General features: G+C 60.1%; 41 protein-coding genes (2 of these 41 running past the window's edge). 31 read left to right on the forward strand and 10 right to left on the reverse strand.

Annotated features, from left to right (window positions below; translation table 11 throughout):
• Positions 1-131, reverse strand: partial view of a transglutaminase domain-containing protein gene (locus J3U87_RS07010; RefSeq protein WP_237382321.1) — the beginning only. The gene continues 910 nt to the left of window position 1, outside the view; 131 of the gene's 1,041 nt are visible here — the first part of the coding sequence; the start codon lies at positions 129-131; its stop codon lies beyond the left edge, outside the window.
• A gap of 760 nt (positions 132-891) precedes the next feature.
• Here J3U87_RS07010 and rpsT point away from each other — a divergent pair.
• The 11 genes from rpsT to J3U87_RS07065 all read left to right on the forward strand — a co-directional run bounded on the left by rpsT (position 892) and on the right by J3U87_RS07065 (position 10,755).
• The gene (gene rpsT, locus J3U87_RS07015) at positions 892-1,152 is read left to right on the forward strand and encodes a 30S ribosomal protein S20 (protein ID WP_237382322.1); all 261 of its coding nucleotides are present in this window, start codon (positions 892-894) and stop codon (positions 1,150-1,152) included.
• Between the two features lie 68 nt (positions 1,153-1,220).
• Positions 1,221-1,970 (forward strand): PASTA domain-containing protein, encoded by a 750-nt coding sequence (locus J3U87_RS07020; RefSeq protein ID WP_237382323.1) that lies wholly within the window; start codon positions 1,221-1,223, stop codon positions 1,968-1,970.
• Between the two features lie 238 nt (positions 1,971-2,208).
• Positions 2,209-2,874, forward strand: coding sequence for a ribulose-phosphate 3-epimerase (gene rpe, locus J3U87_RS07025; RefSeq protein WP_237382324.1), 666 nt, complete (start codon positions 2,209-2,211; stop codon positions 2,872-2,874).
• Positions 2,867-3,772, forward strand: a complete 906-nt coding sequence (locus tag J3U87_RS07030) for an outer membrane protein assembly factor BamD (RefSeq protein ID WP_237382325.1) — start codon at positions 2,867-2,869, stop codon at positions 3,770-3,772. The genes rpe and J3U87_RS07030 overlap by 8 nt, the downstream gene beginning before the upstream one ends.
• Positions 3,773-3,835: 63 nt before the next feature.
• Positions 3,836-5,008, forward strand: a complete 1,173-nt coding sequence (locus J3U87_RS07035; RefSeq protein ID WP_237382326.1) for an acyl-CoA dehydrogenase family protein — start codon at positions 3,836-3,838, stop codon at positions 5,006-5,008.
• Positions 5,009-5,111: 103 nt separating this feature from the next.
• The gene (locus J3U87_RS07040) at positions 5,112-5,861 is read left to right on the forward strand and encodes a lipopolysaccharide kinase InaA family protein (RefSeq protein WP_237382327.1); all 750 of its coding nucleotides are present in this window, start codon (positions 5,112-5,114) and stop codon (positions 5,859-5,861) included.
• Between the two features lie 113 nt (positions 5,862-5,974).
• Positions 5,975-6,817, forward strand: coding sequence for a CheR family methyltransferase (locus tag J3U87_RS07045; RefSeq protein WP_237382328.1), 843 nt, complete (start codon positions 5,975-5,977; stop codon positions 6,815-6,817).
• Positions 6,818-6,827: 10 nt separating this feature from the next.
• Entirely contained in the window at positions 6,828-7,688 is an 861-nt protein-coding gene (locus tag J3U87_RS07050; RefSeq protein WP_237382329.1) for an HDOD domain-containing protein, read from the forward strand.
• A 205-nt stretch (positions 7,689-7,893) separates the two neighbouring features.
• Entirely contained in the window at positions 7,894-8,763 is an 870-nt protein-coding gene (locus J3U87_RS07055; RefSeq protein ID WP_237382330.1) for an HDOD domain-containing protein, read from the forward strand.
• 1 nt (position 8,764) lies between these two features.
• On the forward strand, positions 8,765-9,319 hold the full coding sequence (locus J3U87_RS07060) for a hypothetical protein (protein ID WP_237382331.1): 555 nt from the start codon (positions 8,765-8,767) through the stop codon (positions 9,317-9,319).
• Positions 9,316-10,755 (forward strand): tetratricopeptide repeat protein, encoded by a 1,440-nt coding sequence (locus J3U87_RS07065; RefSeq protein WP_237382332.1) that lies wholly within the window; start codon positions 9,316-9,318, stop codon positions 10,753-10,755. The genes J3U87_RS07060 and J3U87_RS07065 overlap by 4 nt, the downstream gene beginning before the upstream one ends.
• Before the next feature lie 28 nt (positions 10,756-10,783).
• Here J3U87_RS07065 and J3U87_RS07070 read toward each other — a convergent pair whose 3' ends face one another.
• Entirely contained in the window at positions 10,784-12,328 is a 1,545-nt protein-coding gene (locus J3U87_RS07070; RefSeq protein WP_237382333.1) for a sigma-54-dependent Fis family transcriptional regulator, read from the reverse strand.
• A gap of 425 nt (positions 12,329-12,753) precedes the next feature.
• Here J3U87_RS07070 and J3U87_RS07075 point away from each other — a divergent pair, with 425 nt between their 5' ends.
• Positions 12,754-13,515, forward strand: coding sequence for a transporter (locus J3U87_RS07075; RefSeq protein WP_237382334.1), 762 nt, complete (start codon positions 12,754-12,756; stop codon positions 13,513-13,515).
• 1,530 nt (positions 13,516-15,045) lie between these two features.
• Here J3U87_RS07075 and J3U87_RS07080 read toward each other — a convergent pair.
• Complete coding sequence (locus tag J3U87_RS07080) at positions 15,046-18,999, reverse strand: protein kinase domain-containing protein (RefSeq protein WP_237382335.1); 3,954 nt, start codon at positions 18,997-18,999, stop codon at positions 15,046-15,048.
• Positions 19,000-19,630: 631 nt separating this feature from the next.
• Entirely contained in the window at positions 19,631-20,641 is a 1,011-nt protein-coding gene (locus J3U87_RS07085; protein WP_237382336.1) for a hypothetical protein, read from the reverse strand.
• A 316-nt stretch (positions 20,642-20,957) separates the two neighbouring features.
• Here J3U87_RS07085 and J3U87_RS07090 point away from each other — a divergent pair, with 316 nt between their 5' ends.
• The 11 genes from J3U87_RS07090 (at position 20,958) to fmt (ending at position 30,875) form a co-directional block, all read left to right on the forward strand.
• A complete protein-coding gene (locus tag J3U87_RS07090; protein WP_237382337.1) occupies positions 20,958-21,503 on the forward strand; it encodes a cytochrome c maturation protein CcmE in 546 nt (181 codons plus the stop codon).
• Between the two features lie 259 nt (positions 21,504-21,762).
• Positions 21,763-23,787: a heme lyase CcmF/NrfE family subunit gene (locus J3U87_RS07095; RefSeq protein ID WP_237382338.1), complete on the forward strand. Its 2,025-nt coding sequence runs from the start codon at positions 21,763-21,765 to the stop codon at positions 23,785-23,787.
• Entirely contained in the window at positions 23,784-24,188 is a 405-nt protein-coding gene (locus tag J3U87_RS07100; RefSeq protein WP_237382339.1) for a hypothetical protein, read from the forward strand. Before J3U87_RS07095 ends, J3U87_RS07100 begins: the two co-directional genes overlap by 4 nt.
• Positions 24,189-24,300: 112 nt before the next feature.
• Entirely contained in the window at positions 24,301-25,014 is a 714-nt protein-coding gene (locus J3U87_RS07105) for an ATP-binding cassette domain-containing protein (RefSeq protein ID WP_237382340.1), read from the forward strand.
• Positions 25,011-25,682 carry a heme exporter protein CcmB gene (locus tag J3U87_RS07110; protein WP_237382341.1) on the forward strand — a complete coding sequence of 224 codons (672 nt, stop codon included), beginning with the start codon at positions 25,011-25,013 and terminating at the stop codon, positions 25,680-25,682. The genes J3U87_RS07105 and J3U87_RS07110 overlap by 4 nt, the downstream gene beginning before the upstream one ends.
• A gap of 10 nt (positions 25,683-25,692) precedes the next feature.
• Entirely contained in the window at positions 25,693-26,394 is a 702-nt protein-coding gene (gene ccsA, locus J3U87_RS07115) for a cytochrome c biogenesis protein CcsA (RefSeq protein WP_237382342.1), read from the forward strand.
• Positions 26,395-26,455: 61 nt separating this feature from the next.
• Positions 26,456-26,614 (forward strand): CcmD family protein, encoded by a 159-nt coding sequence (locus J3U87_RS07120; protein WP_237382343.1) that lies wholly within the window; start codon positions 26,456-26,458, stop codon positions 26,612-26,614.
• Between the two features lie 132 nt (positions 26,615-26,746).
• Complete coding sequence (locus J3U87_RS07125; RefSeq protein WP_237382344.1) at positions 26,747-27,529, forward strand: alpha/beta fold hydrolase; 783 nt, start codon at positions 26,747-26,749, stop codon at positions 27,527-27,529.
• Between the two features lie 153 nt (positions 27,530-27,682).
• Positions 27,683-29,407, forward strand: a complete 1,725-nt coding sequence (locus J3U87_RS07130) for a cyclic nucleotide-binding domain-containing protein (RefSeq protein ID WP_237382345.1) — start codon at positions 27,683-27,685, stop codon at positions 29,405-29,407.
• Between the two features lie 10 nt (positions 29,408-29,417).
• Positions 29,418-29,927 (forward strand): peptide deformylase, encoded by a 510-nt coding sequence (gene def, locus J3U87_RS07135; RefSeq protein WP_237382346.1) that lies wholly within the window; start codon positions 29,418-29,420, stop codon positions 29,925-29,927.
• Complete coding sequence (gene fmt / locus J3U87_RS07140) at positions 29,928-30,875, forward strand: methionyl-tRNA formyltransferase (protein ID WP_237382347.1); 948 nt, start codon at positions 29,928-29,930, stop codon at positions 30,873-30,875.
• A gap of 1,264 nt (positions 30,876-32,139) precedes the next feature.
• On the opposite strand, the gene J3U87_RS07145 is transcribed toward fmt, so the two are convergent.
• Both J3U87_RS07145 and J3U87_RS07150 read right to left on the reverse strand, forming a co-directional pair.
• Positions 32,140-34,230, reverse strand: a complete 2,091-nt coding sequence (locus tag J3U87_RS07145; protein WP_237382348.1) for a hypothetical protein — start codon at positions 34,228-34,230, stop codon at positions 32,140-32,142.
• 368 nt (positions 34,231-34,598) lie between these two features.
• On the reverse strand, positions 34,599-38,024 hold the full coding sequence (locus J3U87_RS07150; protein WP_237382349.1) for a ligand-binding sensor domain-containing protein: 3,426 nt from the start codon (positions 38,022-38,024) through the stop codon (positions 34,599-34,601).
• Positions 38,025-38,756: 732 nt separating this feature from the next.
• Between J3U87_RS07150 and selD the strand changes: the two genes are divergently transcribed.
• On the forward strand, positions 38,757-39,734 hold the full coding sequence (selD, locus tag J3U87_RS07155) for a selenide, water dikinase SelD (RefSeq protein ID WP_272932507.1): 978 nt from the start codon (positions 38,757-38,759) through the stop codon (positions 39,732-39,734).
• A gap of 39 nt (positions 39,735-39,773) precedes the next feature.
• Complete coding sequence (locus J3U87_RS07160) at positions 39,774-40,865, forward strand: DUF2891 domain-containing protein (protein WP_237382351.1); 1,092 nt, start codon at positions 39,774-39,776, stop codon at positions 40,863-40,865.
• Between the two features lie 75 nt (positions 40,866-40,940).
• On the opposite strand, the gene J3U87_RS07165 is transcribed toward J3U87_RS07160, so the two are convergent.
• Positions 40,941-41,537, reverse strand: coding sequence for an HNH endonuclease family protein (locus J3U87_RS07165; RefSeq protein ID WP_237382352.1), 597 nt, complete (start codon positions 41,535-41,537; stop codon positions 40,941-40,943).
• Complete coding sequence (locus tag J3U87_RS07170; RefSeq protein WP_237382353.1) at positions 41,534-42,814, reverse strand: AAA family ATPase; 1,281 nt, start codon at positions 42,812-42,814, stop codon at positions 41,534-41,536. The genes J3U87_RS07165 and J3U87_RS07170 overlap by 4 nt, the downstream gene beginning before the upstream one ends.
• A 535-nt stretch (positions 42,815-43,349) precedes the next feature.
• On the opposite strand from J3U87_RS07170, the gene J3U87_RS07175 reads away from it, so the two are divergent.
• From J3U87_RS07175 to J3U87_RS07190, 4 genes are read left to right on the forward strand one after another with little or no spacing between them, the layout of a single operon-like run.
• Positions 43,350-44,294: an ABC transporter ATP-binding protein gene (locus J3U87_RS07175; protein ID WP_237382354.1), complete on the forward strand. Its 945-nt coding sequence runs from the start codon at positions 43,350-43,352 to the stop codon at positions 44,292-44,294.
• Positions 44,284-45,201, forward strand: coding sequence for an ABC transporter permease (locus J3U87_RS07180; protein ID WP_237382355.1), 918 nt, complete (start codon positions 44,284-44,286; stop codon positions 45,199-45,201). The genes J3U87_RS07175 and J3U87_RS07180 overlap by 11 nt, the downstream gene beginning before the upstream one ends.
• The gene (locus J3U87_RS07185; protein WP_237382356.1) at positions 45,198-46,127 is read left to right on the forward strand and encodes an ABC transporter ATP-binding protein; all 930 of its coding nucleotides are present in this window, start codon (positions 45,198-45,200) and stop codon (positions 46,125-46,127) included. The genes J3U87_RS07180 and J3U87_RS07185 overlap by 4 nt, the downstream gene beginning before the upstream one ends.
• Positions 46,128-46,142: 15 nt before the next feature.
• Positions 46,143-47,054: an ABC transporter permease subunit gene (locus J3U87_RS07190; RefSeq protein ID WP_237382357.1), complete on the forward strand. Its 912-nt coding sequence runs from the start codon at positions 46,143-46,145 to the stop codon at positions 47,052-47,054.
• A 256-nt stretch (positions 47,055-47,310) separates the two neighbouring features.
• Here the strand turns inward: J3U87_RS07190 and J3U87_RS07195 are convergent, their stop codons facing one another.
• Complete coding sequence (locus tag J3U87_RS07195; protein WP_237382358.1) at positions 47,311-47,799, reverse strand: YcjF family protein; 489 nt, start codon at positions 47,797-47,799, stop codon at positions 47,311-47,313.
• A gap of 620 nt (positions 47,800-48,419) precedes the next feature.
• Here J3U87_RS07195 and J3U87_RS07200 point away from each other — a divergent pair.
• Positions 48,420-49,016, forward strand: coding sequence for a DUF6817 domain-containing protein (locus J3U87_RS07200; RefSeq protein WP_237382359.1), 597 nt, complete (start codon positions 48,420-48,422; stop codon positions 49,014-49,016).
• A 138-nt stretch (positions 49,017-49,154) separates the two neighbouring features.
• A complete protein-coding gene (locus tag J3U87_RS07205) occupies positions 49,155-50,780 on the forward strand; it encodes an amidase (protein WP_237382360.1) in 1,626 nt (541 codons plus the stop codon).
• 287 nt (positions 50,781-51,067) lie between these two features.
• Here the strand turns inward: J3U87_RS07205 and J3U87_RS07210 are convergent, their stop codons facing one another.
• On the reverse strand, positions 51,068-57,671 hold the 3' portion of the coding sequence (locus tag J3U87_RS07210) for a non-ribosomal peptide synthetase (RefSeq protein WP_237382361.1). The gene runs 5,480 nt beyond the window's last position; the window shows 6,604 of its 12,084 coding nt (coding positions 5,481-12,084); its start codon lies beyond the right edge, outside the window; the stop codon is at positions 51,068-51,070.

Below are 57,671 nucleotides of genomic sequence, written 5' to 3' on the forward strand. Positions count from 1 at the left end.
TTCTTGAGTTCGTCAAAGAGCTCTTGAGCGAGCCAGCGAACCTCCGCATTGGCATAAGTCACTTGATTCGATTGCGCACTGATCGAGATACCGGTAGTCAACAGGAAAACCAGAAAGACAGAACGAACCATGGGCATCCTCCTTACCGTGGCTGACTGCATGAATAGACCGTGGATGAGGATCACAAATCCTATCCATTTTTATCGCCGAGCTGGACCCTCGGATAAACCGTTACCGTTTAAAAAGGCTCGCAAACGGCTCACGCCAAGGCCTCTTCAAACAAAAAAACCAAACAAAAATCTCATACAAATCGGGACGTTCTAGGGATTGGCGAGTCTAACTCGCTTTTTTCATTGTTTTTAGGACAGTGAAATTCCCATCGGTTTTTCTCACAATTTCTTAACAATTTAGCGTTTCACCTCACAAACTGTCAACCTCGAGTTGGGTCTTCGGCCCGCCATGAGCGACTGCGATACAGGGAAATTCCCTATCCAAAATTCTCGAAGCTCGGCAAATTCCCCGGATTTCTCGGCCTGAAGCACCTATCGAACCAATCCACCCAACCACAGCACAAGCCTAAAAATTTCATACACTTATGATGAAAAAACCGATTTTCGACGCAGGTCCCCTCCGCCATTCGGCACCACAAGTCCCGTCGATCCAACCGAGAACAGGTCGAACATCACCCGTTTGCCGGCGAAATCTATCCCTTGGACGAATCGCACATATCATCCGTGATCCTTTCGCGAAACCCACCCACTTGTTCCTTGATTTGCCCCTGCAACTCCCCTATACTTGCGTGATCTGCGGATTCGCGACCCTTGCCGAAATCGGCAGCCGAAGGTCACGAGTCAGCGACAAAGCCAAGAAACACCTCAAGGAGATCTCTTAATGGCGAATCACAAATCCGCGGCTAAAAAAGCGAAGCAGGACATCGCGCGCCGCGCCCGGAATCGCGCCGGGAAAAGCCGTTTGAGAACCGAACTGAAAAAGATCCGCAAGTTGATCCAGGAAGGTTCCAGCGAAGCCGTCACCAAGCTCCCGGCAATGTATTCCCTCATCGACCGCTCAGCGAAAAAGGGCTTTATTCACCAAAATGCGGCCGACCGTTTGAAAGCACGCCTGGCCTCGCACATGCCCGCCGCACAGTAACCTTTCTTTTTTTCCCAAATTACCTTTTGTAAAGAACCCCAAACGACAAGGATTCAAAACGGGGAGCCATGGCATTTCGCAAGACTTTGAAGAAACTGCTCGGTACTACCGTCCTTGTCGGTTTGGGTTTTTCTCTTTTTATCGCCGGAATCACGCTGGGGACCTGGTTTTACATTCGCCACATGGTACAGGGCAAAGTGGTCGAGGTTCCCGATCTGTACGGCATGACCCAGGTGGAAGCGGAAAAGAGCCTGAAGGCCCGAGGGCTGATACCCGAGCTCGACACCCAATCCACGGTGCACAGCCAGGTCATCGAAAAAGGTAACGTACTGCTTCAGATTCCGCGGCCCGGACACCCCGTCAAGGCCGGCCGCGCCATCGAAATCATCATGTCCGCCGGGCCCGAGAAGAAGCTGATCCCCAGCATGCAAGGCGAGACCTTGAGTTATTCCCAAACCCTGTTGCAGCGCGCGGAAGCCAAGGCCGCGGTGGTCTCGCGTATTCCCTCGACGTTGGAGGAGAAGGGCCGTATCCTGGCGCAACATCCCGATGCGGCCAGCGAGATCGGCATGCGACCGGGTGTGTCGCTGCTGGTTTCGGACGGACCCCCCAGCAAGGCCTACGTGATGCCCGATCTGATCGATCGCGATTTCATCAAGGTCAAGGCCTTTCTCGATCGTTTCGAATTCAGGGTGGTCACCAAGTACCGAGCTCAAGACCGCGGACTCGGTCAGGTGGTTCTGGATCAACGCCCGCAACCCGGGTACCCGATCACCAAGAACCAGAGCATCACTCTCATCGTGAACGAGGATTTTTGATCCTCGAAGGTTAAAGTCATTGGTTCGAACGCTCCATCTCCGCACACCATCTTTGCCCGTTTCACCGCGGGAATCGTCGCACTCCAGCCCTTTTCGATCGCGACAGCGGGCGCGCGTCGAACCCGCCTTCTTCGGCCTCGACCCCTAGCCCGGCGGTAGGCGCGCCCCAGGGCACGCCCGCTCGCGGCAGGGTCGACGACCAAAGGCCCATTCCCATCAAGATCAAGGAATCGCGCTCATGTTCAAACTGGCCCCCTCGCTACTCTCAGCCGATTACTGGAACCTCGAAAGAGCGGTGACCCCGGTCGTCGAAGCCGGTGCGGAAGTTCTGCACATCGACATCATGGACGGTCACTTCGTTCCCAATCTCACCATGGGTCCCGGTATCACCAAGGCACTCTCGGGAAAAACGAACGCCATTCTGGACGTTCATCTGATGGTCACGAACCCCGAGAACTTCGTCGCCCCTTTCGCGGCGGCCGGCGCCCATTGGATTTCCTATCACATCGAGGCCGCGATCCACGCCCACCGCGTGTGCCAGCAGATCAAGGATGCGGGCTGCAAGGCGGGCATCGCGATCAACCCCGGCACGCCGATCGCCGCGTTGGAAGCCATGATCGAGCACGTCGATTTCGTGCTGTTGATGAGTGTGAACCCCGGTTTCGGCGGTCAATCCTTCATTCCGTCCACCTTCGATCGCCTGGCCCAACTGGGCGATCTCATCGAGCGCTCAAAAAACAAGCCGTTTATCGAGGTTGATGGTGGCGTTGGCCCGGCGAATATCGCAGAATTATATCGCGCCGGCGTTTCGGTGGCGGTTGCGGGTTCCGCGGTGTTCTCGCGTCCCGACCCCGCCGCGGCGGTCGCCCAACTTCTCAACCTGGTGGAGGCAACCCATGAGTGAGTCCCGAATCGACTCGGCCGTATCTCTCGAGGCGGCGCGCCCCCTACGGTGGTTCGTTCCCGCCCTGCTCATCTTGGCGGTGCTGCTTTCCACGGCCTGTAGCGGACCCAAGAAAAAGGAAAAGCTCGCCAATCGACTGGTGCGCGGCGACGTGACCACGGACGAGTTATTCAATCGGGCCACGACCCTGTTCCAAAAACGCAAATTCGTCGACGCCCGCCGCTGGCTGCGGGTCATCGAAGCCCACGCGCCCGACAGCAGCGTGTTCCCGGACGTGAAACTGGCGATCGCCGACAGTTACTTTTTTGACAAGATGGCCACCTACATCGAGGCCTCGGTGGAGTACAAGTCGTTCCTGACCCACTTCCCCACCCACAAGAAAGCCGATTACGCCCAGTACCAGTACGCCATGTGCTTTTTCACCGAAATCGAAAACGCCGACCGCGACCAGACCAGTACCTTCACGGCCTACACCGAGTTCAAGAACCTGATCGACCGCCACCCGAACAGCCCCTACGCCGGCAAGGCCAAGGAAAAGATCGATCTCTGCCTGCTGCGGCTGGCCGAGCACGAGTTCACGGTGGGCTACTACTATTTCCGACGCGGACGGGGCTTCGAGAAATCGGCCGAATCGCGTCTGAAGGGCATCATCAACAACTACGAAGGGCAATACGATCCCGAAAAAACTTATTTCTTCCTCGCCGAGACGCTGTGGCGTCGGGAAAAGTTCAAGGAAGCCATCTTTTATTATCAGAACCTGGCACGTAATTACGCGGAAAGCGAGTACATGCCTTTCGTTCAGGATAAGTTAGCGCGCTGGGAACGCATCAAGGAGGAGGGCCAGGATCCGGGCGAAATCACGGCCGAAGTGCCTTCCGATCCACTCAATACATTCTGATTCTCCGGCGCTCACCTCGGGATGCGACGACCGTGGCACCCGATCACTTTGGAAGGAGTTCCCATGAAAAAAGGGGTAAATACCAACGATTTCTTCGGCATCGACAGCCTGTTGAACGAAGATGAGATCCAGGTGCGCGAAAGCGTACGCCAATGGGTCGAGAAGCGTTTCATGCCCGTCATCAACCAACACAACCGCGACGCCACGTTTCCGATGGACTTGGTTCCCGAACTCGCCGAACTCGGCGTCTTCGGCGCCAATATCGACGGTTACGACTGCGCGGGCCTCAACAACGTGGCCTACGGCCTGATCATGCAGGAGCTGGAGCGCGGTGATTCCGGACTGCGTTCCTTCGTCTCGGTTCAGGGCGCATTGGTCATGTACCCGATCCTGGCCTACGGCAGCGAAGCGCAGAAGGACCGTTACCTGCCCAAGCTCGCCAAGGGCGAAATGATCGGCTGCTTCGGGCTCACCGAGCCGGACCACGGCTCCGATCCCGGCGGCATGAAGACCCGCGCCAAGCGCGACGGCGACAAGTGGATCCTCAACGGCGCCAAGATGTGGATCACCAACGGCAGCGTGTCCGACATCGCCATCGTGTGGGCCAAGGACGAGGAAGGCATCGTCCGCGGCTTCATCGTCGACACCAAGACGCCGGGCTTCAGCGCGCCGGAAATGAAAGGCAAGTTCTCCCTGCGCGCCAGCATCACCTCGGAACTGGTTTTGGACGACGTGGTGGTTCCCGACGATCACCGCCTGCCCAACGTGGAAGGTCTGAAAGGCCCGCTGGGCTGCCTGACCCAGGCGCGTTACGGCATCTCCTGGGGTGCGCTGGGTGCAGCCATGGCCTGCTACGATTCCTCGGTGGAATACGCCAAGACCCGGATCCAGTTCGACAAACCGCTGGGTAGCTTCCAGTTGGTTCAGGTCAAACTGACCGACATGTTGAACGAAATCGTCAAGGGTCAACTGTTGTCGCTGCACCTGGGCCGCATGAAGGACGAGGGCACCTACACCTTCCATCAGGTATCCCTGGCGAAGATGAACAACGTCAACGCCGCCTTGGAAATCGCGCGCTCCGCACGCGATCTGCACGGCGCCAACGGAATCACGGACGAATATCCGGTGATTCGCCACATGGTGAACCTGGAAACCGTGAAAACCTACGAAGGGACGCACGACATCCACCGTCTCATCGTGGGTCAGGCGATTACCGGAATCAGCGCCTTCACCTGATTTCGCCATCTGATCATCGGGAGGGAACGCCACGGCGGTTTCGCAGTGGCGTTCCCTTTTGTCGTTTGTGCGTCGCCCCCAATGAACCACGAGTGAACCCGCGATGTTATTCCTCTCCCCTTCTTGGCAACATCCCGATTGGGCCCGCCTGCCGCGCCGGCCGCTGACCACCGACGGCGGTCGCGGCCAGGTCGCGCTGATCGAACATCCACGCGGGAAGGTCGTGGCCCGTCCCTACCGGCACGGCGGCCTTCGTCGCCTGATCCTGCCGAATCACTTCCTGCCGGGCGATCGCGCGCGACGGGAGTACGCCCACCACCAGCGTGCCTTCGAGGCCGGCGTGCCCACCCCCGAGCCGGTGGGCTGGGAGCGACGTGCGAGCGCGGTCCCGGGACTGTTCCACTTCTCCTATTTCAGCGCCTTTCTGGAAGACGCCGTCACCGTGCCCCGCCTGCTCGGGCAGGGTCCGCCGACCCGCGACCAACTGGCCATGGCCGCCGACACCCTGGCTCGGCTCTACCGAGCCGGCATCTTCCACAGCGATCTCAACCTCAACAACTGGCTCTGGGCCGACAGCCGCATCTGGCTGATCGACTTCGACCGGGCACGCCCTTTCGAGGGCGATGCGGACAGCTTCCTGTGCGCCTGCCTGAACCGCATGGGCCGCTCGGCCTTCAAATTGGGCTTGACGCGCTATCGCCTTTCCTTCCTACGCTTTGTCATTCTCTGCGCACGCGCTTTCGACCTACCCAGGGCGAACTTGCGCGGCCGCCTGAAGGGCTGGGGCGAGCGCCCCTCGAGCTGGCAGCGATTCCGCTGGAAAATCCTAGGGGGACATCGGCAAATTGGTTAGAGTATGATATTTTCTAGAAATCAGCCGACAATCACAGCACAGCAAACCACCCGTTCCATTTCTCTACACGCGTCGTCACTCATGAAATGAGCGGACCCTCTCAGGAAGTCACCATGCAAACCGTCGAAAAACTGCGTAACGACGATTACAAGGCGATTCGCGAATTCGTCTACGAACGCAGCGGTCTGTTTTTTTCCGACGCCAAACTCTACTTCATCGAGAACCGGGTTTCGAAACGACTCAAATCCCTGGGAATGACGCGCTACCAAGATTACCTCCGCCATATCAAGAGCCCCGCCAACGCGGACGAAATGAACCATCTTTTCGACGCCGTGACGACCAACGAGACCTCCTTCTACCGCAACCCGCCGCAGATCGACGCCTTTGCCGATCACATCCTCCCCAAGGTCGTCGAATCGATTCGCGCACGCGGGCAACGCACGCTCAAGATCTGGTCCTCGGCCTGTTCCTCGGGCGAGGAACCCTACACCCTGGCCATGGTGCTGTTGGAAAAGAAGGATCTCCTGCGCGGCCTGATTCCCCGCGTCTACGGCAGCGACATCAGCGTCGAAATCCTCGCCAAGGCCAAGGAAGCCACCTACCAGGCCTACACCATGCGCAACTTGCCACCCAACTATAAAAAAAGTTATTTTGAACCCAAGGGCAACGAGTTCGGAATCGCCAGCCAGGTTCGCAACATGGTGCAGTTGAGCCAGTTCAACCTCGTCGATTACAAGAGCTATATCAAGTTTCGCAGTATGGACATCATCTTTTGCCGCAATGTCCTCATCTATTTCGATCTCAAGGTCAAGCGCCAGATCATCAAGAATTTTTTCGATTGCCTCAACAATCAAAGCTTTTTGCTCATCGGACATTCCGAGAGCCTGCACAATATTAACCGTGACTTTAAGCTGGAACACTTTTCACGCGCACTTGCCTATCTAAAATCAGTTTAGGAGAGCCTGGATGCCGATAACACCCGAGGATATTGTCAAAAAGACCGGCGACCTGCCGACCTTGCCCCACGTGGCCACCAAGGTCATGACCTTGGTCTCCGATCCCGAAACCTCTGCCAAGGACCTCCAAGAGGCGATCATCACGGATCAGGGCATGACCGCCCAGATCTTGAAAATATCCAATTCAGCCATGTTCGGCCTGAAACGCGAAGTCAAAACCCTGACCCACGCCATCATGATCCTGGGTTTCAATACCATTCGATCCATCGTGTTGGCCGCCGCGGGTAAAAAGCTCTACACCAAGAAGGGCGCACCCAATACGGGATTCAAGGAGAAACTGATCTGGGAGAACTCGATCGGTTCGGCCTTGATCGCGCGCGGCCTGGCCGAGCAATTCCGCGGTATGGACAAGGAAGAGGCATTTATCGGTGGCCTGATGCACAACCTGGGCAAAACCGTGCTCAACGCCAAACTCCCCCAGAAATACAGCGAAATCATGGTCGCTTCCTACAACGAATCGAGACCGATCCACCTGCTGGAGCAAGACTACCTGGGCTTCGACCACGCCGAGTTGGGTTACTGCATCGTCAAGCAGTGGAACCTCAGCGAAAGTCTCGCGGAATCCATTCGTCACTACCTGGCACCCGAAAACGCCCCCCAGGAACACCGCGTCCAAACGGCCATCATCAGCTTGGCCACCCACTACTGTCTCGACCTGGGCTTGGGTGTCGGTCAGGCGACGCCCATGGAAGAGCAGGAATTGGGTGAGATCCCGGCGATCCTGAAGATCGACCTGCCTCGCCTGCTGCGCTGGCGCGAAATCATCACCGAAAAAATGGAAAAGGACCGGGCCCTCATCAACAGCTTCTGAGTCACGGCCCGCCAGGATCCCTGGGATTGGGTCGTCATCCGGCCCAATCCGAGCGAACCCCGGATCACCCAACCCATCGCCCCTACCCGCGAGGCCCACACGCCGCTCACGATCACCGTCACACTCTGAACACGACACCATCCTCAACACATCCAAACTTAGGCTTTGCATCTCCGCGGGGACACAGGGCCGCAGGGGGCGGAACATGGGTCAAGTCGAAGCATATGTGGAAGGCATTCGCGATTTGCCGGTGCTACCGGAGATCGCGCAGCGCATCATTTCGCTCACCGATGATCCCAACCCCAACATCGCCAAGATCGCCGACCTGATCCAAATGGATCCGACCATCACCGCCAACATCCTCAACATCATCAATTCCGGTTACTACGCCTTGCGCCGCGAGGTCACCAGCGTCCGTCAGGCCGTGGTCCTGCTGGGCCTGAAGCAGATCCGCAACCTGGTGGTCACGATGGTCTCGGTGAATCATTTCGTCGAGCCGCCGGGCTCCCACATCAAGCTCTCGGATTTCTGGAACCACAGCCTGGCGGTGGCCACGATCGCCCAGAGCCTGAGCAACCGCTTCAAGTATGCGGAGGGCAGCAACGTCTACCTCGCCGGCCTGCTCCACGACGTGGGCAAGGTCATCATTCAGTGTTTCTATCCGGAGGACATGAGCCGCATCATCGAGGTGATCGACAGCGACCATTGCTCGATGTACGATGCGGAGCAAAAGGTATTGGGATTCTCCCATGCGGAAATCGGAGGCTGTTTGACGCGGAAGTGGAAACTCCCCCAGCAGGTTACCGAATCCATCCATTACCACCATCGCTGTCACAGGGCCGATGACCACGTCTTCGCGGCCATTCTCCAGTTCTCGGACTACATCACCAAGGTTCGCCTCTACGCCGTTTACGGCGATCAGAACGTCGACATCATCTTCGACGAGGAACCCTGTTGGAAAATACTCCTCGCGACCTTCACCCAAAAGAACCTGGATTTCGAACGACTTCTGTTTGAAATGGACGACGAAATCGACAAGGCTCGTGAATTGGTACGCCAGGCCAGGGGTGGCTGATTTGGGATGGCAATCCGTGTTGATCGGCGGGATCGCCGTGCTCCTTCAAATCGGCCTGTTGCTGGTCCTCTGGCGTTGGCTTCGCGGGCAATTACAGACACGTGACGAAATGGTGTACCGCCTCCAACAGAAGCTGGATCAGTACGAACGGGAGCTCGCCCAGCTCGAGAAGCGTCCGCTGCCGCCGTTGAACGCCGAGCAGTGGCGCGAATTCCAGCAGTGGCGCGACGGCGCCCGATCGAACCTCGAACGCCTGGCGCAGGATCAGGAAAAGCTGACGGAGGAGCAACGCTTGCTGCGGGCGAAACTGGAGGCGCAATTCACGTCTCGACCCGCCCCGCCCCCGCGGGACGAGGTCTCCCCCGATGAGGCGAAGCCGAGCGAAGCGGGAGACCAAGTCCTATCCTCCTACCAGTCACCGCTGGTCAAGGAGGTGGTGCGCATGCTGGCCGAGGGCGAGGCTCCGGTGGCGATCGCGCGCAAGAAGGGCATGCAGGTGGGTGAAGTGGAGCTGATTCGCGCGCTTCACAAATTCAGCCCCAGGACCGAGTCATGACGGAGGTCGAGCAACATCTGGCGCCTTTCCATTTCAGCCAGATCCAATTGGATCCCCCCAAGCGCCTGACCTTCACCATGCACCCCTTCAAGACGTTTTTCGAAGGCATGCGGCTGATCTACCGCCATATGCGTCACAAGGAGTGGCGCCAGGCGGAACGCCACTACAACGAGGGGTTGCGCGCCCACAGTATCGGCATGTTCATCGAGGCCGAGGCCGCCTACCGCGAGTGCCTGGATTTGGAACCGGCCCACGAGCCGGCCCATACCAACCTGGCCGCCCTCTACCTACAGCGCCAAAACCTGGAAGAGGCCGAATCCCACATTCGTCTGGCCATCGAAGCCCGACCGCACTACCACCGCGGCTACTACAACCTGGCGCTGTTGTTGATGCACCTGGAGGAAAACGACGAGGCCATCTCCTGGTTCCAGGAGTCGCTCAACCGCAGCCCCAAGCATTTCTGGAGCCTGGTCAATCTGGCCGAGGTCCACGCCAACCGCAACGAAATGGACAGGGCGATCGAATTCTACGAGCGGGCCCTGGCCACCGGCAACGAGCAGCACGCCGTCTACCAACGCCTGTCGGAACTTCACTTCGTGCGACGCGACTTCCCGGCCTCGGAACGCTGCCTGGAAGAGATGCTGCGTCGCAGAAAGAGCGCGGAGACCTACTACAATCTGGCCTGGATCATGGTCGCGCGTCAGGACCACATCGAAAAGGCGATCGAGCACCTGGAACAGGCACTGAACTACAGCGCCAATTATCGGGAAGCGCTGTTCAACCTGGCGCTGGTGCTCTCGATCGCCGGCAAGAACACCGAGTCCGTCACGCGCATGAACCAATACATGGACGCTTACGTGGAGCGCGATTCGGACGAATACCTGCAGCACCTGCGGTTGCTGACGCGCATCAATCCGCAAAACTACGTGGCGTTGTTGAAGGTCGCCGAACTCCATCTCAAGGCCAACCGCATCAACGATGCGATCGAGGAACTGGAATGGCTGCTGGAACGCAATGCCAAGGTGGAACCGGCGTTGGAGATGCTCGGCAACATCCATCTGGACCAGGCCAACCACAAGGAGGCCTTGCGCACCTATCGCAAGTTGGTGGAAGCGGCGCCCGAAAAGGTGCCCGGCTACCTGGGCATCGCCAAGAGCTACGGCGCCATCGAGAATTACGCCGCCGCCAAGCCCGTGATCCGCAAGGTGTTGGACCTGGATCCCAACAATCCGGAACTGCACTACCAATACGCGACGCTGCTGGCCCAGGACGGCGATTTGCGCGAAGCGGCAAACCACTATCGCATCGTCGCCAAGTTACGCCCCACCTATCCACGCATCGAAAAACGGATCCGCATGGTCGAAGCCGAGTTGGCGGAACAGGAAACCGAGAAGCCCAAGGCCTGGCCGCTGGCGCGCACCATCAAGGGGCGTTGAGGCTCGTCCCGGGCTCGTTCGGCCCCCATCAAGCGATGCCGTGTTTCTTCATGCGCGCCAGCAAGGTGGTTCGTTTCATGCCCAGGATGCGCGCCGCTTCGCTCTGATTGCCCCGCACCTTTTTCAGAACGTAGCGAATGTAGTCGCTCTCCACTTCGTGCAGGGTCTTGAAGCTCGCGGTCTCCGAGGGTTCGTCCTCGGCCTCGCTGGCGTCGTCCATGCCGCCCTCGAACCATTCGGCCTCGTACAGCAGCTTCTGCCCCGGCGACAGCACCATCATGCGGTAGAGGAAGTTTTTCAGCTCACGGATGTTGCCCTTCCACTCGCGTTCCGAGAGCATTTCCATCACGTTGCGCGGAATCAGGTGGATGCCCTTGTGGAGTTTGCGGTTGAACTCCTCCACGAAATGATTGACCAGCAGCGGGATATCCTCGCGCCGATCGCGAAGGGGCGGCAGGTGAATCGGGAACACGCTCAAGCGATAAAAGAGATCCTCGCGGAAGTTACCCTTTTTCACCTCGGCGGCCAGATCGCGGTGGGTGGCCGCGATGATGCGGGCATCGGTCTGGCGATCGCGCGTCTCGCCGACCCGGCGAAAGGTACCCGTCTCCAGCAGCCGCAGGAGTCGCACCTGCATGGCCGGCGAGGCTTCGCCGATTTCGTCGAGAAACACGGTGCCGCCGTCGGCGATCTCGAACAGTCCGACCTTGTCGGACGTGGCGCCGGAAAAGGCGCCGCGGCGATGGCCGAACAACTCGCTCTCCAACAGGGTGTCGGGCAGGGCACCGGTATTTTGGGCGACGAATCGCTTGTCCTTGCGATTGCCCTGGTAGTGGATCGCGTGCGCGACCAGCTCTTTCCCGGTGCCCGATTCCCCCTGAACCAGCACGGTGATCGGGTTGTCCAACACCTTTTCGATGGCGAGGCGCACCCGCTGCATGCCGCGACTCTGGTAGACGATCATGTCGAACCGGTCGGCCTCGTCGAGCGGTTCTTTCAAAAAGAGATAATCCTGTTTGAGCTTCTGGTGTAGCTGGGCGTTTTCGATCGCGATCGCGGCCTGGGCGGCGAAGGCGTCACACAAACCGCGATCCAGTTGATGGAGCCCGTGATCGACCGCGTCGGTATCCACGTACATCACGCCAATCACGCGATCGCGGGCGGTGAGCGGTACCGCCAACACCGCGGTCAGCCCCAGATCCATGACGCTGTGGCGGTTGCGGACCCCCGAGGTCGGCACGTCCTCCACGACCATCATGGTGCCTTCGGCGATCGCCTGTCTCGCGATCGAGCGACTGATGTGGAAGTCCTGATTTTCGGCCATGTTGGCGGCGCGCACCAGTTTCAGTCCGCCCTGTCGATCACACAGCATCAGCAGGCCTCGCTGGGTGCCGGTCAGCTCGATCATGTGTTCCAAAATGAGGCCCAACACCTGGTCCAGGTCCAGAGAGGAAATCCGCCGGCAAATCTCCAGTAGCTTTTCCCATGCCAGCACTTTGCGATTCATGCGGTCGCTACTTTTCTGTCTTACCTTGTTCAACGAATCCAGAAAGTGGGATTTTTTTCCGGTCACGAATCCTCCATCGAGCCTCGCTCCACCAAAAGCCTGGAGGGGGCAAATGTAAAGATAGCAAATAAGGGGCAAAACCCGAATGCGGGAGCTCGCCGCGAACAACCTTTCCTCGAAATTCCCGGTCACAAGGTGACTTTTCCGATGAGCACATTTCCAACCGATTCCTTTTTCCAGCGGCACGGGAATCGGGAAATTTTGATACGCTTTAGGTCTCGACACATGGTATATAGCCATAGGGTCCGTGGTGCCGTCTGGTTCTAAAGCGATATGAATCGAGTACGTTGCAAGCTATGACCCAAAGTGTGCGAATCGGGGTGGATGCAATCGTGCACAATGCCTATTTCGATCGACACCCCCTTTCATAGTCTCTCCGAAATCGAGCCTACCGTTCGGCAAAAATCCATGTTTTCCCGCGGAGAATTTCCATGCTTGTTTTGATGTCCCTGCTTCTTTTCCAAACGCCCGAGCTGGTTACGGACCGACCCGATCAGTCCGAATCCGCCGAAGTGGTCCCGGTCGGGTCCTGGCAATTCGAGATGGGTGTCGCCCGTAGCGAGTCGGATCCCGGCATCGAATTCGAGACGACGGCCTTCCCCCAGACCTTGATCCGCTACGGCCTGAACCCGAACCTGGAGTTGCGCATCGGCTGGGACGGCGTGATCGACGTGGAAACCGACGCATTCGGCGGCAATTCCGACTCCGGTGCCGGCGACACGAGCCTCGGCGTGAAGTGGAAGCTCTTCGACGAGCGCGGTCGTCGTCCGCAAATGGCGATCGTGGCGGGCACCAATCTGACCACCGCGGAGGATGGATTCGGCAGTGACGAATTCGAACCGGCGGTTCGTCTGGCGTTTTCCAGCACGCTCAGCGACCGATTGGGCCTCGGCTACAACCTGGGTTGGTCGAGCCTGCGCACCGACGACGGCATCGACGAGCACACCCTGGCCACCGTCCAATATTCCATGGTCCTCGGCATCGGCGTGAGCGACCGCGTAGGAGCCTTCATCGAGGCCTTCGGCGACGTCCCGGCCAGCGCCCCCGGAGGACCCAGCAACAGTATCGATACCGGGATCACGGTGGCACTGTCACCGTTGGTCCAGGTAGATGCCGCCGGTGGTTTCGGCATTTCCGACGAGGCGGACGATTGGTTCGCCACGGTGGGCATCTCCTTCCGCCTCGACCGTTGAGGCCAGGCCCGGCGAAGTCGTGCGGCCCCGAGAAACCGTTGCGGAATGTTCATAAGCACTTCCAAATCGGTGGGTTGATCGGATTGGCGTTTCCTGCACGGGAGGATCGGTCGCTTCGCTTTTTGACCCTAGGATCAGCCGAAGCCGACACTGCTTCGATGAGCCCGCATGACCGTAAGCGGCACAAGGCCTGTAGGTTGAGCAGCTTGCTCAACCATTCGAAGCAACCCAAGCAACGCCAACCAATTGCACCAAAGAGCGGAGCCGACCATTTCCCTCGCGACGCCGATCAAAAGCCACCATGTCCGAAGTCCCCGCATTGCGAGAGGGGCGTAAGGCCTGTAGGTGGAGCAGCTTGCTCAACCATTCGAAGCAACCCAAGCAACCCCAACTAATTGCGCCAAAGAGCGGAGCACAGAATCTCCCTCGCAACCCCAATTCGAAGTCGCAAGGTCCAGATTCCCGCATCGTCAGAGGGGCGTAAGGCCCGTAGTTGGCCCGCTGGGCCGGCATTGAGAAGCAATTCAAGCGACATTAGCAAAATATGCAAAGGAGCGAACCCCAACCCATCGAAGTAATCCAACAGCGGGGTGGCTCCATCTCAAAAGAGACGTCGTGCCAGGTTCAGAGGCGGCAAGCCCGCTGGGACAACGTGTCGAAGGCGGTTGCTTAGCAGGAGCACAGCAGAAAGGCGAACGCCGAAATCCGGGTGACCGCCGGAACCGGTATGATCGACAGCGATGGCGCCAGCACCTGAGAGTTCGACGTGGACGGCAAGGTCCTGGCCTCGGGCCTAGGGGCCATTATAGATCGGAGTGCGAAAGAGCGAAGCGATCGGTTCCCCCGCGGAAGAAAGGCCGAGACTTCGGACCTCTCGAAGACTGCGACAAGTCGTCTTTCGATCGGCTTAAAGGGTTGAGTAAGCTGCTCCACCTACAGGTCTTACGCCGTTCTCCCGATGCGGGAAATTTGGACCATACGGCTTCGCTGGCGTAGCTCGAGGGAGGAAATCGGCTTCGCTCTTTGGCGTAACTCCCTCCCGTTTCATACGTTGCTTCGATTGGTGGAGCAAGCTGCTCCACCTACAGGCCTTACGTCCCTCTCATGATGCGGGGACTTCGGACTTGGCGGCTTTTGATCGGCGTCGCGAGGGAAATTATCGGCTTCGCTCTTTAGCGTAACCTACTTCCGTTTCCTGAGTTACTTCGATCTGTCGGCCCAGCGGGCCATCCTACAGACCTTAGGTCCCTCTCATGATGGGGGGACTTCGGACTTTGCGGCTTTTGATCGGCGTCGCGAGGGAAATTATCGGCTTCGCTCTTTAGCGTAACCTACTTCCGTTTCCTGAGTTACTTCGATCTGTCGGCCCAGCGGGCCAACCTACCCGGCATGACGCCGCTCTCGGTATGCGGGCACTCCCAGCATGGATCACTTCGACCCGGCGGCTCGGGCGGGCCTGGCACTTACTGCGCCTCGCCACTCTCTCGATGCGGGGACTCCGTGCCTGGGCACCTCGATGCCACACGGGAATCAGCCGTCCGATTGGCTCAGCGACTCCATGAAGGAAAGTACCTCTTCCACCTGAAAGGCCTTCTCGTATTCGGTCCAATCCGCCTCGGACAGATCGACCGCCACGGCTTCGATCTGATCCATGCAGTCGGCCATCGTAATGCGCGCCTCGCTGAACCGGGTGGCGTCGGCCTGGTATTTTGCGGCCGTAAACAGATTGCGCCAAGTCTGGGTCCGCGCCGCCAACTCCTGGCTCAGGGGCATTGACGGTACGACGGGAAGCGCCTGCACCGCCGTCGCCAGTGGCGCGACCGGCACATCCGACGGACCCCTGTCTTCGGGCTCGCCAGGCGGGGACGCCGCCGGCAGCCGCTGGATCAGCGTATCCTCCTTCGTGCTCACACCCTGCAGACGCATGTCGGCAAGCGCTTCCACCATTTCCTGGGCACGTCCGAACCGCTGCTCGGGCGAAAACGCCAAAGCTTTCATGACCAGGTTGGTCAACGGCAGCGGCAAGTTGGGTGCGATTTCGCGAAGGTTCAGGATTCGGCCGGCGCGAATGTTCCCGATCAGGCTGATCTCGTGTGCGCCCTGGTAGGGTAGGCGGCCACACAGCGTCTCGAACATCAGCACACCCAAACCGTAGATGTCGCTGCGGTGGTCGCAGCGCCGGTGGATCACCTGCTCCGGAGCGATGTAGGCAAGGGTGCCCATCAGTCCGTTACCGCGGGTGATCGTTTCCATGTGCTCCGCGTTGGAGAGTCCAAAATCCATCAAAATGACCTGTTTCTTGTGGATTACACCGTTGGCCAGGGCCGCGATATCGCGCGAGGAGAATCGCCAGGCGGGCGATTGAAAGAGTGCGTCGTGCGTCAAAAAGATGTTGTCGGCCTTCAAATCGCGATGCAGGATGCCTTTGTCGTGAATGTAAGCCAACGCCTCGGCCACCGCCTCGAAGATGACGATCGCCTTCCGCCACGGCAGCGGGCCCTGCTCCGCCATCAGACGGCGCAAGGTGACGCCTTGCAACAACTCCATGCTGATGAAACCACGCCCATCGATTTCCCCGGTCTCGTAGACCTTCACGATATTGGGGTGTTTCAAACTCTTCAAGATCGCGGCTTCGCGTTGAAACCGACGCCGCAGTTCCTTTTTGTGGGTCAACTCGGGCGGAAAGGTCTTGAGCGCCACCGTGCGACGCCGCACCACGTTGCGGGCCCGGTACACGACCCCCATGCCGCCCTCACCCAAGAGGCCCTGCAACCGGTAGGGACCCAGATAGTGGGAGGAAATCCAGTGGGAAAAGCCACATTCGTTGACCGCACAGAACGTCAAAAACAGCCCGGCCCCGAACCAAATCCCCATCTGGCGAACCCCGGAATGGTGAAGTGTGGCCAGATCGACAACCAGATAGAGTGCCATCGCGGCAATGGTGGTACAGGCAAAGGTCCGCGAAATCGGCCCCGTCCTGCGCGGTAACAAATAGCGGTAGAGGCCCAGCAACAGCAGGAACAGGGCGATCCACTTGGCCGCGGTCCCCCAGGGATCCACCCGCGTCAGGTTCAAACCCATCTGGTGAAATGTCGCATAAACCGGGCGGATCAAGGGCCGATGGGCCGAGAGTTCCAGGGTCTGGCCAGGCGCTAGGCCGGCCAGCTCGGCGATTTCGCCCGTGGGGAACATCGCCCGCACGCGATAGGTTCCATCCTGGGCCAATCCAAAATGTACCTGATCGCCCAGCCCGTATTGGGCCTGGTTCTGCCCCGAGACGCCCACCTGCTGAAAGCCCACCAAACGCGATTCACCGTTGGGCTCCTCGCGGTAAAGCCAGACTCGCGTGCCGATCCCCTCGTAGTTGCCCGGGGTTCCGACGAGGTCGAACTTCAGGAACTGTCGGTCGTCGCGTACATTGTCGACGACCTTGATCGGTCCTTTGCCCTCGACCAAGATATCCAAATCGCCGTCTTGATCGAGATCGGAGAATTGAAACGGAACTCCGGGAATCTCCTCGGTCACCATCGAATCCAAATCCCGCCACCGCCCGTCACTCCCCCGCGAGAGGATGTGGCGTTCGTTTTTTCCGCCGATGTCGGTCATCAGGAAGATTTCCGCGTAGCCGTTGTGATTCAGGTCGCCCGCAACGACGATGTTGACACTGGGATAATTGAGTTCCCCGATCATGGTGGGAAAGTCGGCTGTGCGGTTCACGAAAAAGCCGGTACCGTCGTTGAACCAGACCTCCAGCTCGCTGCGAAAGATGATCAAATCCAGGTCACCGTCCATGTCCAGGTCACCGAGTTCGGCTCGACCATAACCGGCGCCCCAGGTCGCATCGAGGCCGGATTCCGCCGACATGTCGCTGAACACCCGATCGCCCTCGTTGCGGTAGACCAGCAGGTCGCTGGGCCGATATCCCGGCGAGATGGCGTCCAGGTCCCCATCTCCGTCGAGGTCTCCCCAGAAATAGGGCGTCGCCGAGTACGCAAACCGCACGTTCACGTCTTCCTCGAATCGATTGTCCTGGTTCCAGAGGATATAAGGATAGGCGATATTACCGACCATTCTCGCACAGTAAAGGTCCAAATCGCCGTCTTGGTCCAAATCGAAGATGCCCTGGAGCAAGCGCTGCTCGACTTTTTCGGTGTTGCCGAGGACGTTGGATGCAACCCATTGCGGCGCAACCCCCAATCGATCCGACACCACCAAACGCGGGTTTCGATTCGGCCAGGTCGTACTGGCCATCAATTCGACCCGATCGAAGTGGTCGACCTTGGCTGCATGCACCTGGGTGTAGAACCCGGAAGTGGATTCCTCCATCAGTGTCTGGTCGAGCACGAACTGACCACCGCCCAAGTTGATGTAACTCTGGACTTCCCGTTTTTGGGAGATCAGCAGGTCGGGTCGCCGATCCCCGTTGAGGTCCATCACGCGCGAACCGCTCTCGCGCTGGGTGAAGTGGGGCAGACCCGAAGGATGATCCAGCGACCTCAGATAGGGCGGATTGATCTGCGTCGGCGCGAGTATGTGGTTGTTACCCAAAATCCAAGGCTGGCCGGGCGTTTTTTCGGCGAAGTGCGACAAGGCGTTGGCCGAGGCGGAGAAGACGCGTTGCCATTGCCGCCCATCGTAGCGAATGATGGTCCCGCTGCTGCCGACCGCCAGGACCTCCTCGGGTCCGATCGCCAAAATATCCAACAGGGTCAGATTCACCGGTAAGTCGCGCCACCAGCGCCATGTCCCTTCGCTGTAAGAGGCCACCATGCCGTCACCGGCGATCCACACCGTTCCGTTCTCGTCCACATCGAGCGCGCGAAACCAATTGTCGGGCAAATCCGCAGGAGGTTCGATCATGCGCCAGACACCGTCGCGATACTCGGCCAGCATGCTGATGGTCCCGCAGGCCCAACCGGTATCGCCGTCGACCATGTGGATATCGAGAAAATTGAAGGACCGCTTGGTTTTTTCGGAGTAGGTCTGAAACCGTTCGTTGGGTTCGGCGACGGCCAGATACCAATCGTCGTCACCGAAATACAGAAGACGTCTGCCGTTGCCGGCCAACCACCCTTCCGTGGGCGAAACCATGTCCATGGCCTGGGGCCAGATTTGGGTGTCCGGCAAGGTGCGCCGAGTCCATTCCTGCCCATCGAAGCGCAGCAATTCCAGATGCTCACGAGGATCCCACCCATCCTCGTAGGGCGCCATGGGACACACCCAGAGCCGATCGGCCGGATCGACATCCATGACGAAGGTTCGCTTACACTCCAGGGGAAAACTGGGTTCCAATTGCCAGGTGCCATCTTGGTAACGGTAAAGCAGGTCCTTGGTGGGCGTCGTCGAAACGCCTCCGGCCCAGCCCCGCCCCCGGCTGTCGAAGACCATGCGCATTTTCCAACCGCCCAAGGGGGTCTCGCTATGGACGTACCAATCCAGGCGCGGCGTCACATCGGAGGCGGGCGAAAATCCAACCCCAAACACCAAACAACTCAACCAGGAAAGCCGAGCCGCGATCTCCCTAATGAGGTCAAGAGAAAAGTGTCTCACTTTCTGAAGACTCCGCATATGTGCGTGATTCGTCGGTTTCAACCACGTTCAGTTGGATGTGTCTGCAAGGGTGCAAACGCAACGCCATACATTTGCACCTACAATGACCTTTCTCGACCACTTCATGAATAGGCCTTCCACCCGTTCTTCAAAACCGTGAATCGTCTTTCCCATACGACATCGATGGCGGTCGGGAAAAAACGCCTGAATCGCATTCTCGTTCACGTCGACAGGTAGGGCCGAATATAGCCCCCGGTCGCTTGCCGGGGAAAACATGATGTAAATGAAAAAACACAAATCAAAACATGCGGTTTGAGGTGGCACCCACCATTGGAAAGCCTCTCCGCCAAGGCTTTCACACCATGAGGTGCCGTACTCCCGAAACCATCATGCCACGAAACGAGGGCTCGTGGGAGAGGAAAATGTGCTCAAAGCCCTTTCCACCGACGATCTGGTGAGCTCTGTAACGACATTGCGACCCGAGTCATGGGCACCCAACCGATTCGGGCGAAACTTCGGTCCAATGATCGGCACGCCCGCTTTCGGGAAATTCGACCGGCGGGGATCAGCGGAGCCGCAGACCGATCACCATGAGCAGGGAGAGAAAGGCCAGCGATACGCCCACGATCCACCAGCGATACGGATGCAGCTCGTTGGGCATGCGCTGAAATTCGCGCCCGGTGTTTTCGGTGTGCTGCTCTTCCTCGCTGGAGGGTTTCGGTGCCGGTTTGCCGTGAAAATTCACTTCGAGCACTTCCTGACCTTCCTGGCGCCGCCACTCGTAGAGCTTGACGTCGTTGTCGTCGTCCACGTCCACGAACACGATGCCCTCGCCTTCGAGTTCCAGGTTCTGGGGCATCACCAGGATGTGCATGGCCTCTTGGTCGGGAAGCAGGGGAATTTTGTAATAGTTACTGGCGTCGCTGGGATTGTAGGCGTGAATGCTGCGCACCATGACCTGCGTGCGACCCGGCCGGATGGGATAGGCGATGCCGGCGTGATCCTCTTCCACGCGAACCGTTTGACGAAGTGGCATCTGCCCGCGCCGGGTACTGACCTCGATCTCGCGATAGCCGGGCAGAAGCGGCCAGCGGAAAGTGGTGCCCTGGCGATTGAGGGTCCGCGGCGGGTCACTTTGGTTGTCGACATTGATGAACATGCCGATCTGGGCCGTCTGGCCTTCGGCGAAAAGGGCAAGCGAGCCGATCGCGGCGTTCAGGGGCAGATCTTCGGCCACGTCGTAGACGGTGATCTCGATGGGCTGCGCGGGATCCTGCACCGGGAGCGAATAGATGGCCCCGCCCTTGACCGCCTGAATCAGCAGGGTTCCCGGCTGAAACGGGTCTTCGTATTCGAAGGTGAAGGCGCCCTGGACATTTTGCTGGACGGCGACGGTTTCCATCGCATTCCCCAACCGCACCAACTGAACCGTGTCGGCCTGACCGTCACCGCCGTTGGTTCCGTCGACGAGCGATCCGTTCAGGGTCACGGCGGCCGACGCGAACGCGGACACCCACCAGATCGGAATCGCCAGGGCGATCGGTAGAAATCGCGGCCGGGTAGCGAAGAAGCGCATGCAAACCTCCAAAATCGACGGGCGGGAGCGCGTGAGGCCGAAAAAAATCCTCGGTCGGACGGCATCGTGGCGGTCCTCGGGAGCGAGCTACGAATCGCAGCGAAATCGAACATCCCGCCATCGGGGCCCTATTGTAGCGATGCCTTTGGGACCGGCCAACAAGAATCGTATCGAGGGTACGTCGGGACGCGTCATGAACCGGTGTGATACCGGACCGGTTCGGTCCAGATTTCGTTGACCACGCGAGGGTTAACCTGTAGATTGGGGACAAGTTCGAGGGCTTGGTCCCTCTCTGAAAAATGGAGTTTGTCGCAGCATGCAAGCAAAGATCATGATCCCGCTCCTGCTCATCGTCGGTGCCGTCGGATGGTTGGTCACCTCCAACCTTGCCGGTGCCAACTACTTCTACAAGGTAGACGAACTGCCTGCCCTGGGAGACAAGGTCTACAACATCGGTCTGCGCGTCAAAGGCCGCATCGTCCCCGGCAGCATTAAAAGCAAACCCAACGACCGTCCCGTCATTTTCACCATCCACGAGAACGATGTGGAGCTGGTGGTCCACTACATCGGCGAAGCGCCGCTTCCCGACATGTTCAAGGATCACGCCGAAGCCGTTGTCGAGGGCAAAATGCGTCGCGACCGCGTTTTCGAGGCCAATCACCTGCAAGCCAAATGCGCCTCGAAATACGAAGCGGGCCTCACCGAGGAAATGGTCGACGGCAGCTACCCTCAAGGTTCCGAAACCCCCGCCAACCCGCCGGCCGATCAAGTCTCCTCAACCCCCACAGATTCCGCTGAAGCGGCCAAAACCGCCGAAGTAGCCACACAGGCCGAACCAGAGCAATCTCAAGCGGCCAACTAAAAACGGGCGCCCCACCCCGAACTTCAGGAGCCGCCATCATCTCGGGAAGGCTGTCGCAGAGACGCTTCTTTTCACGCGGCCTTCCCTTTCGAACAAGCGGTGTGCTTGACCTTCGGGGCGGCTCGTTCTATGGTGCGCATGACGCGCCTTAGCCGGTTCTCTTTCGGAAGACCGTGCCCCAGGCGGGAGGACCTTCGCCGTCGATTCCAATCGATCCTCCCCCTACAACCCCCACGCACAACCAAGATTGGAGCCATCCATGGCCACACTCGGCAATCTAGCCCTCATGCTCGCTTTGGCGTTCTCCATTTTCGGCACCTTCGCCTCGCTGGTTGCGGCCAAGGCCGCCCGCGAGCGTTTTCGGCGCGCGGCCGTTCGCGCCTACGTCGCCACCACCTTTCTGGTGCTTTTCGCCGTCGGCGTCCTGGGTTACCTGCTTCAGATCGACGCCTTCCAAATCGCCTATGTCCAGGGCCATTCGAACGTGACCCTGCCCACCATCTTCAAGCTTACGGCCATTTGGGGCGGTAGCCAGGGATCCCTGCTCTGGTGGACCCTGATCCTGACCCTGTACAGTTGCGCCTTTCTGTTCCTGACCCGCAAGGCGCCGCGGCTGATGGTCTCCTGGGCCATGGTTTTCGTGGGTCTGGCCCTCGTTTTCTTTCTCGTGATCAACAACATCGTGTCCAACCCCTTCGTCCAATGGGGCGAAGTCATGGCCGACGGTCACCTCGCCACCATCACCCCACGCGACGGCAGCGGCCTCAACCCCCAGCTCCAGCACTGGGCCATGATCATCCACCCCCCGCTGCTCTACACCGGATATATCGGCTTCCTGTTCCCCTTCGCCCTGGCGCTCGGCGCCCTGATCACGCGCCTGGAGGGACGCACCTGGCTACCGATGATTCGGTCCTGGACGCTGGTCGCCTGGTTGATCCTCGGGGTCGGCATCATTCTCGGCGGCGCCTGGGCCTACATGGAACTGGGCTGGGGCGGATACTGGGCCTGGGACCCGGTCGAAAACGCCTCCTTCATGCCCTGGCTGTTGGCCACCGCCTTCATTCACTCCATCATGGCCCAGGAAAAGCGCGGCATGTTCAAGCTCTGGAACATCCTGCTGTTGGTCGGCGCCTTCCTGATGTGCATGTTCGGCACCTTCATCACCCGCTCCGGTCTCATTTCATCGGTTCACGCCTTCGCCGAGAGCGACATCGGCAATTACTTCATCGCCTACATCGTGCTGAATCTGGTACTGAGCCTGCTGGTGCTCGCCGTACGCCGCGATCAACTGGTGGACGACAACCGCTACGAGTCGGTGAGTAGCCGCGAAGTGGGACTGTTGTTCAACAACGTCCTGTTCGTGGTGCTGTGCGGCCTGACCCTGCTGGGTACCGTCTGGCCCATGATCACCGAGGCCGTCAACGGTGTGAAACGCGAACTGCGCCACGGCTTTTACAACACGGTCGAACTACCGCTGTTCATCGGCGTGATGGTCCTGATGGGCATCGGCCCGATCCTCACCTGGAAACGCACCAGCACGCGCCTGCTGCGCGAGCGGTTCCTGTGGCCCACCATTCTGGCCGTCCTGGTGTTGGTCGGACTCGTGGTCGTCGACAGAGGCCCCCTGATTTCCTCGCTTTCCTTCGCATCGCTGACCTTCGTATTGGCGACCATCGCCCACGAGTTCGCGGAAACCGTGCTTCGCCGGGCCAAGCGTGCCGGTGAATCGCTGCCGACCGCCCTGATTTCGGTGGTCAGCCTCAACAAACGTCGCTATGGCGGCTATGTCACCCACTTCTCGGTGTTCCTGATGGCCCTCGGCATCACCGGCTCGGCCTTCAATCACCAAGACAAGCGCGAGCTGGGTATCGGCGGCACCATGCAGGTCGGCGGGCACCTGTTCCAGGTGGAGCACATCGAAACCCGCGAAGAGCTGAACTACGTCACCTACACCGCCAAGGTGAACTTGATGGAGAACGGCAAGGTCACACGCACCTTCCAGCCCGAGCAGCGCTTCTACAAGGCCTCCGAATCACAGGCCTCGGAAGTGGATATCCAATCCACCCTGGTGCGCGACTACTACGTCGTCGTGGCCGGGCCCGCCCCCAACCATACCGCGGAACACCCGATCGGCGTGTTCCACGTCTACGTCAATCCACTCGTCGCATGGATCTGGATCGGCACCCTGTTCATGGTGCTCGGTACGGCCATCGCCTTCCTACCGGATCGGGTCCGCGCCACCGCCCGCACGACGATGCCCAGCACCGCGGAGGAAGCCGTATGACTTTGGCAGCCACTTTGGCCGTTTCCCTGACTATGCTCGCCTGGGTCGGGTACCCGCTCATCGCCAAAACCCAACGAACCAGGCTGGCCTCCGATCGCCAGATGAGCGAGCAACGCGTGCGTGCACTGCTGGCCTCGCTCGAAAAGCTGCGCGAGAACCGCGATGCCGGCAAGATCGCGGGGGATGATTTCGAAAACATCGAGCGCGGGCTGTTGCTGCAGTTGGCGAAGCTCTACCGCGAATTGGACATCGCCCCCTTGGGAAGCGAGACCGAAACCGTGGAGACCGACGACGAAGAAGGCGCCGAGCCCGTCAAACAGCCGCCCCAATGCGCATGCGGTGCACCCCTGCGCGATTTCTACCACTATTGTGCCAATTGCGGTAGAAAGGTCGCGGCTTGAATGGGATGATCTCTCCATTCGCACCGCCCGACGTGTCCGCGGCCCCCGGATCGGGTTGGCTTCATTCCGTCTTTGTCTGAATTTGAAATGGGCGATCGCCCTCGGATAACCTGTGACATTAAGCATTCAGTTTCATCAATTGACCAAACAGTTCGGCGAAACGATCGCGTTGTGGCGCGCCGAGGAACAATTCCATCCCGGCGATCGCATCTCCCTGTTGGGCCACAACGGTGCAGGTAAATCGACCCTGCTCCACATCCTGGCCACGCTGACCAAACCCACCTCGGGCACCGTCACCTGGCACCTCGACGGCGAGGCCTGCAGCGACGTGCGCCGTGTTCGCGCCCGTCTTTCGTTCCTCTCGCACGAACCCATGCTGTATCCCGACCTCACCGCCCTCGAGAATCTGCAGTTCATCAATCGACTGTACCGCCGCGGTTTGAGCGACAGCGAACTGGTGGGCCTGCTCGACCAGGTCGGCATGGCCATCCACAAGGATCGCCTGTTCCGCACCTGTTCGCGCGGCATGCAGCAACGCATCAGTCTGGCCCGGGCGCTGCTGCCCGAACCGGAGATGCTGCTGCTGGACGAGCCCTTTTCGGGGTTGGACGGCGAAGGCGTCGCCCGCATGAAGGACGTGTTCACCCGCGCCCATACCTGCTGGTTGATGGTCACCCACCACCTCCAACACGGCTACGAACTGGCCAATCGGTTCTGGATCATGAATCGCGGCAGGCTGGTGCACAGCCTCCACAAGAGTGACCTGAGCTACGAGGCCTATCTCAAACTGTGTCAGGGGTCGAAAATGGAGGCCAGAAACTCATGAGTCCGGTGGTTTCCGTCTTCTCCGCCATGCTCCACAAGGATTTGCGCCGTGAGCTGCGCTCTCGCGAAATCTTCATTTCCAGTTTTCTGTTTTCCATCATCCTGTTGACGGTCATCTACTTCGCCTCCACCTCCAGCGGCGTCAAGTACGAGCTGATGGGCGCCGGCGCCCTGTGGCTGTGCATCACCTTTTCCGGGACCATCGGCCTCAACCGCACCCATCAATCCGAAATGGTCAACAATTGCTATCGCGGTTTGATCCTGTCTCCGGCCGACGGCGGCTGGCTCTACCTGGCCAAGGTCTGCTCCAACTGGCTGCTGCTGTCGGCGATGGAAGTCCTGCTGCTGCCGCTGATCGCCCTGTTCTTTCACGTGGACCTGCTCCAGAGCCCGGGTTGGTTGGCCCTCAGCCTGCTGCTGGGTACCGGCGGTTTCGTCGCGGTGGGCACCCTGGTGGTGGTCATCACCGCGAATACCCGAATGAAGGACGTGCTGTTCCCGGTCGTCCAACTTCCGCTGGTTGTTCCGGCACTCATCGCTGGGGTAAACTCAACCGAAGTCGCCCTACGCGGGCAATCGCCGTGGAATTGGATTCAATTCCTGCTCGCGCTCAACGTAGTGTTCCTTTCGGTCGGTTTCCTCCTATACGAATTTTTGCTCGAGGAATGAGAGGAATGACATGAAACTATCCATCAAAGATCTGCTGATCTTCACCCTGTTGACGGTGACGATGGAGTTGGCATTGATTTGGGCCCTGCAGATCGCGCCGCCGGATCGGATGCAAGGTGACGTTCAACGCATTTTCTACTTTCACCTCGGCAGCATCTGGCCAGGTTTCCTGGCGTTTTTCTACGTCATGTACGGGTCGGCCCGCTACTTGGCGGGAAGGGATCTCCACTGGGACCGCAAATCGCTGGCCTCCGGCGAGATCGGCCTCGTGTTCTGCACCATCGTGCTCACGACCGGCCCGATTTGGGCCAAGCCCACCTGGGGTGTCTGGTGGTCATGGGATGCGCGCCTGACCTCGACGGTCGTCCTGTGGCTCATCTTCCTGGGTTACATCAACCTGCGCCATTACATCGACGACGAGAGCAAGCGCCCGCGGATCAGCGCCATTTTGGGGATCGTCGGAGCCTGCGTCGTGCCGTTCGTGTACATGTCCACCCGCCTGTTCGAGACCCAGCATCCCAAACCGGTCATCATGGGCGACGAGGACAGCGGCATCAAGGATCCCAACATGACCATCGCGCTCGTGCTGGCCATGGCCGCCTTCACCCTCCTCTACATTTGCCTGTGGCGCATCGCCGTCACGCAGTTCCAAGCCCGGGACAGACTGGACAAGCTCAAGACCCGCCTGTCTCTCCTGGAAGACGAATATTGAAGCCACGAAACCGATTCCCGGTGAACGTGCCGACCCGAGAGGTATCACAGTGGAAAGCAACATGAGTTATCTGGTGGCCGCCTATTCGGTGGTGTGGGTGGTCGTCAGCATTTACATCTTCACCCTGATCCGTCGCAATCGCGACCTCGACAAAACGGTGGAAACGCTCGAGGCCCGCATCGCGCGCCTGGAGAGCGAAGGACTCGATCGCACCGAATGACGCGAACGCCACCGCGCGGGCCAGGCCGCATTCGAACCGAGCCGACGGGCACACCCGTTTCGGAACCGGTTCGAGGCCCCTTGGGCAGCGGCACCCCGACGCCCACCTTCAATCCGGGAGGTCCTCCTTTTCATGACCATGACCATTCATTTCGAAACACACGGCGAGGGTCCGCGCGACATCGTGATCTGCAACGGCTTGAGTCAGAGCTGCGCCAACTGGCGCGGCATCGCCCGCAAAAACCCCCAATTCCGCTGGATTCTCTTCGATGCCCGCGGCACGGGTAAATCACCCATGGGCCAGACGCCCTATCACATCGACGACCACGTCACCGACGTGCTGGACGTGCTGGACGCCGCCGGGGCCAAGAACCCCCTGTTGATGGGCTTCTCCCACGGCGGGCGCATCGCCCTGCGGGCCGCGGCCGAGCACGGCTATCGGTTTCGCGGACTGCTCCTGGTCAGTACCGGCGCCGGGCAGACCACGTTGCGTCAGGCGCACGTGCGGTCCTGGTACGAGTCGCTCAAGAGCGGCGGCGTGCGGGCCATGGCCTGGACCTCGTTACCGACCATCGTCGGCATCAAGATACTCGACCGCTTCCAGGATTGGGACCTCCTGGTCAAGGGCACGGTTGCCCGCAACAACGAGGAAGGGTTGCTGGCGCTGTTCCAAGGCATGTTCCGCTACCCCTCGGCCCAGGTGGACGCGGCCTCCATTCGACTGCCCACCCTGGCGATGCGCGGCGAGGAGGACCCCTTGGTGCGGCCGACCGACCTCGACGATCTCGTGAAATGGATCGACGGGGCCCGGGGCGAAACCGTGCCGCAAACCGGTCATACATTGCCGCTGGAAGAACCGGAAGCGTTTATCGCCCACATCGATCGGTTTTATGAAGAACTGGATCAAGGTGAATAAATGGCGTCGGGATTTCCCAATAAATGGTTAAAATTTTTGGAAAACAGCCGTTAACCCAATATATAAAAGGGTGACGCCGTTGGTTGCGGCCGCTTCGCAATTGATTTACAATCGCCGCTTCGTTTATTTCGTTCCGCCTTGATTGGGGGCTGTGTGGCTTTTTGGAAAATATTCGGCAAAAAAAAATCACCCCAGGACCTGCTTGCCGCGGGTGACCTCAAAGGTGCCCTGAAAGGATTTCAGGTCGTCCTGAAGCAAAAAAAATCCTTTGACCCGGCACTCGTGATCCAGGTTGCGGGCATCCACACCAAACTCGGCAATCTGGAAGAAGCCAAGAATTGCTACATGAAGGTCGGCGAACACTACGGCGATGCCGGATTTTTCAACAAAAGCGTCGCGGCCTTCAAAAAAGCGCTGAACCTGTTTCCCGAGGACCAGGGCATTCTGGACAAGTTGGCCTCCTACAACGATAAAGTTCCCAAGTTCATGATCGACGAGAAGTTCCTGCGCAAGATCAATCGCTGGGAAGAAGAGGCCAACCAGGCCGGCGATGTGGATGTCGACTTCGACGACCGCTTGGACGGCGAAGATGCCTTGGATGGCGACGGCCTGGCGACGATTACCGACATGTCCGACGAACCCCCTTCCCTGGAAGACCCCACCGACTTCGTGCGCCACCGCGACGCACCCATCAACGGTGCGGCTGAAGAAGCGGGCATCGCCGATCCCAACCAGTCCGGTATGGACATCGACATGAGCTTTCTGGGCAACGAAGGCGACGACACCTTCGACGTCGACGACGAAACCATGGATCAGACGTTCGACAACCCGGATATCGACATGGATTTCAATCCCGTCAACGAGTCACCCGAGCCGGAAGTCACCCCGGTGATGGATTTGATTCCGCCCAGCGACGAGGACGACGCGATTCTCGACGTATCCGCCGCGGAGCTGCCCCCGATCGTCGAAGAAACACCGTCGATTCCCATCGATCTTCCCGAGGACAGCATCCCCGAAGACGACATCGCCCAGCGCGCGGCCCACGAGCCCAATATCGAGGATACCGGCAACCGCATGGTGTTCAAGTCGCGCATCGAAGACGAAAAACCCAAGGACAACGGGCAACAGCAGTTCGACAGCGTCGACGATGCCCTCGACTCGCTGTTCGGCGGCGATGACGAAGAAGAGGGTGGTCTTTTCGGTGGGCTGGGCGCCGCCGAACCCGAACCGGCACCCGAACCCGAACTAGCACCCGAACCCGAGGCTTCGGAAGCGCACGCGGAGCCCGAACGCGTGCAACCCGCGGAGCCCGCACCCGAGTCGGTAGCTGCCGCAACCGCCGTTCCCGTGGTGGGCAATACCGATGAAAGTGTCGACTTCACCGCCGGGGAACTGCACTTCCTCGAAGAGGAAGACGATTTCGTCAACCCCTTCGATGCCGCCAGCGACGAGGAGAACCAACGCCATTGGGCCCTCTTCCGCACCATGCCGAAAGAAGTGTTCACCGCCTTCGTGGTCGCGCTGGACATGAGCGAGTACGAACCGGATCAGTACCTGATGAAACAGGGCGACACCGGAGCCGAGATGTTCCTGATCTCGGAAGGTGAAGTGGCGGTGGAAATCGAAAAGAGTGGCGAGGTCGCCACGGTCGCCAAATTGGGTGAGGGCGACTTCGTCGGCGAGGCCTCCCTATTGACCGGCGCGCCGCGCAACGCCTCTGTCAAGGCCTTGGCCCCCACGACCTGTCTAATCCTTAAAGGTCACGATTTAAACCAGTTAACGGAAGATCATCCCTCGGTTATGGAATCCATCAAATCGATTTACTATACTAGGATTAGGCAAAATGCCTCACGCTTCAGACAAAACGCCGAGGAATAAGGAAGAAAATATGGCAAAAATCGTGGTTTACGGTGACCCAGTTCTAGAGAAAAAAGCCGAGAGGGTCGACGTTTTCGATGAGGAACTCACGCGCTTCATCGCCGACATGCACAAAACCATGATCAAGGCGCAAGGCGTGGGGTTGGCCGCACCACAGGTCGGTGTCAGCAAACAGATCTGTATCGTCGACCTCTCCGTGGGCGAGAACCCCGACGAACTGCACATTTTGATCAACCCCGAGATCGTCGAAGCGGACGGAGCACAAAAAGGGGAAGAGGGCTGTCTCAGCTTCCCAGAAATCGTCACCGTTGTGGAACGACCCAATCACGTGATCGTCCGAGCCCAAAACCTGGCCGGCGACCCCTTCGAAATCGAGGCCGAAGGGTTTTTGGCACGCGCCTTCTGCCACGAGATCGATCACCTCAACGGGGTCCTTTTTACCGAGCGCGTCTCGAGCCTCAAGCGCAACATGATTAAAAAGAAAGTCAGCAAACGCGTCAAAGCGGGAACGTGGGAATAGATGAAGGTCGTATTCATGGGAACGCCCGAGTTCGCGGTCCCCGCCCTTCGCCAACTGAACGAAACACACGAAGTCCAGGCGGTCTTTTGTCAACCCGACCGCCCCAAGGGCCGGTCCAAACGTCCGGTGCCCTGCCCGGTCAAGGCCGCCGCCCTGGAACTGGGCCTGCCGGTCCATCAACCCAAGCGGGTTCGCGCCCGCAAGTGGGTCTCGATCCTCACGGACCTGGCGCCGGACCTGATCGTGGTCGCGGCCTTCGGTCAAATCCTGCCCCAATCCGTGCTGGACATTCCGACCATCGACTGCATCAACATTCACGCTTCGCTGTTGCCCCGTTGGCGAGGCGCCTCTCCCATTCACCATGCGATCCTGGCGGGCGACGCCAAGACCGGGGTGGGCATCATGCGGGTCGAGCTGGCACTTGACGCGGGGCCCGTCTACAGTGAAGGCGAGATCGCCATCGACGACGACACCACGCGCGAACAACTGGAAGTGGATCTGGCCCAATTGGGTGCCGACCTGTTGATCGAGACGATCCCCAAAATCCCCGAAACGGAGCCCAGGCAACAGAACGAGGACGAGGTGACCTACGCACCCATCATCGAGAAGAGCATGGGTTACCTGGATTTTGCGCGGGCCACGGCACGCGAGGTGTTCAACGGCGTGCGCGCGTTCAGCGGATGGCCGGGCAGCTATTGTCGGTTCGCGGACCAGCCGTTGAAGCTGGTCAAGGTTCGCCCGCTCGACGATTCGGCTCGGCTCGAGGGTGCGGCGGCCGAGCCGGGAACCCTGGTCGAAGTCACCAAAAAGAAAATGGTCGTGGCCTGCGCCGAAGGCACCCGGCTGGAAATCCTGGAACTTCAGCCGTCCGGGAAAAAAGTCATGCCGGCGCACGCCTTCATCAACGGGCACAAGACCAAGGTCGGCGATCGCCTGGAGCCGATGTAACCCGAAGTGGCTACCCCCGGGCGGGAGTCCGGGTTGATTTCGGGAAGGAAACAACGCGGAGCAAACCGGCCCGAAGAGCCCGCATGCGCGCAAGCAACGCAAAGCCTGTAGGTTGGCCCGCTGGGCCGACGCGTCGAAGCAACCCAAGCAACAGCAATCAATTGCGCCAAAGAGCAAAGCCGCCCTTTTCCCTCACGATCCTCATCGAAAGCCGCGAGGTCCAAGGTTCCCGCATCGCGAGCGGGGCCTAAGGCCTGTAGGTGGAGCAGCTTGCTCCACCAATCGAAGCAACGTAGGCAACAGAAGGGAGTTACGCCAAAGAGCGAAGCCGATTTCCTCCCTCGAGCTACGCCAGCGAAGCCGTATGGTCCAAATTTCCCGCATCGCGAGAGCGGGGCGTAAGACCTGTAGGTTGGCCCGCTGGGCCGACGCGTCGAAGCAACCCAAGCAACAACCATCAATTGCGCCAAAGAGCAAAGCCGCCCTTTTCCTTCACGACCCTCATCGAAAGCCGTGAGGTCCAAGGTTCCCGCATCGCGAGCGGGGCCTAAGGCCTGTAGGTGGAGCAGCTTGCTCCACCAATCGAAGCAACGTAGGCAACAGAAGAAACTTACGCCAAAGAGCGAAGCCGATACTATCCCTCGCCGCGTGCCATCGAAACAACCTTGCACTCATCGAAATCGATCATCGAGAGATCTAGAGGCCCGACGTCTCTGCTTCGCTCTTTTTCCACTCGACCATGCGAAGCGTAGGCCGCTTCGAAGTGTCGGGCTGGCAGCCCAACCTACCAGGCACGACAAATCTCTCGGCATCCGGTCACCCCAAGCGGATTTGTTTCTAGGGAGCATCGAACCAAAGGGCACACCCAGCTCGATTCCTAGATAGAAACAACTCGAAGTTAGCAGATTCGGGGAGCCCTGCAATCTATGTGGGACGTCGGGCACGGCGATACCGGCCGCGCTCGCAACACATTCCGACTTCGCTCTCTAACGTTTCGTATCTGCGCAACCTTGATCGCTTCGACGAGTCGGGCCAGCGGCCCAACCTACTGCCGTGCCGACCCTCAAAGCTTGCGGGGGCTCCTCACATGGATCGCTTCGAAATGTTCAGCCGACGGCTGAACCTACCGGGCGCGACGCATCTCTCGGCATTCGGGGACTCCGAGTGAATTCGTTTCTAGAGAGCCGCGAACCAGCGGGCACACCGCAAACCAAAAACGGGGGCCGAAGCCCCCGTTTTCGATGAAATCATGTCGATGGCGAACTCAGCGAATCGCGCCCGTCACGGGGAACAGGTTCATGCGTTCCACGGGCATTGGCGTTTGCAGCCCATCACCCAATTCCAGCCAGATCTTCCCGGCAAGGAACGGATCGATGACCGTGGGTGTGCCCTGCAAGCCCAGGAACAGGAACGAGAAGGCCTGGGTCTGCATTTCGACGGTCGAGCCTTCGGACGGATCCAAAAGGGAACCGTGGCCGGCGTTCTCGAAGAGATAGAGACCGGAGCCCAGATGCGGCGCGGGGACTTGGGTCAAACCAGGAAGCGCCGTGTTGGCCGCCACTTGAGGCGCGCCGACCGCCAATGCGAGATCGGTGGTCGCCGAGTTGGGAATGACGGGATCGTCGAGCGTCATCTGCAGCAGGACAGTGGTCGGCGAACCGTTGGCATAGTTGCCGGTGGCCGCGTGCGGACCGTAGTTGAAGCCGTCGGCGTCGTCGACGATCGTCTGTGCGACCAGGAAGTACAGTTCGGCCAGGAACGAACCCGGCGGAATACCGAAACCGGCCAGCCCCGCCTCGATGAGCGGACCAAACTGTTGCGAATTGCGGAACAGGCTGCCGAAGCGACCACCGGAGTTGTTGAACACCGCCAGTGAGACGTTGGGCTCGGTGGTCACGAAGTTCACACCGGCCACGCCGCCCAGGGACTGACCCACGTAGGTCAAACCGAAGGGTGCGACGTCGCTGGCCCCGTCGCCGTTGAAATCGGCGCCGCCGCTGGAGAGCATCCGCGTCAGGTAATAGAGGTTGCTGGTCGTCTGCCGGAAGTTGTCCCGCGTCTGAAGCAGGTTGGTGAGGTTGATGAAATGGGTGCCGGAAGCATCGGGAACGCCATCGGGTCCCGGTTCGCCGGTTTCGTTGTTGACCACATCCAGGTTGTCGGTCAGCTCGCCGTGCAGCCAGATATCGATGCCGATCACACCGATCCCGTTGCTACAGGGCCCGTTGGCCAACCCGAACATGTCCTCCTTGAACCGGGTGATCCCGTGCTCGAAGATGAGCGCCGGTGAAGCGCCCTGGGCGCCCAACGGCATACAAGCCAGGAAGGGCACGGACATCGTGGCGCGTTCGACCGGCAGACCGTCGGCACCGATTTGGAACGGCTCGGTCAACGGGTTGCCTATGTAACGCGGCGCCTCGAAAGTGCCCATATAGATCGCGCCGATGCTTTCGTGCGGTACGAAGCCGGCACCGATCAAGTTGAAAAAGGCATCGACGGCCGCGGTCCCCTCGATCGCTGTGGTGATGGTGGCCACGGGTTGAGCGGATTGGGCCTTTTCACGGATCTTGGGAAGGGTGTCGAACAACGGTTGGGTGGTGAAGGCGAAGACCAGCGGAATGAAGACCCGCTGGCGACCGGTCACCCCTTCGGCCGCCTCCCACAGCGGCTGGAAGGATTGGCGCAGGGGTTCCAAGGCCAGAGCGTTGGCGTCGGGAAGCCCTTCCACCGTCGACCGTCCCTCCTCGTCCACCAAGGGCACGGTGTTGCGCGTCAGGATGGTCGCCGCCTGGGCCTCGACGGCGAACCCTTCGCTGTTGTCACCGATCACGCCATCGGTCACCACGACCAAGTGGGTGCGGCCGGGTTGCAACGGCAGGATGGGACGGGCCAGCACCGTGGCGTCGCCGGTGGTCTCGTCGGTGGAGATGTCGAAGGTCACCGGACGAATGGGGTTCACCGGTTCGCCGGCAGCGGCTCTCTGAAAATCTTCGAGGTCGACGACCAGAACGGTTTGGCTGTTGACCGTCTCGGGCCGAATGCCCCCTTCGAAGGGAATGATGATCGGTCCCGAGGTACTGAAACCGGAAATCGTGTTGATCTGCGCGACAAGCGCGTCGATGCCGGGATCCCCGAGCGAGGGAACGGCGTTTTGACCGGTTGTGGGGTCTCGCAGAAGATCGTTGGGCAGGGGAATCTTGGTGGGATCACCCGATGCGGGATCGAAGCGAGCGAAAGTGTAATCGGTAAAAATCTGGCGGGGTTGCAGCTCCACATCTTCATCGTCATTGGAGCAGCCCACCATAGCAAGTGCAGCAAGGGCCAGCAATACGAGATGCCAGAAACGCAAGCTCATAGAACACTCCAAAAATAATAGATCCAAATATCTCAATCGCCTGGGGGAGAATGAGCTTTGATTCAGAATATTTCCATGTGGGGAACCACTATAACGCATGGCCCCCCGTGACACAACAATTCCCGCCGATTTTACTATTTCCTCGATCCCCGACCTGGCTGTCCAACCCCACCTGGGAACGGTGATTTTCGGCGGGCTTCACGCATCGCCGCAGCCACCCTCCATGTGGTTTTTTCCTAGGAATCGATGCCAGGTCCTGCGGGCGGGCGTCGAGATTCGACCCTCTCGATTTCGTTCATCAACCCGTTTAAAACAAGAAACTTATAGTATCACTAACACAACGCGAGAATCTCGTGGGACGCCAGCCCTCAAAGCTCCTCTCGCGGCGGCTCCACCGGCAGCCTGATGCGAAAAGTGGCCCCACCGAAATTGCCGGCCGGTTCCAGCACGAGCTCCCCTCCGATCTCCCGCAACGTGTTGGCCGCGTGATGGAGACCCGAGCCGTGGCTGTTCGATTTGGTGCTGAACCCGAACTGAAAAATTTTTTCCCGCAGGGTTTCCGGCACGCCGGGTCCGCTGTCGGACACGCGCACCACGAGGTCCTCTCCCTCGCGATCCCGTTGGACCTCGATCGCGATTCGCTTGCCGGGCCCGGTCTGGTTCATCATCGCTTCCTCGGCGTTGTGAATGATCTGGGTCAGCGCGTGCAGCAAGCGCGCCTTGGGCACCTGCACCGCACCTTCGTCGTGTACCCGCACGTCCACCTCGATACCCAGGACCTCGAACGCCTTGCGAAAGGGGCCCAAGGCCTCTTCCATCAGTTCGCCCATCTCCACCGGCTGAACCACCGCGGCGGCTCCGATGTACTCGCGCTGGGAGAGGATCTCGTTGCGAACCAGGCCGATGGCGTTTTGAATGCGCTCCAGCTCGTGGCGCACCGCCACATCTTCCCGTTCGAGCGCGCTCTCGATCTGTTTCAGGTAGCGACACAAATCGCCGGCCTTGCCCTCTGCCAACCAGGCCTCCAAACGATCCCGCTGCTCGTCCAATAGGGCGTTGACCCGGGTCAAGCGTCCTCGCGAGGACCGATCGAGCAGGGACACGAGCTGTTCGCCCGACACCGACAGGCTGTTGACCAGGTTGCCGATATTGTGAACCACGCCGGCCGTGACCTCGGCCACGCCGGCCTCGCGCGCCATGTGCAGCATCTTGCCGCGCGCCATTTCCAGTTCCGCCGTTCGCTGGCGAACCAATTGGGCCAGCTTGCGGTTGTGGCGCTTGATCGCGAGTAGGCGCCACTGAATACCGCCCACCATCGAAGCCAGGGCGCTGAGCACCACCAGAGAGCGGAACCAGGGTTTGTGCCAGAACGGCGGCTGGATCGTCAGGCTCAGGCCGGTACCCAGCTCGTTCCAGGTGCCGTCACTGCTGGTTCCCCGAACCCGAAAGACATAACTCCCTGGCTGCACGTTGGTGTAATGGGCCGAATGATCGCCGTCGGTGTGGATCCAGGTTCGGTCAAACCCCTCCAATCGATAGGCATAACGGTTTTTTTCAGGATGCCGATAATCGAGCGCGGCAAAGTCGAACGAGAAAAAGTTTTCCGCGTGGCGCAGGGAAATGGGCACATAGGCATCGTTCGCGCGGTACAGCCAGCGCTCGTCGGAAAAGACCTTGAAGGCGGTCAGCACGATCGGCGGCGTGCCCGGACGCTTGATGATCTGAGACGGATAGAACGCCGTCAACCCCCGTAAGCCGCCGAAATAGAGTCGCCCGTCATCCGCACGAAACGCGGATCTCAAAATGAACTCGTTACCCTGCAGCCCATCTTCGAACTGGTACGACTGAAAGCTGTTGTCGTGAGTATCCCAGCGCAACAGGCCCTTGTTGGTCGCCAACCACAGCTCGGAGCCGTCGCCCAACAGCATCGAACGGATATTGGCGTTGGGCAGGCCAAAGTCCGCGGTAAAGCGTTGAAATCGACCGTCGCCTTCGTGTCGATTCAATCCGTTTTCGGTACCGACCCACACCCTTCCCTCGCGGTCCTCCAGAATCGAGGTGACGGAGGCGTTGCTCAAGGTCCGCAGATCGTCGCGTTCGTGGCCGTACCGAGCGATGACGCCCTTTTCGGGATGCAGGACATTCAAGCCATCGCTCACCAGCCCGACCCAGACGGTGCCATCGGAGTGTGGATAGAGGTAGTAGGCTTCGGGACCGCCGAGACCTTCCGGGTCGTTGGGTTTGGGTAGAAATCGCTGGAACCGTTCGGATTCCGGAAGGAAACGGCATACGCCGTTGCGGGTTCCCAACCACAGGAGGCCGTCGCGGTCGACGGTGAGTACACTCACCACGTCATGGCTCAGGCTTCGCGGATCGTCGGGGTCGTGGCGATAGTGCGCGAACCCCCGCTTCTCCGGAAGCCAGCGCTGTACGCCGCCGTAATAGGTACCGAACCAGAGTTGGCCGCGACCATCCTCGGCGATACTCATCACCTGGTTCTCGCTCAGGCTGTCCGGATCCTTCGGGTCGTGGAACAGGTGCTCGAAGCGATTGGCGCCAGGAGCCATGCGGTTCAAACCCGACAGGGTACCCACCCATACCGCACCCTCGCGATCGTGGATGATCGAGCGCACGCGATTGTTGGTCAGGCCTCCCGATTCGGTGGGACTGGAGCGGTAGAGGTGAAACGGCATCGGATCCACCTCACTCTTGCTCAAGCCGCCGAGGTAACCACCGACCCACATGACCCCCGATCGATCGAACAACAGCGAGAGAATGTTGTCGGTCTTGATGCTGAACGGGTCCAGGGGATCGGGAGTGAAGCTGGTGAACCGCCGGCGGTCCGCGTCGAAACGGGCCAGCCCTCCGCTCCGCGTGCCGATCCACAGCCGCCCCTTGGGACCTTCACTAATAATGTTGACCCAATCGTCGCTCAAGCCGAGATCGTCCTCGGCCTGAAAACGATGGAAGCCGCGGCCGTCCGGCAACATGCGGTGAAGTCCGTCACTGGTACCCACCCAAATGTCCCCTTTCCCGGTGACGTGGATGGCGCGCACCCCCTCGTTGCTCAGCGATGTGGGATCGCCGGGATCGTGACGATACGAAAGCCAAGCCCCGGAAGCGCGGTCCAATCGATGGAGCCCGCGGCTGGTGCCGATCCACACGTAGCGGTTCCCCTGGGTGGCCACCGCCCGCGACCAATTGGTATTCTGGTTGGCACGCAGGGCTTCGGGCACACCGAAGCGGCGGGCCGCGCCCGTCCGGGGGTCGACGTGATCCAGACCGCCGCGAAACGTGGTCAACCAGATCTCGCCATCCTCATCGAGTGCCAGCGCGGAAACGCTGGGATGGGAAATGGTTTCGGAGTCATCGGGATCACTGAAAAAAGACTCGAACCGGTTGCGATCCGAGTCGTAACGATTCAAACCGTGGTCGGTTCCGATCCACATATGGCCCTCGCGATCTTCGACCAGGCACAGCACCGTATTGTGGCTGAGTCCGTCGGTCGTGTCCAAGGTCAGGCGGTACTGACGGAAACTGTAGCCATCGTAGCGGTTCAGGCCGTCTTCGGTACCGATCCAGATAAAACCCTCGCGGTCCTGCAACAACGCGTACACCGTGCTCTGGGACAGGCCTTGCTCCGTGGAAATCCCGGTGAACCGGAGTTCGTCGAACGGGACCGACCAGGAAGCGCGCGGCTGGCCCCAAAGCGGCTGCAGGGCACACCAGGCCCACACTGCCACGAACAACCCGGACCAGCGTGCCGATCCCGAATTGGACATCACCAAATTCATCAGCAAGCAACCTTGTTTCAGCAAGTTACGGGGTATGGCGCTTCATTCGACTACGCTGCGGATCCATTCTCGAGCGGAACGACCAAAACGCCGGCAGGTTTGAAGAGAGATTTTTGGCGGCGATCCGTGATCAACTGAATCCCGTGCTCGAGCTGCTGTTGGCAATCGATGGCCTGGATTCAAGCAAGGAAGCCATATATTTGTTCGGAATATTTATTCTCGAATTGAAATTTGCCATTTTTCCAAATGTCGCTCGGTTTAGATTACGTGATCCCATGCTAAAGATCCAGTTCGGAATCCACAGGCACCATGGGGGCAGCCGGTCGCGCTCGATGCTCCCCGCCCGGTGGACGGTGGCAGCCGCCAGGTCATCGGGCGCTGCGGGGGCCGGGATCGCGACCATGACTACCCACGGATTGGCCGAAACCGGGACCGGTGGTATGATGCGAGCCAGTCGCGCGCCTCGCGTGCGGCGGCCAGAACGATCGGACCATGAGGTGGGCATGAAGTTGAGATCTTTGGAGAATGTGTTGATTGCCGGTGCCATCACGGTCGTGGTCGGTCTGACCATTCTCGCCCTCTACGCCTATATGAAGGGTTCCTGATTCGGTTCCGCCGCAAGGCTTGCCGAAGGTACCCCGGAGTGCCGGCAACGAGCATCGTCTTCGAGGAGAAACCATGCGCTTTCCGCGTCTGAGTCATACCGCCAAGTCCGCCGGTTGAGCGGCCAAGATTCCGCCCAAGGTCTTGGGTGACATTTTTTCCGCGATTCCTCCCAGCGAGGACCCCAACCTGTTGGTCGGGTTCTCGGGTCACGAGGACGGAGCCGTCTACCGGCTCGATGGGGATCGTGCGCTCGTACAGACGGTGGACTTTTTCACCCCGATCGTCGACGATCCCCGCGATTTCGGCGCCATCGCCGCGGCCAACGCGCTCTCGGACGTGTACGCCATGGGTGCGCGGCCCCTGACCGCCCTGTCCCTGGTATGTTATCCCTATAAAAGCATGGACATCGAGATCCTGACGGAGATCGTGGCCGGAGGTGCCGAGAAGGTGTGCGAGGCCGGTGCCCTGGTGGTCGGCGGTCACAGCGTCGGCGATGCCGAAATCAAATTCGGTTACGCGGTCACGGGCGAGGTGCACCCGGATGCGGTATGGCGCAATCAGGGCGCCCGACCCGGCGATCGACTGGTGTTGACCAAGCCGCTCGGAACCGGCGTCCTGACGACCGCGGTCAAACAGGACAAACTCCCGACCGACCTGCTGACGGAACCGATCGCGGAAATGAAACGCCTGAACCGCTACACGGCCGAAGCGGCCCGTGACCTGAAAGTGCATGCCGCCACCGATATCACCGGTTTCGGCCTACTGGGGCATCTCTACGAAATGGTCTCCCCCAACCGGCTGGGTGCGCGCGTGCAGTGCGACGCCTTGCGCCTGTTCGAGGGGATCTGGGAAGGCATCGAGGCCGGAGCGCTGACGGGCGCGCACCGCACCAATCTGGAATACATCGAGACCTACACCGTACCGCGCACTGCCGCCTTCACGCGCTATGAAAAAGCGGTACTGGATCCCCAAACCAGCGGCGGTCTGTTATTCGCGTTGCCCGCCGATCAGGCCGACGTCCTGATGGGGCGTCTGGAGGCGTCGGGACACCGGCCTTCACTGGTCGGAGAAATCACCGACACGCCCGAACTCACATGCTGCTGATCCGACGTCCTGGATTCCGGAATCTCCACGGAGGAACCCATGATCTATTGTTTGTTTTGGTTGTCCCTGACCGCCCTCCAACCGCCGTCGAAGGGAGCCGCCGTCCCCATGCCGAAAATCGATGAAGCCCAGGCCGCGCGGTTCGCCGAGCTCGCCCTGGCCTGCGTTCACCGCGAGTATCCCAACAAAATCGCCCATGTGATGAACGGCGACGGGGACGCCCTCCCGCCTCGCCAATTACACCCCGTCTTCTACGGCTGTTTCGACTGGCATTCCTCCGTACACGGCCACTGGCTGTTGGTGCGCCTGCTCCGCCAGTTCCCCGAGGCCGCTTTCGCCCCCCGCATCGAAGCCGCATTGGACCGCAGCCTTACGGCCGAGGCCATCGCCGGTGAGGTCGCCTACTTCAAGGCCAAGGGTCGCACCGCCTACGAACGCCCCTACGGGCTGGCCTGGCTGCTCCAGCTTTCCACCGAACTGTTCGAGTGGAACGACCCCCGCGCCAAACGCTGGCACGCCCACCTACGCCCACTCGAAGAAATCGTGGCACATCGATTCAGGTCCTGGCTGCCCAAGTTGTCGCACCCGATTCGCACCGGCGAACACAGCCAGACCGCCTTCGCCTTCGGCCTGGCGCTGGACTGGGCCCGCGCCACGGGAGATTCGAGACTGGCCGCGTTGCTCTATGAAAAATCGCAGGCCTTCTACCTCGAAGATCGCGACGCTCCCCTGGCCTACGAACCCTCCGGCCAGGATTTCCTTTCCCCCGTCCTGGCCGAAGCCGACCTGATGCGCCGGGTCCTCGACGCCAAGGCCTACGCGGGCTGGCTGACGCGCTTCATGCCGAAGCTGGCCCAACGGTCCGGTGCCGATTGGCTCCCGGTCGCGGTGGTGACCGACGCAAGCGACGGGAAACTGGCCCACCTCGACGGCCTGAACCTCAGCCGCGCCTGGATGTTGGAAGGCATCGCCGCGGGTTTGCCCCCCAAGGACAGCCGTCGCGAACCCTTGCTCGCCGCGGCTCGCAGCCACCGCACCGCCGGGCTGGCCTCGGTCACCGGCGAGCACTACGAGGGTGGCCATTGGCTGGCGAGTTTCGCCGTGTATCTGGTCACCACCCGCGGGTATTGATCCGAAGTTGCCGAATCGGGGTTTCGCAACGCGGAAGAGAGACGTTTTCAGCCCGAGTCCCGAACCCAGCCGCAGCTACAGAAGTCCCTGCCGTTTCGCTTCATACCAGACGAAAGGTGACAGTTCCTTCAGCGTTTCTTCATCCCTGCCACGCACGTAACGCGAAAAGTGCTTGGCTCTCATTCGATTGTGTTCGGCACTGTTCAATTTCAATCGATCGATCGTATTTCCTGCGCGGAGCCGCGTGGTTTCGTCGAGGGCCGGGTTGGGGCGAATCGTGCCACCCAACAGGTTCAATACAAAGGTATCCTTCTGCAATTCCATCGGATCCAGCACATCGTCGAACCGGCCCTTGTTTCGATTCGGCCCCAGGCACGAGAGCCGAAAGTTGGCCCACTCGTAGGCATCGACGGCCTTTCTCGATTTTGCAACGAAGTGATCGGTGGACGAAGCGCCCGTGACCCACTCGAAGTAGATTGCCAAGTAAGCACAGACACCGGAATACGCCTCCCAGAGTTGTTGGTTGGATCGCCGCCAAAATGGGGGAAGTTCGGCTGCTTTCGGCGGTACGGCATTCAAGGAGATCCCCTGACCGGCCAACCATTCTCGACCGGGTTGACGCACTTTGCGATCGAAGTCGTCGGGCTCGGGCTGGAGCAGTACCGGGATCATTCAAGCCAACCTTTCCTCCGACAGATATACCGCCAGTTGAACAGGAATTCGTCTTTGGGGCTCAGCGCCTGGACCAAGGCCGAGTTCACTTTCTTGATGTTCTCCAAATCCGGCGCCTCTTCCTGCAGGAGTGCCGAAGCATCTTCGATCAGGGATTCGTAGGCCAAAGATCGACCACTCTTGAGATCGAACGCCTCGCTGGTCAGCCAAGACCCCGCTTCGCCGTGTTTTTGGAATTCCCGATGTTTCAACGAGACCTGGCCCCCTGCGAAATCCAAATCGAACCAGGCGTCTTTCTCGTTGTCGAAGAAGGGTTCGACCGAAGCCATGATCAGGGGCGAGTGCGTTGCCGTGAGAAGTTGAATCTCCGCTTCCGTGGCCAACCTGTTCATCACGGTCATCAATGCCGGCACAATCGTACGTTGCCACCGTGGGTGGAGATGAGATTCGATTTCGTCGATCAAAAAAATGACCCGATTGGTCTCGGGTTCCTGAAGCTGCTTCGATGCCTGTCGATGCTCTTGCCAGGCCCAAACCAGGAAATAGGCCAGAGCCATGACCCGTCGCATGCCCGCCGAGGCGTGAATGACCGCCACGTCCTGCTGATACGGCATGCTGATGGTCGGCATGTCCCTGACATCGTCCAAACTGATACGCGTGAGTTGGCCGGGCGTCAGAGTCTCCTGCTTGGATGGCGAGAGCGCTTCGAGCACTTCCTTCAAATACTCGAAAGGCGCTCCTTTTTCCTTGAGCCAGCCAGCCCAATCGCGTACCAGCCCATTGCACAGCCAGGTTCCATCGGCCGCCAACAATCCGTCCCACACCTCACCGGGATGGAACACATATGCGGGGCGACGATCTTGAACATCGACACCATTTCGGGTTTGCCAATAGTTCCTGGCCGGGTCCCAAATCGCAAAGCTCCCGTCGGACATGGCATAGAGCACCAAAGCCGAATTGGCTGGTCGACCGGGCCGACCCAACCAGGCCTGCTCTTTGCGGGAATACATGCTTTCATATGCTTCCGAGGCGGTTCCGTTCCCGAGGGAAAAACGGATCGTCGCTTCTCCGGAACCGGCGGGCACCGCTTTTTTTCCGGCGGTCAGTTTGTTGTTGATTTCCGCAGGCCACTTTCGCGTCAGGGACCACCACGCGATATCCAACAAAAAACTTTTTCCCAAACCGTTATCGCCCGTGAACAGGTTCAAACGTTTGCCAAACTCCAGGTTCATGCTTGGGGCAGGACCCACATTGACCAGATCGAGATGCTGAATCATGCCTTCTCCTTCACCCCCAGTTTCGCATCGATCTCGGCAACCGGACTGACGATAGCCATCACTCGAGCCGCCCGTACCACTCGATGAACCGATTTGCCTCCGGAAGACACGAGTCGCTCGTCGAATCTTTGGGTTCGCGTCGGGTCACCAACGATCGAACGGGAAACCGACATGCGTCTCACAGCGGATGACCCGTGGAGGATCGAACACTCTATAACTAGCATTCTAAATCGCTTAGCGGAGGAACACCAACCGCTATCGTCAGCACTCAAACCGGGATTGCCGCCCATCCAGGCGAACCAACACGGTAGTTGGCATTTTGCCCTTTCCGGATGGACACTAGCCAAGCTTCGTCCCGGCGTGCGAAGCTTGGCCCTTCGCGGCGGAAGCTCGCGCATACCCTTTTGAGCATCCCCTGTAGCGAGCGCCGACCCAGACACACCCACCCATTCACCAGCGTTCGCTAATCCTTTTTGTTAAAATGGTCGTAGCATACCCGACCGACAGAACAAGTCTCCTGATTAGAGGTGTATGGTTGCTGTTAACCATTGATAATTTCACTGTTTCCTATGGCAGGCACCGCGTTTTGGACAATATCAGCCTGGAACTTCCCCAGGCCGCCGTCGGCCTTCTGGGCCCCAACGGCGCCGGCAAGAGCACGCTCATCAAGGCCATCCTGGGCCTGCTCAAGCCAGAGTCCGGAAACGGCCGGTTCCTCCAATTCGAACTCGGTAAAAACGACAAACGCATTCGGCAATACGTGGGGTACATGCCGGAAAGCGAATGTCTGATACCGGGTTTCAGCGCGGTCCAATACGTCAGCTACGTGGCCCAGCTCAACGGCATGGGTCGCCGCGAGGCGTTCAAGCGTGCCCACAAAGTCTTGTATCTGGTAGGTCTGGGCGAAGCCCGCTACCGCAACCTCGACACCTATTCCACCGGCATGAAGCAGCGCCTCAAACTGGCACAGGCCATCGTCCACGACCCCCACCTGATTTTTTTGGACGAGCCGACCAACGGGCTCGATCCCGATGGCCGCGAAGAAATGCTCGACCTGATCCGCGAGATCGCCCGCATCGAGAACCGCTGCATCATCCTTTCCTCGCACCTGATGCGCGACGTGGAACGCTGCACCGAATACCTGGTCATCATGGATCAGCAGAAGATCAAGTGCAGCGGGTACATCAAGGAGCTCTGTGCCGGTCAGGCCCACCGCTACCGCCTACGCGTCAATCGCGACCATAAACAGGCCGCCGAAATCCTGCGCGGCAAAGGATTGACCGTCGATCACGTGTCCGAACGCGAACCGAATTTCGAGGTCATGCTGGACGGCGGCATCCATGCCCGCGATCTCTTTCGGCACCTGACCGATGCCGGCATTCAAATTCGCCAATTGATTCCGCGCAACTACACGGTCGAAGAAATCTATCGCAAGCACGTGCACATCAACGCGAACGCGGGAGAGGCCAATGGCATCTAAAAGTGAAATATATTCACAGGGTTACCAAAAATGGGACGGCGACCGCACCCAAGTCACACCACCCTGGTACCTGATTGGCCGAGCCGGCGTCCAGAACATCCTGGCCTCCACCGGCAAAAAGAGCCGCATGTTTTTCATCATCGCCTTCGTGATCTACTACTTCATGTTGGTGGCGTCCACCACCCTGCGCCTGCAGATCGAAAACTTCAAGCGCATCGAATGGCTGGCCGGCGTACTGGAAGCCTGGCAAGCCGCCCAACCGGCGCAATCCGAAGTGTGGTACCACGAGGCCTTCATTCTCCGACCGGCGATTTTCTTCACGTTCTGGACCATGATCCTCTACGGGTCGCAACTCATCTCGAAGGATCGCGCCGCCAACGCGCTACAGGTCTATTTCTCCAAGGCCGTCAGCCGCTTCGACTACCTGTTCGGGAAATTTTTCGCCGTCGCCCAAATGACCGCCGTCGTCACCCTGGTTCCCTCGGCGATCATCATCTGCGTCGGCCTGGTCGCCACCACCGACCATCTCGAATTCATCAAACAGAGTTGGTACATCCCGATCCTGACGGGCTCGTTCTGGCTACTGCTCACGATCACCTACGGCTCCATCATCCTGCTGTGCTCCTCACTGATGAACCGCAGCTACATGGCCGGTGCCAGCTTCTTCGGGTTCGCGGTCTTCACCGCCGTGTTCCCCTACATCCTCGGCTTCATTTTCGGAGCCCATTCGTTCGTCGAAGGCTTGAAGTGGACGAGTTCCATCGCCACCATCGGCGAGGCGATCTACTCCCTGAAAGTGAATGAAGCCGGCCTGCTGTTCTGGCAGGTCTTCGATGTCGCCCTGGTGACCGGAGTCGCCATATTCCTGATAACCCGCCGCATCGAGCCGGTGGAGGTGGTGAAATGAGCGCCTATTCGATCGAAGTCACCAATGTCTCGAAGTGGTACGGTGACGTTTCGGCACTGACCGAAGTCAGTTTGAACATCGAGCCCGGCATTCTCGGGCTGTTGGGCCCCAACGGTGCCGGCAAGTCGACCCTGCTGAAGCTGATGAGCGGCCAACTGGACCCCAGCATCGGCGAGATCAATATCCTGGGCCAGAACTACCACAACAACCCGCAGCTCTGGTCCAAGGTCGGGCTCTGCCCGGAACAGGACAGCCTGTGGGAGGAATTCAGCGGACCCGGTTTCCTCAGCGCCATGCTTCAGCTACAGGGCTGGGGCGTTCACGATTCGGACCGTCGCGCGGCCGAGCTGATCGGCATGCTCGACCTGGCCAAGGCCGGCAGGCGCCGAGTGAGCGGCTACTCCAAGGGCATGCGCCAAAAGCTGCGCATCGCCCAAAGCCTGGCCCACCGACCGGAGGTCCTGTTCCTCGACGAACCGATGACCGGGCTGGACGCCACCAGCCGCACCCTGGTCTCCGATCTGATCATCGAGATGGGACGATCGGGCATGACGGTCGTCGTCAGCTCCCACATCCTGCACGAGGTGGAAAACATCACCAAGGAAATGGTGATCATCAACCAGGGCAGCCTGCGAGCCCGGGGCAACGTCTACGAAATCCGCGAACTGCTGACCGACCACCCCTTGCAACTGGAACTCTCCGTGGACGATCCGCGCCGATTCTGCCAGGCTTTCCTGGGCAAACCCCACGTGGTCAAGGTGGAACTGGTGCCCGAGGACCCGGAGCGCGTCATCGTTTTCACACAACATCAAAACCAGTTTTTCCAGGACCTTCCCGAAATCTTGGAGGACCACGACATTCACATCAAGAGCATCCATGCCGAGGACGAGGACATGGAAGCCGTCTTCAAATATTTGGTGCATTGAGGGGAGGCCGATCACATGCAAACCTTGGAAACCACAGCATCACCCGAGCGGGAACACATGGACAGGCCTTCCCAGCCCGCACCGCGCAAGGCCCGTCTGGGAACCGGCCCGCAACCGAACCTGAACCAGGTAAGGCTGACCTGGACCCTGGCGCGACTCACCGCCAAACGACTCATTCGCCGCAAGCTGTTCTGGTTCCTGTCACTGCTCAGCCTGCTGCCCTGCCTGGTGGTGTTCTACTGGATCATCGACCGCTTCGCCGCCAACTGGTCCAGCCCGGAAATGCCCTTCGCCATGTTCCGCAACATTCAGGCGGTGTATTTCCACATTTTCTTCATGCCGCTGCTGTCCGTGTTCATGGGCCTGGGCGTGATCTCCGAAGAGATCGAATCCAAGAACATCACCTTCACCCTGGTGCGGCCCCTCAACCGCGCCTCGATCGCGGTGGGGCGCCTGTTGGGCCACCTGCTCGCCGCATCGCTGCTGCTGTCCGTAGCCGTCTTCTGCAACTTCATGAGCAACATGGTGTTCCAGGTGGAGGAGCTGATTCCGACGCTGCCCAACCTGATCAACGGCATCCTCATCCTGTGCGCCGGTCTGGCCGGGTACATGAGCGTGGTGGCCATGCTCGGCACCTTCTGGAAGAAGTTCGCCATCCTAGGATCGATCATATTCCTGTTGATGGACACCGCGTTTTCGCTGATTCCCGTGGCCACGCTGAACTTCATCAGCGTTCGGTTCCGCATGATGGCCGCCTACTGGGAGCCGTTGCCGCGATTCCTTCCCAGCCTGATCGACATTCCCCGCGGCTCGTTCGTGCTCAACATCGCGCTCATCTTCGTGCTGTTCGTGGCCATTCCCCTCGGGGTCATGGCCTTCCGCTTGAGTCAGTTCGAAATCGTGCTCGGCGGCGGCGAAGCGGGGTAGTGCCCATCTGCCATGGGCACGCGTGCAGGCTCCATGAATCAGTCAGGTTTCGGCAAAATCCTTATGGGGAGGTCGCCGAAGCCTGACGGCTCGGCGCCTTTCCCCAACCATGCCTCTCGGTGGTGCGACGGCGGGTCGCGCCCATCCTGGACGGGCTCGCTTTCGGAGTTCGGGCGCCCCATTTCGACGGGGTAAATAGAAAACGGCCGGGTTGCCCCGGCCGCGGTTAACTGGAAATCTCGCTGCGTCGGACCGCTCAGGCGGGCGCCGCGGCTTCTTCCTTGCCTTCTTCGAACGCCTTTGCGAAGTGGGCGCGCATGCCCTCTACGTCAAAGTCCAGCATGTTCCCGCCGGTCTCGAAGTGCTGTATGAAGACCCGACCAATCGCGTAGGTCAGGGCCGCCGAGAATCCCGGCAACGCGAGTCCACCCAATACCGGGCCCACCAGGGGCAATCCCTTGAGAATGGAGCCGACGGTGCCGAATGCCAAGGTGGGCGCACCCAGGCTGGCGACCAGACTGGCCACGATGGATTTGCCGACGTCTCTGCGAAACGGAATTTCGTAGAGATTCGCCAAGTCGTTGATCATTTTCAGTTGAACCGCCGTGATACCGACAAAGTCCACCACCGGAATGGGAAAGATCCCGACACCGGCAGCCCACAGCATGTTCTGATTGACAATTTTGTTCGCGGCTTCCTCGTGGGGGCTCGCAAACGTTTCAGTTTGTTCGGCTGTTGCTTCCATTAACCTGCCTCTACATAGAATTGTTATTCCGCATGAAGCACGAGGCGACACACGGGTCGTTCCCTGCACCCGAGAAGCGATACGCGAAATGCCCCAAAACCGGTACATCCGAAGAGATGGGAACGCACAGATCCCCCCAGAAATCCGATTAGAGAAGCAAAGGACAGTAGGAAGCGGATCGCGTTCACGTGATTATACCACTTTCGAAGGAAAGAATTTATTCTCAGCCACGGTCGAATAGAAACCTGAACCCGTTCGTTCACGAAACCCGAGCCGGGACAGGATGATGTTACAGACCCACAGAAGCCCATCCAATATTATTACCGAAGTCACATGATGTGCATCTCTACCAGATGGCGAGTCTCTACAATTTCAGGTTCATGTGATGTTTCCTGTGTGACGATGGCGTTCACTCGTTTTATCTCCTCTTTGTTTGCCGTCGCTAACATTTGTTGTTAGGATTCAAAGCAATCCTTCAGCTACATTCCTCGTCACAAACAAGTGGTGCTCTTCGAGTGCCGAATTACCGTCCCATATCGAGTAGGCATATGATCCCCCATCCAAGCCCAAACGACCTATTGACCGAACTAGACAAAAACCACCCCGGTTTGGGGACTTTGTTGGCTCAGTTCAACTTGGCGGAAGTGGAACATTCGGGCAGTCATTTTCTCAATCACCTCACCAATACCGGAAAAATCCTCGAAGGTTGGGGCTGCCCACATTACCTGGTGGCCGCGGGCATCTGTCACAGCCTCTACGGAACTCAGTATTTCGAGTTATCCGAAGGCCCAGACCGGGAAAAGGTCAAAGAGATCCTCGACGAACGAGCCGAACGAATCGTGTACCTATTCTGCACCATGCAGCGCACCAGCTTGTACGCCAATCGGGACTTGGCCCCGACCGTCCAAAAAACCGTGATCAATCGATTCGATGGTGTCGGCATCCCGATCTCGGATGAAGACTTTCGCGACCTGGTGTCACTGGATGTGGCCAACTTCCTGGAACAGAGACGCCGAGCCGGTTGGAAGGGGCTGCGTTGGGATGCCATGGCCAGGCGCAACTACACGGGTATGAGTCCGTTTCTCCCGGAAGCGGCGGCCCGAGAAATCGAGCCTTATCTCCAGGGGGTCCGTCACCTGTGGCTGCGTCTCAAGAAGCAGGCTCCGATCATGCCCGCCGAAGGTCCGGTCGCCCTGAACGCGTCTAAATCGACGTGAGCGCTCGCCCGATCTACCTCACAACCGCGAAAAGGCTCCACGTCGCCGCGAGCCACATGCACGTGAGCATCGGATCGCACAGGATCATCCGCTCGTCCGAAGATCGATCGCCCAATAAAAATCACGGGAGAATCCTCAATGACGCAGTCCGATATCTCACCCAAAGCCGTTCTTGAATATACCCGCTTGCTCGGATTGGATTTCACCCCCACGGAATGCGAATGGGTCGCCATGGGGATGAATATGAGCAAAAAGCCCTTCCAGCAATTGAGAGCCAACCCTCTCGAAAACCGGGACCCACCGGCGTATGGGTTTTCTTTGCTGGAACCGAGCCCGGCCGGGCTCGCCTCCGATACGAATTGGTGGACACCAACGCGGACCACCATCGATCGCCCTGCGAAAGAAGACGACCTCGCCTTCCTGTCCGTCGCGGAGCTTGCCGGCCTGATCGCCGACAAAACCGTCAGCGCCACCGAACTGACAAACCTGTACCTGGCAAGACTGAAAAAGTACGACGACTCGTTGCATTGTGTCGTAAACCTCCTGGAACAGAGAGCCTTGGCTAGCGCCCAACGCGCCGACGAAGAAATCCAGGCGGGTCGTTACCGCGGTCCGCTCCACGGCATTCCTTACGGCATCAAGGACCTCTTCGCTGCCAAGTCCGCACCGACGACCTGGGGCGCCGCGCCCTACAAGGATCGGGTCTTCCAGGAAGATGCGGGTATCGTTTCCAAGTTGGAAGAACAAGGTGCGGTGCTGATCGCGAAACTGTCCACGGGGACCTTGGCCTATCACGACGATGTGTGGTTCGGAGGCCAAACCAAAAACCCCTGGGATCCGAAACAGGGCGCCCTCGGTTCTTCTGCGGGACCCGCCGCCGCTGTGGCCGCAGGGCTTGTCCCCTTTTCGGTGGGCACCGAAACCAAGGCCTCGATCAGTGCCCCCTGTGACCGGTGCGGCGTTTTCGGTTTGAGGCCCACCCCTGGCTTGGTGAGTCGAACGGGGCTGATGACACAAAGCTGGACCATGGATCGCATCGGTCCTATCGGACGAACCGTCGAAGATTGCGCTCTGGTCTTCAATGCCATCCAAGGTCCCGATGGAACCGATCCCGAAGTGACCAGGCACGACTTCCAGTGGGAAGACCGCCCCGATTTGCGTCACCTGACCATCGGGTATGTGGCGGATCTTTTCGACAGAAATCCCCAGATGGCCCCGAGCAAAGATCAACTGAAGGTGTTTACCGAACTGGGAGCGCGTCTGAAACCCGTGAAAATCCCCGATTATCCCTCAGAGTGCCTTCGTCTGATTGTATTTGCCGAAGCCGCCGCTTCCTTTGACGAACTTACCACGGCAAAGAAGGACGCCCTGTTGACCCATCAGGGTCCCACAGACATTCCCAATTTTCTGAGGACGGCACGTCTGATACCGGCGGTGGCCTACATTCAGGCCAACCGCATCCGCGCCAGGCTCATGGCCCAGATGAAAGAGATCTTTCGAGAAGTGGATCTATACTTACTCCCCAATCTTCCTAGTGAGGAACGCCAGGCATCTTGTTATTGTGGCTTACCCGCGTTGGTCATTCCAAACCGCTTCGACGAGCGAGGCAGACCGGAAAGCAGCTTTCAATTTGTGGGACCTCCTCATGGAGAATCATTGATACTAAGTGTAGGTCACCGGTTCACTCGATCTATAGGTATCACGTTGGGTCAACCTCCGATGACACGGGAAAGGAATCCAGAAGAAGAAAAGGCATTAAATTGACGCTACACTCCTTCTAATAAAAGAAAGTTGAAAGATAATCCTAAAACCAATTTCATGTGTCACTTTTGGTTCTCGTAAAAAACATCCCATCTGAAAGGAATGTAATCATCGATATAGAACCTGGACTCCATCACAAAATATCTACCATTCCTCCCCATTGGAACCATTCTCGACGACATGTTCGGTAGGCCGACACCTCCTCGCCGGATTCGCCGCGGAACGCTTTTCAACGCGTTTCTCTTCAGCATCTTGCGCTATTGCACCTACAGGCACCGCACTCCTTTGGATTAAGGTTGGCATTTTCTTCCCCGTGATCCCGCCAATGACAAGATCAAATCCGCCAAGCCCTCGACATGAGGATGGCGGAGCATGGTGGCGTGATCACCTTGCGCCCAACAGGCGTGCATGGCACCGGAGGTCAAGCGCGCCCAGCCCCAACTTTGGGCATCTTCGGCCGCGGCCTTCGAAGCGGCACCGGCTGCGGTTGCACGGGTCCGAACCAGGTTCAGGTCGAAATCGCCGAGCGTTTGAGGCCGGTATACCATGCGTGACTGGGCGCGGAACACGGCGACCGGTCCCTCGAGATCTTCAGCCGTGGTCCCCGCCGGCAGCAGCTCGTCCGCCACCAATCTCTCGGCGAAGCGGGCAAGCGCCGAATGCCAGGTGCACCCGGCAAGATCGTCGCGAGTCAGGGGACAGTCGCGTCCATGAAAACCGGCCAGCATCGTAGCCATGTCGACCAACCAATCGGCGTCGTCCATATCGGGCGGCGGGTCCAGATCGCCACGGGGCGCGGGTGTATCCAACAAAATGAGAGGCGCCACCGGGCGACCCGCTTGGCGCAGGCGGCAAGCCATTTCGAATGCCAGGTAGCAACCGAAGCTATGGCCGACCAACTGAATCGGAGCCTCGTCCAGATCCAGGTCGAGCAACGCCTCGAGGTTGGCCGCCACGATCGCCTCGATCGAATCGTGCGGTTTGACTCGGTCCGTCGATCCGTCCCCATCCAGACCAACCGCCTGCAAACCGTAGACGATTTTCCGGCGCGTGCCCAACGCCTGAGCCAACTCGTGGAAATAGACCAAATTGCCGCCGGTTCCGGGAAGCAGGAACCAGGGCGAACCGATACCGCGCCCATGCAGTGGCACCAAGGGGGCCCGACGGGGCTCGGCCCCATCCTGACGCAGCAGCTCGGCCACCTCGGCCACGGATCCGTGTCGGAACAACTCGGCCAGCGGCAGGCGGCGACCGAAGCGCGACTCGATCCGTGCAACGAGGCGAACGGTCAACAACGAATGTCCACCCAACTCGAAGAATCCATCGTAGGCGCCCACCGAGGGAACCTCCAACAGCTCGGAATACAGTGCCGCCAGTTCGCGTTCGAGGGCATCCCGCGGAGGGATGAACGCGACCGCACCGAACGCCTCCCGACCCGGCTCGGGCAACTGGTCGCGGTCGGGTTTGTCCGAGGCATTGCGCGGCATATCGTCCAGAAGAACCCAGGCGGAGGGCTGTAGGTAGTCGGGCAGGCTTTGGGCAGCCAAACGGCGCAGCTTCATGACGGTCGGCTCCCGCTCCGGCATGGCCGTCACATAGGCGGCAAGGTAGGGCATCTGCCGCTCGCGACGCACGACGACGACGGCATCGGCCACGTCTTCACGGCCGCGAAGCCAGGCCTCCACCTCGCCTGGCTCGATGCGGCGGCCGCGGATCTTGACTTGATCGTCGAGACGGCCGACGAAATCGAATCCGCGATCTTCACCATCGGAATCGACCGGCCTGCGTCGCACCAAATCGCCGGTGAGGTACATCCGCGAACCGGGCGGGCCGAAGGGGTTGGGAACGAAGACGGCCGCCGTCGCACCGGGACGATTGCGGTAGCCACGCGCCACTTGCGGTCCGGCCAATGCCAACTGGCCCGCGATCCCCAATGGTGCGAGCTGCAGGTCCGAGTCCAGCACGAAGGTCCGGGCGTTGGGTACCGGCGAACCAATGGGTGTGGCGCCGGGTCGGCCATCACAGGCGAACAACGTAGCCGCCACGGTGTGCTCGGCCGGACCGTAACCATTGACGATGCGGCGTCCGGGCAACCAGCGGCGCACCAACGACTCGGGGCAAACCTCCCCCGCCAGGATCACGCAACGCGGCAAATCGCCACAGGGCTCGACCGTCGCCACCGCGCTCGGCACCGCGATCAGATGGGTGATGCCGTTCCGGGCCACGTACGCCGCCAGCGGATCACCCAGCAGGCGTTCTCGGTCGGGACCCAAATCCAAGGCGGCACCCGAGGAGAAGACCAACGCCAATTCGATCACCGACGAATCGAAATTGAGCGAAGCGAAGAAGTAGAACACGGAGCACGGCTCCACCCGCATGAACGCCTGCAGCGCCATGGCGGACTGGAACAAGCCCGCGCGGGTCAACTGCACGCCCTTGGGCTCACCGGTCGAGCCCGAGGTATAGGTCAGGTAGGCCAGGTTCTCCGGATGAGGCCGTCGCCTCTCGATATTCGGGTTCGGTTCGGGCACCGCCATCGAAGACGGCTCGTCCCAGACCAGAACGTCGAAATCTCCTTCCGGAAGCCGGTCGCGCAGTGCCGCATGGGTCACCACGAGATGGCCGCCACAATCGCGAAGCACCGGCGCAAAGCGCTGAGGATAGGCGGGATCCAGACCCACGAACACCGCCCCCAAGCGTTGGACGGCCAGAAAGGCCGCCGCCAGATCCGGATCGCGTTCGGCCATCACCACGACCGGAACTTCCGGGCCGACGCCACGCGAGGCCAAGACTTCGGTCAAACGGGCCACTTCGGCGTCCAGCTCGGCATAGGTCCAACGGCGGTCGCCGTACACGATGGCCGTGGCTTCGGGTCGTTGCCGAACCCACCCGGCAAAGCGACTTTCCACCTCGTAGGGCGCGCCCCAATCGCGAGGCCGGGGATTGCCGTCGGCCATGACCGCGTCCCGTTCCCAGTCCGGCAGCATCGGCAGTCGCGAGACCGCTTCCTCCGGCCGTTCCACCATCGCGGACCACAACCGAGACAGGTGTTCCCCCAGCCGTGCCACCGTTTCTTCGTCGAACAGGTCCCGGTTGTACTCGATCGCGCCGAAGAGCCCGTCGGGGCCCTCCTCCATCGCCAGGGTCATATCGAACTTGCTGACGACGACCTCGCGCGCCTGGTTCACCACCTCCAAATCCGGATGTTCCAACTCGGGTTCCGTGAAATTCTGGAGCACGAACATGACCTGGAAAATCGGCGCATAGCTCAAGTCGCGTCGCGGCTGAAGCGCCTCCACCAATTCCTCGAAAGCCAGGTCGGCATGCGCGTAACCCTCCAAACAGGCGTGGCGCACGCTCGCCAGCGTGGTTGCCAGATCGCCGCGCGCTTCCGGCTGCAACCGCAGGGGCAGCGTATTGGCGAAGAACCCGATCAATTGTTCCTGCTCCGCCGAAGTCCGGTTGGCGACAGGTGTGCCGATCACCAGGTCGCGACGGCCGCTCCAACGGGCCAAGACCTCGGCGAAGCCCGCGAGCAACACCATGAACAGGGTACAATCGTGGGCCACGGCCAGACCGTTCAGGCCCGAGGTGAGCTCGGCCGAGAGCGCGAACCGGTGCATGGCCCCGCGCGTGGAGGATCGCGTGGGACGCGGCCGATCGGTCGGCAGTTCCAACAACGGCGGCGCGCCATCCAAATGGGCGCGCCAATAGTCGAGTAGCGCGCGTCGGCGATCTTCGTCCATGCGCCGCGCCTGCCAGGCGACCACATCGGCGAATTGCACGGGCAGCGGCGGGAGGTCCACCGGTTCACCGCCGGCGAACGCCGGATACAGCGCGGACAGTTCGCGCAACAACAATCCTTGGGACCAGCCGTCTCCCGCGATGTGATGGAGCATCAGTACCAAAACGTGGTCGGTCCGGCTGAGACACAACAGCTCGACGCGGAGCGGGCAATCGCGAGCCGGATCGAAGGGCGCGGCCGTCCGGGCGTTCACCCAATCCCGAACGAACGCCTCACCGCGCGCGGACTCGTCCTCGGAAACCGCGACTTCCACCAGCGGCATGGGGTGCTCCGTCAACAATCGCGCGCGGGGCTCGCCGTCGACGTCCTCGATCGTCGTGCGCAGCACTTCGTGGCGTTCGGCAATGGCGCTCGCGGCCCGGCGCAGGGCATCCCGATCCAGAGACCCTCGCAGGCGCAGGACGACCGGCATGTTGTAGGCGGCGTTGGGACCTTCCAACCGGCTCAGGAACCACAACCGCTTCTGATTGCCCGACAGCGGGATTTCCTCGTAACCCCTGGGCGTGATGCGGGCGGCCACGGCCGCGTCGCCGTCCTCATCCAAATGCAGGGTGGCGACACGCTCGGCCAGGTCGCACAAACGCGGTGCCTCGAACAGCCAACGCAGCGGCATCTCGATCCCGAGCCGGTGGCGAAGTGCGGCCACCACGCGGGTCGCGGTCAGGGAATGGCCGCCCAGCCGGAAAAAGTGATCGCCGCGACCCACTTCGGCCACGCCCAGAAAGGCGCACCATATCTCGGCGAGACACCGCTCGAGCGGCGAGGCCGGCGGTTCGATGACCGACGCGGCGGTTCCCATCTTCGGCAAGGGCCGGCGCCCCAATGCCGCTCGATGCACCTTTCCGTTGGGTGTCAGTGGAAAGTCATCCAATACTTCGAAATGTTCCGGCACCGCTTGGGGCGGTAGTTTTTTCTCCAACCAGGCCCGTACCTCGTCCAGGTCCGGCGTGCGATGCTCCCGGCCGACGAGGTAGGCCACCAACACTTTGTCACCCCGGCCCCTCCCCGGCCCACCGTCACCGGCCGGGTCGCGGGCCAACACCGCCGCCGCGGCCACGTCCGAATGGCTCACCAACAGTGCTTCCACCCCGCGCAGTTCGACCCGTACACCGCGGATTTTCACCTGGTTGTCGATCCGGCCGAGGAACTCGAGAACCAAATCGCCGTCGCGACTCTCCACGATCCGCACCAGGTCTCCACTCCGGTACATCCGTGCGCCCGGATCCACGGCGAAGGGATCCGGCACGAACGCCGTGGCGGTGCGTGACGGCCGACCCAGATAACCCCGAGCCACCTGAGCACCGCCGATGAACAACTCGCCCACCGTGCCGACCGGTACCGGCCGCAAGGCCCGGTCGACAACGTAGACCGTACTTCCCGCCAGCGCCCGACCAATGGGCACCGTCGTGCCCAAGGATTCGGCCTCACCCACGGCCAGTTCGTACATCGTGCAGTCGATCACGGCCTCGGTGGGGCCGTACTCGTTGACGACGCGCGTTTCCGGTAACCGGTGCTGCCAGTCGGCGGCCAGCGAGGCGGTCAACGCCTCACCACTCGACACCAGGGCCATGATCCGCGCCCGAACCGCCCTCGGCCCCAGGAGCCCCGACAGGGATTCCAGGTGGGCGGGTGTCAAGTGAACCAAACCGAAGGACCGCTCTTCCAAGAAGGTCGCCACCAGGGAATCCAGCTCCCGCCCCTCGGGAACCAGGGTGATGCACCCCCCCGCCGTCAGGGGCGCCAACAGGGGATGCAGGGTGGCGTCGAAGCCGATGGCCCCCTGAACCAGGGCGCCACGATCGACCGCATAGGTGGCGCGCGAATGCACCAGGAAGTTGGCCAATCCCGCGCGCGTCACCGCCACGCCCTTGGGCCGCCCGGTCGACCCGGAGGTATACATCAGGTAGGCCATCTGATCCGGCAACAAGGAGATCTCGGGACAGGCCATAGACCCCTCGGACGTGTCCGGACTCATCAGCAATTGGGGATCGAACAGGTTTTGAGGGTCGTCCTTCGCGATCACCAGTGCGGCACCGCCGTCCTCGACCAAAAAGCGCAGGTGATCCGCACCCAAGCTCGATCCCAACGGCAAAAAGGCGCCGCCCGCCTTCCAAACCGCCAGAATCGCGGCGATCAGGTCCGGCTCGCGCTCCAGGTACAGGCCGACCACCGATTCAGGGCCGATCCCGCTCCGGTGAAGCCGCGCAGCCAGGGTCGACGAGCGTTGGTCCAGCTCGGCGTAAGACCAACGAACCGAACCGGCCGAGACCGCGGGTCCGTTCGGGTTTCGAGCGACCTGCTCCCGAAAGGAAGCCAGCACATCCGGGGTCCGGGTCCCGTCGGCGAATGGCTCGGGAACCGACGCCGTACGCGGCGTGAGCGGGTTCAGCCGAGATTGCATCCGAACCCACTCCTCGTCGTTCACCAACGGCAGGGCGAAGGGATCGGCATCGGGTCGTGCCGCCATCGCTTCCGCGATCCGTTGAAAATGGCGCAACAACCGCAGCATGCTCGATTCGGCGAACAGCTCGCGATCGTACTCCAGAACCCCGGCGATGCCGTCATCGGTTCGCGTCAACGAGAGATGTAAATCGAATTTGGCGACTTCGGCCGGCTGTTGGACCGAAGTCAACCGAAGCCCGGTCCAATTGTGCTCGCGCGCAGGTATGTTGCGCCATACGAGCATCACCTGAAAGAGGGGCGCCTGAGCGGGATCGCGGTCGGGATCCAACCATTCGACAAGGCGTTCGAACGGCAGGTCGCGATGGTCGTAGGCCGCCAGGCAGGTGCGGCGCACACGTTCCAGAAGTGAAGAGATACTGTCTCCGGATTCGAAGCGGATCCGTAAAGCCAGCGTATTGACAAAAAATCCGACGAGCGATTCCAGCTCCGATCGATCGCGATTGGCCTCGGGCGTGCCGATCACCAAATCGCGACACCCACTGGTCCGCGCCAGAACCAGGGCGAATCCGGTGAGAAGGGTCATGAACATGGTGGCCCCCTGGGCGGCGGCCAACGTTTCCAGCGCTGCACTGGTTTTGGCGTCCAGGAAGAAGGGACATGTCCCGGCCGGATAGGAACGGCGCGGC

It is taken from the genome of Sulfidibacter corallicola, from assembly GCF_017498545.1.
Classification (GTDB): domain Bacteria; phylum Acidobacteriota; class Holophagae; order Acanthopleuribacterales; family Acanthopleuribacteraceae; genus Sulfidibacter; species Sulfidibacter corallicola.

What these genes read in the sequence shown, in the direction of transcription:
- J3U87_RS07145 (WP_237382348.1), bottom strand. Translation starts at nt 34,230, where the DNA reads ATGAGCTTGCGTTTCTGGCATCTCGTATTGCTGGCCCTTGCTGCACTT.
- J3U87_RS07050 (WP_237382329.1), top strand. Translation starts at nt 6,828, where the DNA reads ATGCCGATAACACCCGAGGATATTGTCAAAAAGACCGGCGACCTGCCG.
- J3U87_RS07160 (WP_237382351.1), top strand. Translation starts at nt 39,774, where the DNA reads ATGATCTATTGTTTGTTTTGGTTGTCCCTGACCGCCCTCCAACCGCCG.
- J3U87_RS07190 (WP_237382357.1), top strand. Translation starts at nt 46,143, where the DNA reads ATGCAAACCTTGGAAACCACAGCATCACCCGAGCGGGAACACATGGAC.
- J3U87_RS07035 (WP_237382326.1), top strand. Translation starts at nt 3,836, where the DNA reads ATGAAAAAAGGGGTAAATACCAACGATTTCTTCGGCATCGACAGCCTG.
- J3U87_RS07180 (WP_237382355.1), top strand. Translation starts at nt 44,284, where the DNA reads ATGGCATCTAAAAGTGAAATATATTCACAGGGTTACCAAAAATGGGAC.
- rpsT (WP_237382322.1), top strand. Translation starts at nt 892, where the DNA reads ATGGCGAATCACAAATCCGCGGCTAAAAAAGCGAAGCAGGACATCGCG.
- ccsA (WP_237382342.1), top strand. Translation starts at nt 25,693, where the DNA reads ATGAAACTATCCATCAAAGATCTGCTGATCTTCACCCTGTTGACGGTG.
- J3U87_RS07170 (WP_237382353.1), bottom strand. Translation starts at nt 42,814, where the DNA reads ATGATTCAGCATCTCGATCTGGTCAATGTGGGTCCTGCCCCAAGCATG.
- J3U87_RS07205 (WP_237382360.1), top strand. Translation starts at nt 49,155, where the DNA reads ATGACGCAGTCCGATATCTCACCCAAAGCCGTTCTTGAATATACCCGC.
- J3U87_RS07195 (WP_237382358.1), bottom strand. Translation starts at nt 47,799, where the DNA reads ATGGAAGCAACAGCCGAACAAACTGAAACGTTTGCGAGCCCCCACGAG.
- J3U87_RS07090 (WP_237382337.1), top strand. Translation starts at nt 20,958, where the DNA reads ATGCAAGCAAAGATCATGATCCCGCTCCTGCTCATCGTCGGTGCCGTC.
- rpe (WP_237382324.1), top strand. Translation starts at nt 2,209, where the DNA reads ATGTTCAAACTGGCCCCCTCGCTACTCTCAGCCGATTACTGGAACCTC.
- J3U87_RS07040 (WP_237382327.1), top strand. Translation starts at nt 5,112, where the DNA reads ATGTTATTCCTCTCCCCTTCTTGGCAACATCCCGATTGGGCCCGCCTG.
- J3U87_RS07065 (WP_237382332.1), top strand. Translation starts at nt 9,316, where the DNA reads ATGACGGAGGTCGAGCAACATCTGGCGCCTTTCCATTTCAGCCAGATC.
- J3U87_RS07120 (WP_237382343.1), top strand. Translation starts at nt 26,456, where the DNA reads ATGAGTTATCTGGTGGCCGCCTATTCGGTGGTGTGGGTGGTCGTCAGC.
- J3U87_RS07185 (WP_237382356.1), top strand. Translation starts at nt 45,198, where the DNA reads ATGAGCGCCTATTCGATCGAAGTCACCAATGTCTCGAAGTGGTACGGT.
- J3U87_RS07020 (WP_237382323.1), top strand. Translation starts at nt 1,221, where the DNA reads ATGGCATTTCGCAAGACTTTGAAGAAACTGCTCGGTACTACCGTCCTT.
- J3U87_RS07150 (WP_237382349.1), bottom strand. Translation starts at nt 38,024, where the DNA reads ATGAATTTGGTGATGTCCAATTCGGGATCGGCACGCTGGTCCGGGTTG.
- J3U87_RS07165 (WP_237382352.1), bottom strand. Translation starts at nt 41,537, where the DNA reads ATGATCCCGGTACTGCTCCAGCCCGAGCCCGACGACTTCGATCGCAAA.
- fmt (WP_237382347.1), top strand. Translation starts at nt 29,928, where the DNA reads ATGAAGGTCGTATTCATGGGAACGCCCGAGTTCGCGGTCCCCGCCCTT.
- J3U87_RS07110 (WP_237382341.1), top strand. Translation starts at nt 25,011, where the DNA reads ATGAGTCCGGTGGTTTCCGTCTTCTCCGCCATGCTCCACAAGGATTTG.
- J3U87_RS07055 (WP_237382330.1), top strand. Translation starts at nt 7,894, where the DNA reads ATGGGTCAAGTCGAAGCATATGTGGAAGGCATTCGCGATTTGCCGGTG.
- J3U87_RS07095 (WP_237382338.1), top strand. Translation starts at nt 21,763, where the DNA reads ATGGCCACACTCGGCAATCTAGCCCTCATGCTCGCTTTGGCGTTCTCC.
- J3U87_RS07125 (WP_237382344.1), top strand. Translation starts at nt 26,747, where the DNA reads ATGACCATGACCATTCATTTCGAAACACACGGCGAGGGTCCGCGCGAC.
- def (WP_237382346.1), top strand. Translation starts at nt 29,418, where the DNA reads ATGGCAAAAATCGTGGTTTACGGTGACCCAGTTCTAGAGAAAAAAGCC.
- J3U87_RS07100 (WP_237382339.1), top strand. Translation starts at nt 23,784, where the DNA reads ATGACTTTGGCAGCCACTTTGGCCGTTTCCCTGACTATGCTCGCCTGG.
- J3U87_RS07030 (WP_237382325.1), top strand. Translation starts at nt 2,867, where the DNA reads ATGAGTGAGTCCCGAATCGACTCGGCCGTATCTCTCGAGGCGGCGCGC.
- J3U87_RS07075 (WP_237382334.1), top strand. Translation starts at nt 12,754, where the DNA reads ATGCTTGTTTTGATGTCCCTGCTTCTTTTCCAAACGCCCGAGCTGGTT.
- J3U87_RS07085 (WP_237382336.1), bottom strand. Translation starts at nt 20,641, where the DNA reads ATGCGCTTCTTCGCTACCCGGCCGCGATTTCTACCGATCGCCCTGGCG.
- J3U87_RS07045 (WP_237382328.1), top strand. Translation starts at nt 5,975, where the DNA reads ATGCAAACCGTCGAAAAACTGCGTAACGACGATTACAAGGCGATTCGC.